This is a genomic window from Nocardia sp. NPDC003693 (assembly GCF_053981095.1).
This window is the reverse complement of sequence record NZ_JBSFNO010000003.1, coordinates 167,049-223,296: the sequence shown is the minus strand read 5'-3', so window position 1 is coordinate 223,296 and position 56,248 is coordinate 167,049. Positions and strand designations below refer to the sequence as shown.

Genomic DNA, 56,248 nt, shown 5'->3' with positions numbered 1-56,248 from the left:
TCGCGGACGGATCCGGCCTCGAATTCCGTTCACGGACGGCGGAAAGCGCCTCACGGACTGCGAAAATCTCGCGGGAAAACCACGGCGCTGCCGATTCAGAACAGTGTTTCGCCTGAATCCGCAGGCAACGTGGGCGGCTGCTCCGCCATGTGCTCCAGAACATCCGCGTCCAGAATCGCGCCGATCTCCCCCTCCAAAATCTCGGCGCGCGCCTGCAATTCGATGACATCGGGCTGGGTAATGGTCTCGGCCTCGAGTTTCACGTACACGCACGAGAGCGCGGATCGCAGATCTTCGAGTTCGCCGGGGCCCACGCGTTCACTCTAGAGCGCCCGCCCGCGACATTGGCCGGCGACACCGGCTCCGGCGGTCCGGTGCGGGCCATGAGCCCGCACCGATCACGTCCGGTCCCGTCAGGCGTTGTCGTACGCGTCCTGCAGCGTTTTGATATCGAGCTTCGACATGGTTCGCATCGTCGTGTTGACCGCCATGGCACGGGCCGGTTCACCCGACATCAGGGTGAACAGGGCGGTCGGAACCACCTGCCAGCTCAGGCCGTACTTGTCGGTGAGCCAGCCGCAGGGCCCGGGCTCGCCGCCGCCGGAGGTCAGCACGTCCCACAGCCGATCGACCTCCTCCTGGGTCTCCACGATGACCTGGACGGACGCCGAATCGTTCAGCGGGTGACCGGGTCCGCCGTTGAGCAGCGTGATCGAATGCCCGGCCAGTTCCAGGGTCACCACGAACGGGGTCCCGTCCGGGCCGGGGGTGGACGAGGTGATCTCCGACTCCGGGATGGCCGAGACGTAGAAGTCCGCGGCCTCGCCGACGTTGGCGTCGAACCAGAAGAAGGTGTTGACGGTGGTGCTCATGATGGGCTCCTAACGGTGGGTGCGGCCCGGGGTGGGGCCGCTGTCACCTATCGGTCGGAGCCGGATTCACGCTTTCGACCCATCTCGGAAACTTTTCTCGAAATCTTTTTCCGGCACCGTCACCGGGACCCCATAGGGTGGGAGTCGGCCGTGCAGGGAGCGGCCGGCGAAGGTGGGTACTGAAATGTCTTATGACGCCGGGGATCTGTGGGCGATCATTCGCGAGGCGGAGCTGGTCCGGGATTCGCACGAGGCGTATCGACTACGCCTGCGATTCGCCGACGAGCTGCGCAAATTGTGGGCCAACGATTTTTCCGGCAGTGCGGGCCGCGAACTGATGGACGTGCTGGAACAGGCGCTGCGCGCGGTGAACGCGGCCAGTCACCGCACCGGGCCGCCGCCGGATCGCCGCGTCGAGCCGGCGGCGGACGATCCCACTGCCGACCCGGGACTGCGTGTGCTGCAGTTGAACTCGGCGCCGGGCCGGGCCGTGGAGCCCGAACGCGTCTACGGCGCCTGGCGGCTGCGCCGCCGGGAACGGGTCCGCGAACGCGGGCTGGGCCGCGAGCGGTGAGGGCGCGCAGGTTCCACCCGGTTCACTGCCGGTAGGTCGCCAGGAACCGTCCGATGCGTTCGATGAACGCCTCGAGGTCGTCCGCGTGCGGCAGGGTGACGATCCGGAAGTGGTCGGGCTCGGGCCAGTTGAAGCCGGTGCCCTGCACGATGTGGATCTTCTCCTGCAGCAGCAGGTCCAGGACGAACCGCTCGTCGTCGTGAATGGGATACATCGAGCGGTCGATGCGCGGGAACGCGTACAGCGCGCCCTTGGGCTTGACGCACGAGACGCCGGGAATCGCGTTGAGCGCCTCCCACGCGCGGTCGCGCTGCTCGTGCAGCCGGCCGCCGGGCAGGGTGAGATCGTAGATGCTCTGATGCCCGCCGAGCGCGGCCTGAATCGCTTGCTGGGCAGGGACATTCGCGCACAGGCGCAGGCCCGCGAGCATGGTCAGGCCCTCGAGGTAGTTCTGGGCGTGCTCGGTCGGTCCGGAAACCACCAGCCAGCCCGAGCGGAACCCGGCGGCGCGATAGGACTTGGACAGGCCCGAGAAGGTGAGCACCAGCAGGTCGGGGGCCAGGGTCGCGGTGCAGGTGTGCCGCAGGCCGTCGTACAGGATCTTGTCGTAGATCTCGTCGGAGAACACCACGAGGTTGTGGCGGCGGGCCACCTCGAGGATCTCGCGCACGACCTCGGGCGAGTACACCGCGCCGGTCGGGTTGTTCGGGTTGATCAGGACCAGGGCGCGGGTGCGGTCGGTGATCTTGGATTCGATGTCGGCCACGTCCGGGTACCAGTCCGAGGACTCGTCGCAGATGTAGTGCACGGCACGGCCGCCGTTGAGCGCGGTGGCCGCGGTCCAGAGCGGGAAATCCGGTGCGGGAACGAGGACTTCGTCGCCGTTCTCCAGCAGCGCGGTCATGGCCATCATGATCAGTTCGGAGACGCCGTTGCCCAGGTACACGTCCTCGACGTCCACCCCCTCCAGCCCGAGGGTCTGGTAGTACTGCACCACCGCGCGGCGCGCGGACAGCAGCCCCTTGGAGGTGGAGTAGCCGCTGGACACCGGCAGGTTGCGGACCATGTCCTGCAGCAGGTCCGCGGGCGCTTCGAAGCCGAAGGGCAGCGGGTTGCCGGTGTTGAGCTTCACCACGTGATGGCCCTCGGCCTCGAGCCGTGCGGCGTGCTCCGCGACCGGTCCACGGATCTCGTATGACACACCCGCGAGCTTGCTCGACTGCTTGACCTGCATGGACGTCCCTTCTCGATGCGCTTGCCACACACCTTACTTGGATTTTCCAAGTTTGCACTTGGAATTTCCAAGCGAGTGGTTACAGTGGAAGCGTGCCACGTCGAAGCTACGACCACTACTGCGCGGTCAGCCGTGCCCTCGAACTCGTGGGCGACCGCTGGAGTCTGCTGGTGGTTCGCGAACTGTGTTCGGGCCCGCGCAGATACAGCGATCTGTTCGCGGATCTGCCGGGTATCAGCACCGATATGCTCGCGGCCCGGCTCAAGGAATTGGAGCGGGACGAGATCCTGGTGCGCCGGCGCGTCGGTCCCCGCGCGGGGACCGCGCTGTACGAGTTGACCGAATCCGGGGCGGCGTTGCGGCCGGCGCTCGACGCGCTGTCGCAGTGGGGTGCGCCGCTACTGGGTGAGCGCCGATCGACCGATGCCGTGCGGGCGCACTGGTTCGCGCTGCCGCTGGGACGGGCCGTGGCCGAACAGGTTCCGCGCGGCAGCGTCACGGTGCACATCGGGGAGACGACGCTGCACTACGTCATCACCGGCACGGGCATCACGCATTACGACGGACCGGCCGAATCGGCCGATCTGGAACTGCGGCTGGATTTCGCGGCCGCGGCCGATGTCGCGACCGGGGCCCGCACGCTCGCCGAGGCGGCGCACGGGCTGCCCTGATTCACCCGTGCAGGTAGCGCACCAGGTGTTCGCGCTCGTTCTCCAGCTCCGATATCTGGTTCTTGACCACGTCGCCGATGCTGACGACCCCGACCATCCGGTCGTCGGCCACGACCGGCAGGTGCCGGATCCGGTGTTCGGTCATGATCGCGTTGAGGGTCTCCACCCGATCATCGGGGGAACAGGTGCGCACGACCGCGGTCATGATCGCCGACACCGGCCGGTCGAGCAACTCCGCGCCGTCGCTGTGTAGTCGCCGCACGACATCGCGTTCGGACGCGATGCCGGACAGTGCCACGCCGTCCGCGGAGACCACCACCGCGCCGACGTTGTGTGTCGCCAGGACCCGGAGCAGTTCGCGCACGGTCGCATCGGGTGCGATCGTGATGACGCCGGGGCCTTTTCGACGCAGTATCTCCGAGATTCGCATTATGTCCACCGCCAGTTTCCTCGGACCATCGATGCCTTCTCAGGATCCCGGTTTTACCAGCGCTTGAACATCAACGATTACGAATCGATGCCTAACTCGTCGGGAGTGCATCGAGTGCGGCTTCGATGGCGCGGTGGAATGTCGGATATGCGTAAATCATGGAGCGCAGGGTGGCGGTCGGTACCTCGGCGTGCACGGCGAGGGTGAGGGCCGCGAGCACTTCGCCGCCGGTGGGGCCCATGGAGGTGGCGCCGACGAGGACGCCGCGATCGGCGTCCTCCACGAGTTTGATGAAACCCTCGTTGCCCACCTTGTGAATCCAGCCGCGGGTGCTCGCGGGTATGTCGTACTTCCCGACCCGGACGGTCAACCCCGCCGCTCGCGCCTGTTCTTCGGTCATGCCGACCGATCCCACCTCCGGGTCGGTGAACGTCACCCGGGGCACGGCTCGATACTGCGCGGTCTCGCCGGATTCGCCCAGGATGTCGGCCGCCGCGATCCGCGCCTGATACATCGACATATGTGTAAAGGCCCCGTGTCCGGCGACGTCGCCGATCACCCAGAGTCCGTCGGCCGCCCGCATCCGCTCGTCGACCTCGATCGACTTGGCGTGCTCGTCCAGCCCGAGCACCCCGATCCCCAGCGCCGCGAAGTCGCTACGCCGGCCGGTCGCGACCAGGAGCCGTTCGCCCCGCACCGGCTCGCCCTCGCTCATCTCGACGGTGAACTCGCGCCCGTCGTACGCGACGGCCGCGGCGCGTGCACCGCTGCGCACGGTGATGCCCTCGGCCGCGAAGACCTCGGCCAGCAGGTCGCCGGCTTCCGGTTCGTCCTGCGGCACAAGTCGTTTGGGCACGACAATGGTCACCCGGACTCCGAACCGCGCGAACAGCTGCGCGAACTCGGCGCCGACCGGACCGCCACCCAGCACGATCAGCGATGCCGGAAGTTCGGTGACCCGCACCGCCTCACGATTGGTCCAGTACGGGGTCTCGGCCAGACCCGGCAGTGGCGGCACCGCGGGCGCGGTACCCGGGTTCAACACGATCGCGCGGGCCCGGAACACCCTGTCCCCTTGCTCGGTATCGACGGTCACCTCACCCGGCGCGGAGATACGCCCCCACCCCCGCACGAATGTCCCACCCGCCTTCTCGAACCGCTCCACCGCCGCCGAGTCGTCCCAGTCGTCGGTAGCCTCGTCCCGGATCCGTGCCGCCACCGGCCCCCAGTCCGCCGTGACCACGGCTCGCCCCGCCAGCCGGTTGACCCGCTCGGCCTCGGCGAGCGCGTCCGCTGCCCGCACCATGATCTTCGTCGGCACACAGGCGAAATACGGACACTCCCCACCCACGAGCCGCCCCTCGACCCCCACGACGTTCAACCCACTCCGGGCCAGCCGCGCGGCGACGTCCTCCCCACCCGGCCCCATCCCCACGACCACCGCGTCCACCAGCTCCGCCGCCATCCCGCCACTCCCTCTCCACAATCCGTTTCGGTCCCCCACCAGGATCACCCCCTCGCCCTCCCCACGCACCGATCGCCCCCGGCACGCCGCCCCACCGATCTCGCTCCGCACGCCCCGCCACGTCGCAACCTGTGCCTGAGGCCGGTCCCCTCGACCCTCGGCCTCAGCAGCTCAACCACAGGTAAGCAGTGTTTCCATGGCACGCAGCAGTTCCGATGGGCCGAAGATCCGAAGGCCACCGGAGGAGACGTCGTCGCGCCGGCAGCCGCCGCGTGAGCATCCACAGCCCGGCCTCCTGCTCCCCGATCACACGACACTCGAGGAAGTCCTTAGCGTCGCCGGGCGAGGGCAGCAGCGCTGCCAAACGTTCCCAGAGCGCGCCTTCGTGTCTGTCGTCCCCGCCATGCGCGGGACGCTACCGGACGAACTGTGGCATCCGCGCGGGCCGCGTTGACGGTGGGTGGCGGCGGGAATTAGGTTCGGCTGGTGCCGGTCGACGAGGACAGATGCGGATTCCGCTGGAGTGATGCGCCCGCCGAGAAGTTGCGGTCCGAGGTGGGCGCGGTGCTGGGGGCGTTTCCGCGACGGGCGATCGAGGCGGACGGGCGGCGGCCCGCGGCGGTACTGATCGCGATCGTGGAGAACGATGGGGAACAGGGCATTTGGCTGACCGAGCGGTCGCCCGGGCTGCGCGCCCACGCCGGGCAGTTCGCCCTGCCCGGCGGCAAGCTGGATCCCGGCGAAGACGCGGTGGCTGCGGCCCTGCGCGAACTCCACGAGGAGCTCGGCGTCGACCTCCCCCGCACGGCGGTCCTGGGCCTCCTCGACGACTACCCGACCCGCTCCGGCTACATCATGACCCCCGTCGTGGCCTGGGCCGAGAACTCTCCCGCCCCGGTCCCCAACCCGTCCGAAGTGGCTGTCCTGCACTGGATTCCGATGTCCGCCCTCGACGTGGACCCGGTCCTGACCCCGGTCCCCGGCTCCGACCACCCCGCCCTGAAACTCCCCCTCCTCGGCGGTCACCTGCATTCCCCCACCGCCGCGATCCTCTACCAGTTCCGCGAGGTCGTCCTACGCCACCGCCCCACCCGCGTGGCCCACTTCGACCAGCCCCGCTTCGCCTGGGAATGACCGCGATGTCCACGCGCGTATCGCCGCGTCGGCGGATCGAAACAACCTTCGGCAGGGATCGGCGGAGTTGCCCAGCCCGGTGCACCGCCGTTGGGTGTCCACGGACCTCAAGAGGCGTCGTTGTATGCCGGGCACTCGCCAGCGATGATCGGATACGGATAGTCGGGTAATGGCCGAGTTCGACCCGCGATCCACCGTGTGGACCGAATCCTGCTCAGCGACGGACGCTTTCGTTCAGACCGTCGCCTTTTCGTCCTCGAGCATCCCGCGGACCTGTTCGCGGAGCTCGGGGGTGTCCTCGTGTTGGTGTACCGACACCGCGTGGGCGGTCGCGGCGGTCAGGACCTCTTCCTCCTCGCCGGAGATGGTGAGGGTGCAATTCGAATCGCTGGGGAAGCGGCGGCAGTCGGCTACTTTTCTGGGCATGGGACCCACCTCCTGAGAGAGATCAACTGCTGATTTCACGGTAGACCTGTTGGCGCTTCGCGGGAAGAAGTTCGCAGGTAACGGGGCTTACCGACGGAGAGGGCGAGTGGGCCCCGCCTTCGGCTGCGTGACCATGAGACGGATCGATACTCGGCCGGCGCAGTCGAATTCAGGACTTCCCGTCAACGGCCGCGCGCAGGGTGTCGCGGAGCCAGCGTTGCGCCGGATCGGCATCGAGGCGGGCGTGCCAGGCGAGGCGGATGTCTATGTCGGGGAGCGGGGTGGGGATCGGGAACCAGCGCAGGGACAGGGGCTGCTCGTACTGTTCGGCCAGGCGGCGTGGCACCATCCCGACGTAGGGGGTCGACGAAACCAGCAGAGCCGCAAGGGCCGAGGTGGGTACCACCGCCGCTACGCGGCGTTGCAGGCCGGCCGCGGCGAGGGCGGTGTCGAGGGGGCCGTGGGCGCGGCCGCGGCGCGAGGCCGAGACGTGCGGATGCGCGCAGATCTGGGTGAGGGTGGGGCGGCGGTGGCGGCCGAGGGCGTGGTCGGCGCGGACTATGCCGACGAGGTGCTCCCGGTACAGCACGGCGGTGTGGATGTCGGGGGCGGCGGGAGCGCCCGCGCCGATATCGAGGTCCACCGAGCCGTCGCGCAGGGCCTCCATGCTCTCGTCGCCTTCGGGCAGGAAGCGCAGGACGACGCCGGGCGCGACCTCGGCGATCGCCGCCACGGCCGCGGTCGCCAGTGTCGCGGCTACACCGTCGTTGATGCGAATGGCGAAGGTGCGCTGCAGCGTCGAGAAGTCGATCTCGTGATCGGCACTGATCAGGGCAGAGGCTTGTTCGAGCAGCGAGCGCACGCGGGGCGCGGTGCGCAGCGCGAACGGTGTCGGTGCCATGGCACGACCGGCGCGCACCAGAATCGGGTCGCCCATGGCCCGCCGGAGGCGCCCGAGGGCGCGGCTGGTCGCCGGGATCGACAGGTTCAGCTGTTCGGCCGCGCCGGTGACACTGCCCGCCTGCAGCAGGGCGTCGAACACGCGTAGAAGGTTCAGGTCCAGCTGCTGCGGCATAGTTGCATCGTACGCAACTCATGATTACCAAAGTTGCGTCGCGCGGACATCACCCACGTCAATAGCGTGACCACCATGCACATGAATCTCCTGCACCGCGAATCCGCAACCGCCCAGCGGCCGGTCGGGCGACACGGCCTGCTCATGGTGATGTGCGCCTGCGTGGTGCTCGTCGTCGGGATGGTCGCCGCTATCAACCTGGCCGTGCCGATGCTGGCCGCGAGCGCGCTGCGCCCGTCGGCCTCGGCACTGGTGTGGATCGTGGACACCTACGTGATCGTCTTCGCCTGCCTGGTAATTCCGGGCGGGGCCGCAGGCGATCGATTCGGCCGCAAGGGCGTACTGCTCGCCGGACTGGGGTTGTTCGCGGCCGGCGCGCTGCTGTCGGCGGCCGCGCCGAACGTCGCCGTCCTGCTGGCGGGCCGGGCCGTCACGGGCGCGGGCGCCGCCGTGGTGCTGCCCAACACCCTGGCGGTGCTGCTGCACGCGGTGCCCGCCGAGCGCAAGAACGTGACCATCGCGACCTGGGCATCCATGACCGGAATCGGCGGGGTGCTCGGCAATGTCGGCGGCGGCGCGGTGCTCACCGGCGGTTCGTGGCGCTGGCTCTTCGTCGCCGTCGTCCCGATCGCGCTGCTGCTGGCCGCACTGGTCGGCTCGATCGCGCCGGTGTCGGCCCGGCACGATCGCCGCCTCGACCCGATCGGCACGGTGCTGCTGGTCGCGGCGTCGGTGGCGCTGCTGGTGGGGATCGTCGAGGGCCCCGTCGAAGGCTGGGCCAGCCCACTGGTCATCGCCGGATTCTCCTGCTCCGCCTTGCTTTTCGCGCTGTGGACGATCGTCGAGCTGAAAGTCGAGCATCCGCTCCTGGATCCCCGGCTGTTCCGCGTGCCCGCGCTGCGCAGCGCCTGCCTGGGTATGACCGCCGTCTTCTTCGGCATGTTCGCCCTGTTCTATGTGAACGCGTCATTTCTGCAGTACGCCAAGGGTTTCGGGGTGCTGCGCACCGGTCTCGGCATCATTCCGCTGACCGTCCCGGTCATTCTCGGTTCCCGGCACGTCGGCAAGCTCACCGCCCGCATCGGGGTCGACGCGACCGTCGCCCTGGCCTTCGTATTCGTGGGCGGCGGCCTGCTCGGACTCTCGACCGCCGGCGCCACGACACCCTATCCCGCCTACGCCGCGTGGCTGCTGGTCACCGGAGTCGGTGTGACACTGGCACTTCCGACCCTGTCCGCCGCGATCTCCGGCGCGCTGCCGCAGGCCCTGGCCGGGGTCGGTGCGGGCTTGCAGGCCACCACCCGCGAGTTCGGCAGCGCCCTCGGCGTCGCGGTGATCGGCACCGTGCTGACCGCCCGCTTCGTGAGCGCGCTGCCCGCCGACGTCCCCGGCGATCCGCACACCGTCGCCCAGGCCCTGGCCGCCGCGCCGGACCGCACCGATGAGGTTGTCGCGGCGTTCGTTTCGGGCGCCGATGCCGGCCTGCGGGTGATCGGTGTCGCCGTCCTGCTGCTCGGCGTCCTCGTCGTGGCGCAGTCCCTGATCTCCCGTCGCACGTCGCGCGGATGATCGGCGCACAGGATCGTGCTCTGCTCGCGGCCGCCGGTCCTCGAATGCGCTGCACGGGCTCGTCGCTCGTATTCGGCTAACGAACTCCGCGAGTCTCAGCGCCCGTCCGAGGACCATCGACGCCACTCAGGGCAGGCGGTATTCCAGGGTGTAGGTCGCGGACGAACCGCCGGACTCGTAGCCGCCGTTGCCGGTGATCCCGGCCAGCCCTTCGGTGCCCGACCCGGGGAGAACCCGCCACTCGGCGCGGGACTCGCCGGTCGCGGCGAACGTGCCCGTCAGCTCCAGGACGAAACTGCCGGTGCGGCCGGCCAGGGTCCCTCGGGTCCGTTGCAAACTGTGGAAGGTGCCCGAGCCGTCGGGGGCGGCGAACATCAGGCCCTGCCAGTCGGCGTCGCCGTCGATGTCGCCGCGATAGAGGTCGTAGCCCTTCGCGGTGGCCAGGGCGGGAGCCCCGGGAACGGGCGCGTACTCGGTCTGTTCCCAGGACTTGGATTCGATGGTGCCGGTGGCGATGGTCGTTTCACTCATGTGTTCGACGGTAGGGCGGGGGCGCGAAGGTGGTCTTGAAGAAACGCGAACGCGCGACAATGGGCGTTATGGATCCGACCACGGACATGCCACCGCGCGGGTTGCTCGATCCCCGGGCCGGGGCCGGGGTGTATCGCGAGGGCTTGATCGCGCCCGCGGCCGACCTCGCCGACGTGGTCGAGCACCACTGGGCGGTGCGCTGGGATCTGCGGGGCGGTTCGCCCTACGAGGTCGAGACGCTGCCCAGTCCGGCGGTCGTGCTGGTGGTGGAGAACGGGCGCTGCCGCGTGCACGGGGTCCTGCGCGGGCGGTTCACCCACACCCTGGCCGGGGCCGGGGACATCGCCGGAACCACGTTCCGCCCGGCCGGGTTCCGCGCACTGCTCGGCAGGCCGGTGTCGGCGCTGACCGATCGCGTCGTACCGGGTTCGGATGTATTCGGCGCTGCCGCAATCGAATTCGCCGCCCGGATCACTGATGCCGCGGACACCGCGGAACGGAATCTGATCGCCGAGAAGTTCGTCCGCGATCGCATCGCGCACCGGCCCCCGGCCCTCGCCCTGGTGAACGAGATGGTCGACGAGATCATGAACGACCGCGAGTGCCTGCGCGTCGATGATCTGGTGCTCCGCTTCGGCATGGGAAAACGAGTGCTGCAGAAGCTGTTTCGCGAACACGTCGGCGTCGGCCCGAAGTGGGTGATCCAGCGGTATCGCCTGCACGAGGCGGCCCAGCGCCTGGACGGGGAGGACATCGAACTCGCCGCGCTCGCCGCCGAACTCGGATACGCCGACCAGGCGCATTTCACCCGTGACTTCAAGGCCGCGGTCGGGCGCTCCCCCACCGCCTACGGCGGTCGCTGACCCCGCATCGCCCCGACTCGATGATCACCCGCCGCTCGTTCCAGTAGGTTCGTGATCATGACCATGGAATCCGCGACCCCGGTGACGGGCCTGGCCGAGGTCCTGGCGCGACGACAGCTCACCACGGACGCCGCGCGGCCCGACGCCGTCGAGCGCCGGCACGCGGCGGGCCGGCGCACCGCGCGCGAGAACGTCCACGACCTGGTCGACAAGGGCACCTTCGTCGAGTACGGCCGCTTCGCGACCGCCGCCCAGGAACGCGGCCGCGACCTGGCGGACCTGGTCCTGCAGACACCCGCGGACGGATTGATCGGCGGGACCGCGACCATCGACGGCCGCGCGTGCGCGGTGCTGTCCTACGACTACATGGTCATGGCCGGAACCCAGGGCATGCGTGGACACCACAAGTCCGACCGGCTGATCGAGGTGGCCCAGCGCATGTCGCTGCCCGCGGTGTTCTTCACCGAGGGCGGCGGCGGCCGGCCCAACGACACCGACTACCCGGTGGTCTCCGCGCTGGACGTCGCGTCGTTCGCGCTGTGGGGCGCGCTGGAGACCCCGCGCCTGGCCGTGGTCTCCGGTCGCTGCTTCGCCGGGAACGCGGTGCTGGCGGGCTGCGCGGATCTGCGGATCGCGACCCCCGACGCGAACCTGGGCATGGCGGGTCCGGCGATGATTTCCGGTGGCGGACTGGGTGATTACGCGCCGGAGGAGATCGGGCCCGTGTCCGACCAGTTCGCCAACGGCGTCCTGGACATCGTGGTCGCCGACGAGCCCGAAGCCGTCGAGACGGTGCGACGGCTGCTGAGCTACCTCGACAAGCCCCGTGCCGCGGGGCAATCCGCGCAGGACCCGGCCGCGTTGCGCGACGCGCTCCCCGAGAACGACCGCGCCGCATTCGATGTGCGGCCGCTGGTGGAGGCGCTCGCCGACGCGGACAGCGTCACCTGGTTGCGCGCGGGCTGGGCGGGCGAGCTGGTCACCGCCCTCGCCCGCATCGACGGCATTCCCGTCGGCGTCATCGCCAATCAGTCCATGGTGCACGCGGGCGCGCTCACCGCCGACGCCTCGGTCAAGGCCGCCGACTTCCTCGAGTTGTGCGAGCGCTGGCGGCTGCCGGTCGTATCCCTGGTCGACACACCGGGTTTCATGGTCGGCCCCGACGCCGAGCGCACCGGCCTGGTCCGCCACGCCTCCCGCCTCGTCACCGCCGGCGCGCGCCTGACGGTCCCGCTGGTCGGCGTTGTCCTGCGGCGGGGCTACGGTCTCGGCGCGCAGGCGATGCTCGGCGGCAGCACTCACCGGCCCTTGCTGACCGTGGCCTGGCCGACGGCTCACCTCGCCCCGATGGGCATCGAAGGCGCGGTTCGCCTGGCCCTGGCCAAACAGCTCGCCCAGCTCCCCGAGCCCGACCGCGAACCGGTCGTGGCCCAAGCGACCGCCGCCTACCGCGATAATGTCAAAGCACTCAACGCGGCAAGGGTTTTCGAGATCGACGACGTGATCGACCCGGCCGAGACCCGGCAGATCGTCGCGGCGACCCTGCGCGCCGCCGCGGCGGTCGGTCGATAGTCCGGCCGCAGCCTGCCGGCCTTGCCCCAGGCCGGGCACGTGCGCGACGCCATGATCGCCACCGGACAGCAGGGCGAACTGGTGTTCGTGAAGGCTGCCGGCGATCAGTCGCAGTCGAGCGCGTGAGCCCGGCCGGGATGGAGCACTGCCCCTGCCCGACAAATTCGGGAAAGCCGCTGTGGCGCACTACAAGCAGCACCGCGCAACGTTCGGCTACCGCTGCCTGCGCTGCGAGTCGTAGGTGAAGACCCGGCCGCCCAGCGTTACCCGCGCCCCGTGCTGGATCGGGGTCGGGTGCCCCGGCACCGCCCGGAACCAGTCCTGACGGCCGGGCTGCTGGATGTGGGTCCCGTTCGCGGAGCCGCGGTCGATGACAACCACATCCCAGTCGACCAGGCGGATCTCGGCGTGGACGCGGGACATGCCCGTCGATGCGTCCGGGATGCGGACGGGCTGTGCGCCGCGGCGGACCTGGTCCGAGCGTTCGGGTTCACGGCCGATCACCAGATCGGAGTCCAGGATGTAGAACGTGCCGTTGTCCAGCAGGAGCAGGCCGAGCGGCGGCCGGATGCCCTCGCCCAGGGTGCGGGGCGGCTGGTCGAGGCGGGCCCCGCACTGCGAACACAGATGTGCCCGTGGGTCGTTGAGGTGCCGGCGGGCGCACAGGTAGCCGCGCACGACTGGCTGATTCCGCCGCGGGAGGACAGCCGAGGTGCTCGGGTCGGCGGGGTCGTCCCCGTGCTCGGCCTGCCCCGTGATCCCGAGCTCGCTGGGATCCGCGATTCCGTTTCGCTGCCCGTCCTGCACTTCGCCGCCGAGCTCGGCCGCGCGCGCCGCCGGCTCGCCCTCCGCGGCCGCGTCCCCGCTCGCGACGGCCGCGGGCTGCGTGCGAACGCGCACCCCCGCTGTCTCCGGAGCCCGGCCGACCGGAACCTGCGCGCGCTCACCGAGCCACAGCAACGCACCGTCCCCCGGCATGAGACCCGAGGACAGCGACCAGATCCCCGGTTCGGGCAGTTCCGTACGCGGCGCGTCACCGTCGACGAACAGCGCCGCGGCGTGCGCGGGTGCGGGCGTCACGACGCGGTCGATGGTGAACCCCGCGTCCCGCCCGTGCAGCACCTCGAGGTGATCGGCGTCCTCGAGAATCGCGGTCACCCCGCCGTGCAGGAACACCGACAGCCCCCGCGAACCCGGTGTCAGCACCCCGAACTCGACCTGTTCCTCGTCCGCGCGCCCCATCAGCCACTTCGAGACCAGGCGCGCGAAAGTCCTTCCGGTACGGCGGGTTTCCCGGGACGCGGCCTCCTGGACGAACTCGGCCAGGGTGTCGAGCACGCTCACCGCCTCGGCGGCGGCGGTCACGGGTTCGCCCGTGCGGTGCGCGACCACGATGATCACCCCGTCGACGCACGCCACCAGGTGCCCGCCGGGCACCACCTCCACCCGCCCCTTCATAGGATTCGGCCTCCGTGAAATCGCTGACGCGGCAGCACAACTCGCAGCGGTCCTTGCACGACGAGCCAGCAGGCCACCCAGTTGAGCGTGAAATGGATGAGAAAGACGTGCGGTTCCGGCCGCAGTCGCGCCGCGAGTACCAGCGTCGAACCGTCCACCAGCAGCCACATGAGCAGACCCTCGTTCACGATGGTCACCAGCCCGAACAGGGTGGGCCAGTCCTTTTCCCATCGGAATTGCTGAAGCAGGTGATACAGCGCTTCCCACAGTACGCCGACGCCGATCATCGCCGCCAGCAGCGTGAGCGTCATCCGATACGACTGCGGCAGAGGCGATCCGGTGGGCAGCAGCGGTGTGAGCGCGAGGGCGACTATCAGGCCGGTGATCCCGAAGACCAGAACCCGGGTCTGGACGCGCCCGTACAGGGTCGGGGTCATGGGCTCACGCGGCGATCTTGCGATCGGTGACCCACAGCCACCACTGCCGGAGCGAGCGCAGCGGCCCGAGCCGGCGGCAGAAGCCCTGCGCCGCCAGGTCGTCCGCGATCTGCAGGGCCGCGTACTGCAGGCCGAGGAAGGAATTGACCGGCGCGTAGTACCCGCCGAACGCGGCGCTGCCCGAGACGTACAGCCGTCCCGGCGCGCTGCGCGTCCCGTGGACCTCGAAGGTGCGGTCGACCTCGAGCCGACCGAGCGGATTACGCAGCGCGCCACCGTGATCGAGCAGATCGGCCAGCAGCCGGTGCTCCCGAATGTCGGCCTCGGCGCCGGTGCAATCGATGATGTAGTCCGCGTGCGCGTCGTAGGGCCGGTCCGGCTGCGGAAAAGGCAGGGCCGCGTGCGGGTCCGGGTCGACGGTGACCAGCAGCCCGGGCCGGGTGCGCGCCGGGCGCGGATCGCGGGCGATGCCGACGATGACCTGATACCAGCCCTGCGTCCGGCCGCGGCGCAGTTGCTCGCGGCGTTCGCGCCGGGCGGGCGCGGTGGTCCCGCCCATGGCGTTCAGCAGTTCGACCCGTTCGCGCCCGTCCAGTCCGCGCATGCGCTGGGCGAGCTGTCCGCCCCAGGCCGCCTTGGGCCAGTCGAAGCCCTGATACGCCCAGCCGTCCCCGCCCGGACGGCGCATGAGCGCGCCGCGTCCCTTCGGCCCCGTGACGTAGTCGCCGAACAGATGCAGGATCTGCGTGCTGAGTCGCAGCCGGTCCCGGTCGTCGACGAGCCGCTGCAGCACCCGTCCGGCAACCGCGCCGCTGCCGCGCACCATGACCGTGCCCGGCCGGTGCCGCAGCGCCTCGTACACGTGCTCGTGCGGTTCGTACGCGCTCACCGCCCGCGTCGAATCGCGATACCGCTCCCGATAGCCCTGCAGATCGGGTAGCAGTCGCAGACCGGGAAAGCCCACGGCCAGATGTGCGTGGGTGCTGCGAAAAGCTATGCGCCGGCTCGGTCCCGCGCCGTTCGACGGTGTGAGCATCGTGAAGTAGCCGCCCCCGGTGCGCTTGCGCACCATGCGCACCCGGCCCCGATGAACCGAGCGCCCGAAGCCGACGCGCCGGCATTCGCGTTCGAGTCCCGCGATCACCCGCCCGGAACGCGGTGCGTAGAAGTCGGCGAACACCGGCTCCGCCAACACCTTCCAGAGCGGTTCGAGCGACTTGTCCGCAATCGCCTCGCGCAGTGCGTAGGACGGGAAGCCCCACAGGTTGTCCAGTGTCCCGCCGGCGTCGCCGCGCAGTCGATCGCGATCCGAAATCTGCGATACCCCAGCCAGATACCGATACGACTCCCACGGCGACTCCTGCGGAGCGAGCACGGCGATCGAGTTGCCCGGCACCCCGAAGATGCGCAGCGTATCGAACAGCGCGAACGATCCGAGTCCGCCACCCACGGTCACCAGCGGGACATCGATGACCGGAATACCGGCTCGCGCCACCAACTCATCGGTCCACACGTCGGTTTCGATCAACCTGTCGGTGACATCTCCCCGCATTCGGCGGATGCTACCGGTCGAGCCTCGTGCATCGCCCGCCATCAACGTATTGCGCGACAGGCGATCCGGCGACGCGCACACGCGTTCCCGCGAAGCTGCCACGGGAGCACCGGTCCGGCACGTACCATCCGGTGCGTGGCTGATGCGAAACGCCCCGCCGTACTGCGGGTTCTCGTCTACAGCAGTGATGCCGACACCAGGAGCCAGGTCATGCTGGCCCTGGGTAGAAGGCCGCATCCAGACCTGCCGCCGCTCGAGTACCTCGAGGTGGCCACGGGTCCGATCGTGATCGAGCGCCTGGATGCGCACTCGCATGATCTGCTCATCCTCGACGGCGAAGCGGCCCCGACCGGTGGTCTCGGCCTCGCCAAACAACTCAAGGACGAAATCGCGGATTGCCCGCCGATTCTCGTGCTGACCGGGCGTCCCGATGATGCCTGGCTTGCCAATTGGTCGCGTGCGGACGCCGCGGTCTCACACCCCATCGACCCCATCCGTCTCACCGACGCGGTGCTCGGAGTGATCCGCAGCCGTTCTGCGGCTTAGTCTCCCATCTCCCCGCCACCAGGGGATATCTCTGTCACGTGACGGCCGCGATTCCGTCGAATCGGTCATGAAAGACCGTTCCGAATGCGATCAAAAGCGGTCGCGAAACGTCATGTATGTTCTCGTGTGAGTTGTAGGCTGTGCCGTAGCTCACATGAGCGCGGGCGTCGGTATCAAAGCAGCCGCGTCAGTCCCCGAAGTCCGTGCTGTCGACGAGCGGCGCCCCGGTGCGACTGGCACGGCCGACGATGCTGTCAGCCCGCCTCGGCAGCTGCCGTCCACACGCGTCCAGTCCGCAGGAGGGGTAGTTCTGTTGTGAATATCGAAGTGCCGACGCTCGTGCTCGGCGCGGTTGCCGCCGCGTTCGCAGTGTTCTCCGTTCTCCTGGCCTCGCTGGTCGGGCCCAAGCGTTACAACCGCGCCAAGCTCGAACCGTACGAATGCGGTATCGAAGCGACCCCGCACGCCATCGGTGGCGGTCCGGGAAACGCAGGGGGGCAACGCTTCCCGGTGAAGTACTACCTAACCGCGATGCTGTTCATCATCTTCGACATCGAAATCGTGTTCCTCTACCCGTGGGCGGTCCACTTCGACTCGCTCGGTCTGTTCGGGCTGGCCGCGATGGCGCTGTTCATCTTCAACGTCTCGGTGGCGTACGCCTACGAGTGGAGGCGAGGCGGGCTCAGCTGGGATTGAGCGGCGTCAGGGGGATTCCAACTACACCCCGCGCACGCGGGGTGATTCCGATCCAGGAGATGTAGTCCGACATGGGTCTCGAGGAAAAACTGCCCAGCGGTTTTCTGCTGAGCACGGTGGAAGATATGGCCGGCTATCTGCGCAAGAGTTCGCTCTGGCCGGCGACGTTCGGCCTGGCATGCTGCGCGATCGAGATGATGGCCACCGGCGGCGGGCGATTCGATATCGCCCGCTTCGGCATGGAGGCGTTCCGCGCGTCCCCGCGCCAGGCCGATCTCATGATCGTCGCGGGCCGGGTGAGCCAGAAGATGGCGCCGGTCCTGCGCCAGGTCTACGACCAGATGACCGAACCGAAATGGGTGCTGGCCATGGGTGTCTGCGCATCCTCGGGCGGCATGTTCAACAACTATGCCGTCGTGCAGGGCGTGGACCACGTCGTGCCGGTGGACATCTACCTGCCCGGCTGCCCGCCGCGCCCGGAGATGCTGTTGAACGCGATCCTGAAGCTGCACGAGAAGATTCAGGAATCCCCGCTCGGCGTCAATCGCGAGGAAGCGATCCGCGCCGCGGAAGCTGCCGCCCTCGGCAGCCCCACCACCATTCAGATGAAGGGGCTGCTGCGATGACCTTCGATTCGACGTCGAATACCGAAAGCCCTCCGGAGGAAAGCACCGTGAAGGCACAGGGTGAAGGCGAATCCGATTCCCCCGCAACCGAACCCGCGCAGGCTCCGGCCGACGAGGTGATCGGCGTCCGGCAGGGCATGTTCGGCGTCTCGGGCACCGGCGACACCTCCGGATACGGCCGGCTGGTGCGCACGGTCGCGCTGCCCGGCGGCAGCGCGCCGCCGTACGGCGGCTACTTCGACGACCTGGTCGCCGCGCTGCGCCGCGCGCTCGAGGGCACCTCGGCGCGCTTCGAGGACGCCATCGAGAAGATCGTGGTCTTCCGGGACGAGCTGACCCTGCACGTGCGGCGCGAACACCTGCCGGTGGTCGCCCTGACCCTGCGCAACGACGCGGCACTGCGGTTCGAACTGTGCCTGGGCGTGAACGGCGCGCACTTCCCGGAGGAGACCGGCCGCGAGCTGCACGCGGTCTACCACCTCAACTCGATCACCCACAATCGCCGGGTGCGCCTCGAGATCTCGATTCCGGACGCCGACCCGCACCTGCCCTCGCTGTACTCGGTGTACCCCACCACGGATTGGCACGAGCGCGAGACCTATGACTTCTTCGGCATCCTCTTCGACGGTCACCCCTCGCTGACCCGGATCTCGATGCCCGACGACTGGCGCGGACACCCCCAGCGCAAGGACTACCCGCTCGGCGGGATCCCGGTCGAGTACAAGGGTGCGCGTATCCCGCCGCCCGACGAGCGGAGGACGTACTCCTAATGAACGACACCGACATTCAGTCCCGCCCGGACACCGCGGATCGGCCCGAACGCTCGATCACGGTGGTGGGCAACGACTGGGATGAGATCCGCCGATCTCTCGATGGGGCGGCCGAAGAACGCATCGTCGTGAACATGGGACCGCAGCACCCCTCCACCCACGGGGTGCTTCGGCTCATTCTGGAGATCGAGGGCGAGACCGTCACCGAGGCCCGGTGCGGAATCGGCTACCTGCACACCGGAATCGAGAAGAACCTCGAGTACCGCAGCTGGGTCCAGGGCGTCACCTTCGTGACCCGCATGGACTACCTGTCGCCGTTCTTCAACGAGACGGCGTACTGCCTCGGCGTGGAGAAGCTGCTCGGGATCACCGATGACGTGCCCGAGCGCGCCAGCGTCATCCGCGTCATGCTCATGGAACTCAACCGCATCTCCTCGCACCTGGTCGCCCTCGCGACCGGCGGCATGGAACTGGGCGCGCTCACGCCCATGCTGTTCGGCTTCCGCGAGCGCGAGCTGATCCTGGACGTGTTCGAGAACATCACCGGCCTGCGCATGAACCACGCGTACGTCCGGCCGGGCGGTGTCTCCCAGGATCTGCCCGAGGACGGCGTGCAGAAGGTCCGCGAACTGCTGGACCTGCTGCCCAAGCGCCTGCGCGATCTCGAACTGCTGCTCAACGAGAACCCGATCTGGAAGGCCCGCACCCGCAACGTCGGGTACCTGGACCTGACCGGCTGTATGGCCTTGGGCATCACCGGCCCGGTGCTGCGCTCGACCGGTCTGCCGCACGATCTGCGCAAGGCCCAGCCGTACTGCGGCTACGAGAACTACGAATTCGACGTCATGGTCGACACCGGCTGTGACTGCTACGGCCGCTACCTGATTCGCGTGAACGAGATGAAGGAGTCGCTCAAGATCGTCGAGCAGTGCCTGGACAAGCTGCGGCCCGGCCCGATCATGGTGTCGGACAAGAAGATCGCGTGGCCCGCGGATCTGCAGCTGGGCCCCGACGGCCTCGGCAATTCGCCCAGGCACATCTCCAAGATCATGGGCGAGTCCATGGAGTCGCTGATCCACCACTTCAAGCTGGTGACCGAGGGCCTGCGCGTCCCGCCCGGCCAGGTGTACACCGCCGTGGAATCCCCGCGCGGCGAGCTGGGCGTGCACATGGTGAGCGACGGCGGCACGCGCCCGTACCGGGTGCACTTCCGCGATCCCTCGTTCACGAATCTGCAAGCGGTGGCGGCGATGTGCGAGGGCGGCATGGTCGCCGACGTCATCGCCGCGGTGGCCAGTATCGATCCGGTGATGGGTGGCGTTGACCGATGACAGAGATTCTGCTCAACCTGACGGTACGGCCGATCCCGTACCCGCAACCGGTGCACGATCGGCTCGAGCTCGACGCCAAGGAGATCATCGCCCGGTACCCGCAGTCGCGGTCGGCGTTGCTTCCGCTGCTGCACCTGGTGCAGTCGGTGGAGGGGTACGTCTCGGGCACCGGCATCGAATTCTGTGCCGAGCAGCTGGGATTGACCGACGCCGAGGTGACCGCGGTCGCCACGTTCTACTCCATGTACCGGCGCACCCGCACCGGTGACTACCACGTCGGGGTGTGCACCAACACGCTGTGCGCGGTCATGGGCGGCGACGAGATCCTCGCCGACCTGAAACAGCACCTGGGCATCAAGCACGGGGAGACCACCGCCGACGGCGCGGTGACCCTCGAGCATATCGAGTGCAACGCGGCCTGCGACTTCGCGCCGGTGATCATGGTCAACTGGGAGTTCTTCGACAACCAGACCCCGGAATCCGCTCGGGCACTGGTGGATTCGCTGCGCAAGGGTGATCAGGTCACCGCCTCGCGCAGCGGTATTCCGCTGTGCACGTTCCGTGAGACCGCGCGCATCCTCGCCGGATATCCCGACCCCCGGCCCGGTGCGACCGACGGCGCCGCCGGGCCCGCCACCCTCGCGGGTCTGCACGCCGCCGACAAGGAGCAGGGAGACCGCAAGTGACGACGCTGACTCCCGTTCTCTCCAAGCATTGGGCCGAGCCCGATTCCTGGGATATGAACGCCTACCGCGACCAGGGCGGCTATCGCGCCCTGCCCAAGGCGCTGCGCATGCAGCCCGACGAGGTCATCGCCACCGTCAAGGACTCCGGTCTGCGCGGCCGCGGCGGCGCGGGCTTCCCCACGGGCATGAAGTGGGGCTTCATCCCGCAGGGCCCCGGCCCGGACGGCGTCACCAAGCCGCACTACCTGGTGGTCAACGCCGACGAGTCGGAACCGGGTACCTGCAAGGACATACCGCTCATGCTGGCGACCCCGCACACCCTGATCGAGGGCGTCATCATCGCCGCGTACGCGATCCGGGCCTCGCACGCGTTCATCTACGTGCGCGGGGAGGTGGTCCCGGTACTGCGGCGTTTGCAGGCCGCGGTCGAACAGGCCTATGCCGCAGGCTATCTGGGCCGCAACATCCAGGGTTCGGGCTACGACCTCGAGGTCGTCGTGCACGCCGGCGCGGGCGCCTACATCTGCGGCGAGGAGACCGCACTGCTGGATTCGCTCGAGGGCCGTCGCGGTCAGCCCCGGCTGCGGCCCCCGTTCCCCGCGGTCGCGGGCCTGTACGCGTGCCCGACCGTGGTCAACAACGTGGAATCCATCGCCTCGGTTCCGGCCATCATCGCCAACGGTGTGGATTGGTTCCGGTCCTTCGGGAGCGAGAAGTCCCCCGGCTTCACGCTGTACTCGCTCTCGGGTCACGTGACGCAACCCGGGCAGTACGAAGCCCCGCTCGGAATCACGCTGCGGCAGTTGCTGGTTCACGCCGGCGGCATCCGCGCGGGCCACACCCTGAAGTTCTGGACCCCGGGCGGTTCCTCCACTCCCCTGTTCACCGCGGAACACCTCGACGTCCCCCTGGATTACGAGGGCGTCATGGCCGCCGGCTCCATGCTCGGCACCAAGGCCCTGCAGATCTTCGACGAGACCACCTGCGTGGTGCGGGCCGTGCTGCGCTGGACCGAGTTCTACGCCCACGAGTCCTGCGGCAAGTGCACCCCCTGCCGCGAGGGTACGTACTGGCTGGTCCAGCTCCTGCAGCGGCTCGAGAGCGGACAGGGGCACGAGACCGACCTGGACAAGCTGATGGACATCGCCGACAACATCAACGGCAAGTCCTTCTGCGCCCTCGGTGACGGCGCCGCCAGCCCGATCTTCTCCTCCCTGAAGTACTTCCGCGACGAGTACGCCGAACACATCCGCCTCGGCGCCTGCCCTCTCGACCCGGCCAAGACCACCGTCTGGGCTGAAGGAGTGGAATGACCGCGATAGCCAACTCCAGCGCCAGCGGCGTGACCCCGGCCGAGATGGTGAGCGTCACCATCGACGGCACCGTGGTTTCCGTGCCCGCGGGCACCCTGGTGATCCGTGCCGCCGAACTCATCGGCGTGCAGATTCCGCGTTTCTGCGACCACCCGCTGCTCGATCCGGTCGGCGCCTGCCGCCAATGCCTGGTCGACGTGGAAGGCCAGCGCAAGCCGGTGGCCTCCTGCACCCAGACCGTGGCCGAGGGCATGGTGATCCACACCCAGGTCTCCTCCCCCGTGGCCGCCAAGGCCCAGGAGGGGGTGATGGAGCTGCTGCTCATCAATCACCCCCTGGACTGCCCGGTGTGCGACAAGGGCGGGGAATGCCCGCTGCAGAACCAGGCCATGTCGACCGGCCGCGCCGAATCCCGCTTCGACGGGGTCAAACGCACCTATCCCAAGCCGATCCCGCTGTCCTCGGCCATCCTGCTGGACCGCGAGCGCTGCGTGCTGTGCGCGCGCTGCACCCGCTTCTCCCAGCAGGTCGCCGGCGATCCGTTCATCGAACTGATGGATCGCGGTGCGCTGCAACAGGTCGGCATCGCCGCCGGGGAGCCGATGGACTCCTACTTCTCCGGCAACACCGTGCAGATCTGCCCGGTCGGCGCGCTGACCGGCAGCACCTACCGGTTCCGGGCCCGGCCCTTCGATCTGGTGTCCAGCCCCGCGGTGTGCGAGCACTGCGCCTCGGGCTGCGCTCAGCGCACCGACCATCGGCGCGGGAAGGTCATGCGCCGGCTCGCCGGTGACGATCCGCAGGTCAACGAGGAATGGAACTGCGACAAGGGCCGATTCGCGTTCCAGTACGCGACCGAACCGGATCGGCTCACCACCCCGCTGGTGCGCACCTGGGACGGCACCCTGCAGCCCGCGTCGTGGTCCGAGGCCCTGGCCCACGCCGCGCGCGGACTGGCGGCGGCGCGCGGCAACGCCGGCGTCCTGGTCGGCGGGCGCGTGACCCTGGAGGACGCCTACGCCTACGCCAAGTTCGCGCGGGTCGCCCTGGACACCAACGACATCGACTTCCGCGCCCGCGAGCATTCCGCGGAGGAAGCCGACTTCCTCGCCGCTCGTATCGCGGGTCAGGGCATCACGGTCGACTACGCGGCGCTCGAGCGCGCCCCGATCGTCCTCATGGCCGGGTTCGAGGCCGAAGAGGAATCGCCGATGGTGTACCTGCGCCTGCGCAAGGCGGCGCGCAAGTACCGCACCGAGATCATCTCCATCGCGCCGTACCTCACCCGCGGGCTGCAGCGCATGTCCGGCACGCTGCTCCCGGCCGCACCGGGCGCGGAATCGCATCTGCTGGAGGCGATTCGGACGGGCAGTTCGGACACCTACAAGGTCGCCCCCGGCCTGCTGCATCACATCGGCACGCTGCTGCGCGAGACCGGCGCGCTGATCCTGGTCGGCGAACGGCTCGGCGGGATCCCGGGCGGACTGTCCGCCGCGGCCCGCCTCGCCGACGAGACCGGGGCCGCGCTGGCCTGGATTCCGCGCCGGGCCGGTGAGCGTGGCGCCCTCGAGGCGGGCGCGCTGCCCGTGCTGTTCCCGGGTGGCCGTCCGGTCGCCGATCCCGTTGCGCGCCAGCAGGTTCGCGACGCCTGGGGCGTGCAGGACCTGCCCGTGAACCCGGGCCGGGACACCGCGGCGATCCTCGCGGCGGCACCGACGCTGGGCGCGCTGCTCATCGGCGGCGTCGAGGTGGGCGACATGCCCGATCCGCACGCCGCGCTCACCGCCATCGACGCCGCGAGCTTCGTGGTCAGCCTGGAACTGCGCCGCAGCGACATCAGCGATCGCGCCGACGTCGTGTTCCCCGTGGCCTCGGCCATGGAGAAGGCGGGCACCTTCCTCACCTGGGAGGGCCGTCACCGCCAATTCGACGCCGCGCTGCGCGACGCCACCGTGCGCCGCGAGGCCATGCCGATGCCCGAGCATCGGGTGCTGGACGCGATCGCCCAGGAGATGAACGTGCGCCTGGGCCTGCCCGACGTGGCAAGCGCCCGTGCCGAATTGGCCGATCTGGGCGCCTGGGACGGCCCCGCTCCGGCCACCCCCGCCGATCCACCGCAGCCGCCGACGCTGGCGGCCTCGGGCACCGCGGTGCTGGCGTCCTGGCGCATGCTGGTCGACCGCGGCCGCCTGCAGGACGGCGAACCGAATCTGGCGGGCACCGCGCGGCCGCCGGTGGTGCGGCTCTCGCACGCCACCGCCGCCGAGATCGGCGCCACCACCGGCGATCCGGTCACCGTGAACAACGACCACGGCCACATCACCCTGCCCCTGGTCATCACCGAGATGCCGGACCGGGTCGTCTGGCTGCCCATGAATTCATCCGGCGCCGACGTGCTGGTGCAGCTCGGCACCACACCCGGACACCTGGTGCGCATCCGACGGGAGGACCACCGTGAGTGAGCTCGTGTCGACCGGGACGTTCGCGGGTCAGTACCTGCTCGCCCAGGCCGCCCGGACCGAACCCGATCCGCTGGGCGCGTTCGGCCGCGATCCGTGGTGGCTGATCCTGCTCAAGTCGGTCGGCATCTTCGTGTTCCTGCTGCTGATCCCCATGCTGGCGGTCTACGCCGAACGCAAGATCGTGGCGTTCATGCAGATGCGCGTCGGCCCCAACCGGGTCGGCCCGCGCGGCAGTCTGCAGTCCATCGCCGACGGCGTGAAGATGCTCCTCAAAGAGGACATCATCCCGGCCATCGTGGACAAGCCCATCTTCATTCTGGCGCCGATCATTTCGCTGATCCCGGCGGTCATGGCGTTCGCGGTGATCCCGTTCGGGCCCGAGGTCTCCATCTTCGGCGAGCGCACGCCGCTGCAGCTGACCGATATGCCGGTGGGCGTGCTGTACGTGCTGGCCATGGCCTCGGTGGGCGTGTACGGCATCGTACTGGCCGGCTGGGCGTCGGGCTCGACGTACCCGCTGCTGGGCGGACTGCGCTCCACCGCGCAGGTCATCTCCTACGAGATCGCCATGGCGCTGTGCTTCGCGGCGGTGTTCCTGCTCTCGGGCACGATGGCCACCTCGGGCATCGTGGAGGCGCAGTACGGCACCTGGTACGTCTTCCTGCTGCTGCCCTCGTTCCTGATCTACGCGGTGTCCATGGTCGGTGAGACCAACCGCGCGCCCTTCGATCTCCCCGAGGCCGAGGGCGAGCTGGTCGGCGGCTTCCACACCGAGTACTCCTCGCTCAAGTTCGCCATGTTCATGATGGCCGAATACATCAACATGGCAACGGTTTCCGCGCTGGCGACCACGCTGTTCTTCGGCGGCTGGCACGCGCCGTTCCCGATCAGCCTGTGGGCGGGCGCGAACTCGGGCTGGTGGCCCATGCTGTGGTTCACGGCCAAGGTGTGGATCTTCCTGTTCGTGTTCATCTGGCTGCGCGGCACGCTGCCGCGCCTGCGGTACGACCAGTTCATGAATCTGGGCTGGAAGCTGCTGATTCCGGTGTCGCTGGCCTGGGTCATGTTCGTGGCCACGCTGCGCGCGCTCGAGAACGAGGGCATCCGGGTCCAGACCCCGGGGATGATCATCGGCGGCCTGCTGATCGCGGGTCTGCTGATCGGCCTGGTGCTCAGGGCCGGGCACGCGGGCGACGACCGCACCAAGGCGGCCCCCGATCCCGAATCCACCAGCCAGTACTCGGATTTCCCGGTGCCGCCCATGCCCGCCGAACCCGGCAGGACGGGGCCGAAACCCGGTATGCTGGAACCGCTCGGCGGCTTCTACGTCACCGCGGCGACCATGTTCAAGAAGCCGAACACCGAGCTCTACCCGGAGGTCAAGACCCCGACCCAGCCGCGCTATCACGGCCGGCACCAGCTCAATCGGCATCCGGACGGCCTCGAGAAGTGCATCGGCTGCGAGCTGTGCGCGTGGGCCTGCCCGGCCGACGCGATCTTCGTCGAGGGCGCGGACAACACCGAGGACGAGCGCTTCTCCCCCGGTGAGCGCTACGGCCGCGTCTATCAGATCAACTACCTGCGCTGCATCGGCTGCGGCCTGTGCATCGAGGCGTGCCCGACGCGGGCGCTGACCATGACCAACGAATACGAACTGGCCGACGACAATCGCGTCGACCTGATCCTCGAGAAGCGGGACCTGCTCGCGCCGCTGCAGCCGGGGATGGTGGAAGCGCCGCACGAGATGTATCCCGGCGCGGACGAGGGCTCGTACTACCGCGGCGAGGTCCCCGGCGCGCCGAGCGAGCTGACCGGAGCGGAGGCGAAGAAGTGACGACCATCCTCGAGGCCGCGCCGGCGCAACAGGTGCTGACGCACACCGGAACCGGTGAGGCCGTGCAGTTCTGGATCCTGTCGGTGGTGGCGGTGGTGGGCGCACTCGGCATGGTGTGCGCCCGCAAGGCCGTGCACTCCGCGCTGTGCCTGGCGGCCACCATGATCACGCTCTCGGCCTTCTACATCGCCCAGGGCGCGCTGTTCCTGGGCGTCGTGCAGATCGTGGTCTACACCGGCGCGGTCATGATGCTGTTCCTGTTCGTGCTCATGCTGGTCGGCGTCGACTCCGCGGAGTCGCTGCGCGAGACCCTGCGCGGACAGCGCATCGCGGTGCTGGTCGTCGGCATCGGCTTCGGCATGCTCATGATCGCGGGCATCGCGCGCGGCATGAACGCCGCCGACGTCGCGGTCACCGGTCCCGGACTGGGCGGCAACGACACCGTCGCCGCGCTGGCCGAACTCCTCTTCCTGAAGTACGTATGGGCGTTCGAGCTCACCGGCGCGCTGCTCATCACCGCGACCATCGGCGCCATGGTGCTCGCGCACCGCGAGCGCTTCGGCCCGCGCCAGGATCAGCGGGAGATGTCCAAACAGCGGTTCCGGGACGGTAAGCGGGTCACCCCGCTGCCCACGCCCGGCGTGTACGCCCGCCACAACGCCGTCGACGCTCCCGCGCGCCTGCCGGACGGCTCCTTCGAGGAGCTCTCGGTCAGCAGCATCCTGCGGCACCGCCGCAATCGCGCGCACGAGGAGGCCGTGGTGCGCACGGTCGGCGCCGGCGACAACGGGAATGGCAAGGACGGCAATGACTCCGGATCTGACACGGAAGGCTTGCGGTGAACCCGGATAACTATCTCTACCTCTCCGCCCTGCTCTTCACCATCGGCGCGGCCGGTGTGCTGGTGCGGCGCAACGCCATCGTGGTGTTCATGTGCGTGGAGCTGATGCTCAACGCCGTGAACCTCGCGTTCGTCACCTTCGCGCGCCTGCACGACAATCTGGACGGTCAGGTCTTCGCCTTCTTCACCATGGTGGTGGCCGCCGCCGAGGTCGTGGTCGGCCTCGCGATCATCATGACCATCTTCCGCGCCCGTCGCTCGACCTCGGTCGACGACGCCAACCTGCTCCGGTACTGACATGGATACCGCACAGTTGATGCTGTGGATGCTGCCGGCGCTGCCCCTGAGCGGCGCCGTGATCCTGTTGCTGCTCGGGCGATTCAGCGACAAGTGGGGGCACCTGCTCGGGACGGCGCTCGCGCTGGGCTCGTTCGGGGTGGCCGCGTGGGCGTTCTGGGAGATGCTCGGACGGGCGAACGACGAACGGGCCGTTCGGCATACGCTGTTCAGCTGGGTGCCGGTCAACGGGTTGCACGTGGACTTCGCGCTCGGACTCGATCAGCTCTCGATGTGCTTCGCGCTGCTGATCACCGGCGTCGGGTCGCTCATCCACATCTATTCCATCGGCTACATGTCCCACGATCCGGGCCGGCGGCGCTTCTTCGCCTACCTGAACCTGTTCCTGGCGGCCATGCTGGTGCTGGTCCTGGCGGACAACTACCTGGTGCTGTACCTGGGCTGGGAGGGTGTGGGCCTGGCGTCCTACCTGCTGATCGGCTTCTGGTACGACAAGCCTTCCGCCGCAGCCGCTGCCAAGAAGGCGTTCATCGTCAACCGGGTCGGCGACATGGGCCTGGCCATCGCGCTCATGATCATGTTCGCGACCTTCGGAACCGTCGACTACCGCGGGGTGTTCGGGGCCGCCGATCAGGCGAGCTCGGCCGCGCTCACCGGCATCGGCCTGATGCTGCTGCTCGGCGCGTGCGGCAAGTCCGCGCAGGTGCCGCTGCAGGCGTGGCTCGGGGACGCGATGGAGGGCCCGACCCCGGTGTCCGCGCTCATCCACGCGGCCACCATGGTCACCGCGGGCGTCTACCTCATCGCGCGCTCCAACCCCATCTTCGATCTCGCCCCGGCCGCGCAGGCCGCGGTCATGGCGGTGGGCGCGGTGACGCTGCTCTACGGCGCGATCATCGGCTGCGCCAAGGACGACATCAAGAAGGCCCTGGCCGCCTCCACCATGAGCCAGATCGGCTACATGATGCTCGCGGTGGGCCTGGGCCCGGTCGGCTACGCCGCGGCCATCATGCACCTGCTCACCCACGGCTTCTTCAAGGCCGGACTGTTCCTGGGCGCGGGCTCGGTCATGCACGCCATGAACGACGAGACCGATATGCGGCGCTACGGCGGACTGCGCACGCTCCTGCCGATCACCTACGTCACCTTCGGCCTCGGCTACCTCGCCATCCTCGGCGTGCCGCCCTTCGCGGGCTTCTTCTCCAAGGACCGGATCATCGAGGCCGCCTTCGCGCACGGCGGTTTCGCGGGCATCATCACCGGTATCGCGGCGCTGGCCGGCGCGGGCATCACCGCCTTCTACATGACCCGCGTCATGCTGCTCACCTTCTTCGGTGAGAAGCGCTGGAAGGAGGGCACGCACCCGCACGAATCGCCCGCTTCCATGACCGGGCCCATGATTCTGCTGGCCTTCGGCTCGGTGTTCTCCGGCGCGCTGCTGGCTTACGGTTCGGCCCTGCAGAATTGGCTCGAACCGGTGGTCGGCGCGCATCACGGCGAACCCATCATCCCGGTGTGGGCGATCACGTTCTTCGCGCTCGCGGTCGTCGCGGCCGGCGTGTGGGTGGCCTACGACCAGTACGCCAACCATCCGGTTCCCGAGGTCGCGCCCGCGGGCTCGCGGCTCACCGTGGCCGCGCGCCGCGACCTGTACGGGGACGCCTTCAACGAGGCCGCGTTCATGCGGCCCGGTCAGCACGTCACGCGGTCGCTGGTGTTCGTCGACAATCGCGGCATCGACGGCCTGGTGAACACCACCGCCGCCGTCATCGGCGGACTGTCCGGCCGAATCCGCCGGGTGCAAACCGGTTTCGTGCGCTCGTACGCCCTGTCCATGTTCACCGGCGCGGCACTGGTGGCCGCCGCCCTGCTGGCGGTGAGGTTGTTTTGAGTGACTTTCCCTGGCTGACAACGCTGTGGGCGGTACCGGTCATCGGCGCCGTGCTGGTCCTGCTGTTCCCGGCCTCGTGGCGGACCGCCGCCCGGAGTTTCGCTCTCGTGGTCTCCCTGGCCACCCTCGGCGTCGGCATGTGGCTGGCGTGGATGTTCGAGCCCGGCGGCGACCACTACCAGTTCGTCGAATCACACGAGTGGATCCCGGCTTTCGGCGCCGGGTACACCCTGGGCCTGGACGGCATCGCCATGGTGCTGGTCCTGCTCACCGCCGGACTGGTGCCGCTACTGCTGCTCGCGGGCTGGCAGGACGACCGCGAGGTCGGCACCGGGCCGCGGGTGGCGCACTACTACGTGGCGCTCACCCTGGTCGTCGAGGCCATGGTGCTGATCTCGTTCACCTCGCTGGACATCCTGATGTTCTACGTGTTCTTCGAGGTCATGCTGATCCCGATGTACTTCCTCATCGGCGGCTTCGGACCCAGGACCGCCGACGCGGCCGGGCGGGCCCAGCGCTCGCGCGCGGCGGTGAAGTTCCTGCTGTACAACCTGTTCGGCGGACTCATCATGCTGGCCGCGGTCATCGGGCTGTACGTGCTCACCGCGCGCGAGCAACTCGGCGCGAACGGCGGCGGCACCTTCGATTTCCGAATCGTCATGGAGGCGGCCAACTCCGGGCAGCTCGGAGCGGGCCCGGTGGTGCTGAACGCGCTGTTCCTGGGCTTCATGTTCGCGTTCGCGGTCAAGGCGCCGCTGTGGCCGCTGCACACCTGGCTGCCCGACGCCGCGGTCGCCGCGACGCCCGCCAGCGCCGTGCTCATGATGGCCATCGTGGACAAGGTCGGCACCTTCGGCATGCTGCGGTACTGCCTGCTGCTGTTCCCGGACGCCACCGCCACCTACGCGCCGTTCATCTGCGTGCTCGCGGTCATCGGCATCATCTACGGCGCGCTGCTGGCGATCGGCCAGACCGATGTCATGCGCCTGATCGCGTACACCTCGATCTCGCACTTCGGTTTCATCATTCTCGGCATCTTCGCCCTCACCACGCAGGGCAGCACCGGCGCCACGCTGTACATGGTCAATCACGGCATCTCCACCGCGGCGCTGTTCCTGATCGCGGGATTCCTGGTCTCGCGCCGGGGAACCCGGCTCATCGCCGAGTACGGCGGGGTGCAGAAGGTCGCGCCGATCCTGGCGGGCACCTTCTTCATCGCCGGTCTGGCCACGCTGTCGCTGCCGGGGCTGGCGCCGTTCATCAGTGAATTCCTGGTGCTGATGGGCACTTTCACGCGCTATCCGGTGGCGGCGATCTTCGCGGCGGCGGCGCTGGTGCTGGCCGCGCTGTACATCCTGTGGATGTACCAGCGCATGATGACCGGGCCGGTGAAGCCGGGTAACGAGCGGCTCTACGATCTGCTGCCGCGCGAAATGGTGGTCGTGGTGCCGCTGCTCGCGGCCCTGCTGTTCCTCGGGGTGTATCCGAAACCGGTGCTGGACACCATCGATCCGGCCGTGACCCGCACCCTCACCACCATCGGACAGCACGATCCGGTTCCGGCTGTCACGCCGGAGGCGTCCCCGACAGGAGGGAACAAGTGAGCGGCACACCCCTGATGCTGGCCGCGGTGGCGGATTCGCCACTGGCGGCGGCACTTCCCGCGCCGAGTATCGAATACCGCCTGCTGGCACCGATGCTCATCGTGTTCGGCGTCGCTGTCGTCAGCGTGCTGGTGGAAGCGTTCGCGCCCAGGCGATCCCGCTATCTCGTCCAGCTGATCCTCGGGCTGGGCGGGCTGGGCGTGGCGCTGGGCGCGGTGATCGGCCTGCGCGGCACACGCGCGACCGCGGCGGTCGGCGCGGTCGCGATCGACGGGGTGACCCTGTTCCTGCAGGGCGCCATTCTGGTCGTCTCCATCCTCGGACTGCTCTTCATCGCTGAGCGCCGCGCCGATCGGGTGCCGATGCACCGGGAGGGTCCGGGCACCTGGAGCCTGACCGCCGCGCGCGGGGTCGACGCGTTCACCCCGCAGGCCGCGTCCATGCCCGGCAGTTCCGACGAGATCGCGGCCACGCGCGCGGGCATCTCGACCACCGAGGTCTTCCCGCTCACGCTGTTCGCGGTCGCCGGGATGCTGCTGTTCCCGGCCTCGAACGACCTGCTCACCATGTTCGTCGCCCTCGAGGTGCTGTCGCTGCCGCTGTACCTGCTGTGCGGGCTGGCGCGGCGGCGGCGTCTGCTGTCGCAGGAGGCGGCGCTCAAGTACTTCCTGCTCGGGGCGTTCTCCTCCGCGTTCTTCCTCTACGGCATGGCGCTGCTGTACGGATACGCCGGGACCGTGCGGTTCTCCGGCATCGCCGAGGCGGTCACCCGGGACACCGGCACCTCGCACACCCTGGCGGTGCTCGGTGTGGCCATGCTCGCGGTGGGTCTGCTGTTCAAGATCGGCGCGGTGCCGTTCCAGTCCTGGGTGCCCGACGTGTACCAGGGCGCGCCCACCCCGGTGACGGCGTTCATGGCGGCGGCCACCAAGATCGCCGCGGTGGGCGCGCTGCTGCGCGTGCTCTACATCGCGGTGCCGGATCTGCGCGACGATTGGCGGCCCGTGCTCGCGGCGATCGCCATCGCGACCATGATCGCCGGCGCGGTACTGGCCATCACCCAGACCGACATGAAGCGCATGCTCGCGTACTCCTCGATCGCGCACGCGGGGTTCATCCTCACCGCCCTGGTGGCGGCCAACGACTCCGGTGTGTCGGCGGTGCTGTTCTACCTCGCGGTCTACGGACTCGGCACGCTGGGCGCGTTCGCGGTGGTCTCGCTGGTGCGCGACGAAAACGGCGACGAGGCAACGGCTTTGTCCGCGTGGGCGGGACTCGGTCGCCGATCGCCTTGGCTGGCAACGATTTACGCGCTGTTCCTGCTCTCCTTCGCGGGCATCCCGCTGACCGGCGGTTTCATGGCCAAGTTCGCGGTGTTCGAGGCGGCGTCCTCGGGCGGGGCGGCCACGCTGGTCATCGTGGGCGTGATCTGCAGTGCCATAGCGGCTTTCTTCTACGTCCGCGTCATCGTGCTCATGTTCTTCACCGATTCCCCGGCGACGCCGCCGGCCCTGGTGTTCCCCACTCTCACCACCACCGTCGTCGCGCTCACCGCCGCGGCGACCCTGGTGCTCGGCATCTTCCCGCAACCGTTGCTCGATCTCGCCGAGCAGGCCGCGACCTTCGCGCGCTGAGCGCTCCGCCCCGTCGACAACGGGCCCGCCGTCTCGGACGGCGGGCCCGTTTCGTGCCCGGTACCCCGGGTCCCGGTGCGAGTTCCGCCTTTCGGTGGCGCGTGCCCGATTTTGACCCATAATTGTTTTGCGACTTATGCGAGATCCCCGGTGGGCACGGCGGCTTCGACATAGCGTGGACAGTGGGCCGGGACTCGGTGGGAGGCGGACGAATGCGAGCACATCCGGCGGCGATCGGATTTCTCCGGCAGGACGTGTCGGGGGTTCAACTACAGTGGCATCGGGCGCAGATTCAGCACGTGGCGCGGCGCCTGGGATACGACCTGTGCAAGACGATGGTCCTGAATCCGGACACCACGGGCGCGCACCTGAGTGACGCGATCTCCCTGCTGGAGGCCGAAGCGATCATCACCCCGAGCCTCGAGCACTTCGACGGCACGGTTCCCGACGATATAGTTCAGGTGGCGGACGTGATCACGGTCAGCCCGGAGAACACCTACGCCCGCTGGGTACTACCGCCCCTGGTGTAGCGACGATGACATTTCGAGCTCGAGGCCGTCTGCACTTTTGGACGATACCGATCCGGAGGTGAAGCATGACCACAAGCTCTTCGATAACTCCCACGGTACTGATGGAGGGGCTCGCGCTCGGCGAGTCACCTCGGTGGCACGACGGCAGGCTCTGGCTCTCGGACTGGCTCGCGGGTCAGGTGCTGACCGTCGACTACCAGGGCAGGCACTTCGTCCAGCTCGAAATCCCCGGCCTGCCTTTCTGTTTCGACTGGCTGCCGGACGGGCGCATGCTCGTGCTGGCCAACGGCGACGGGCGCAAGCTGCTGCGGCGCGAGTACGACACCCGGCTGCACACGGTGACCGATCTGAGCACGCTGTCCCCGCATCCCTGGAACGAGATCGTGGTCGCGGACAACGGGAACGCCTACGTGAACTCCATCGGCTACGACATGATGGGCGGCGCGGAACCCGCCCCCGGCCTGATCGCGGTCGTCTCCCCCGACGGCACGGCCCGCACGGTCGCCGATGACCTGCACTTTCCCAACGGCATGGTCATCACCCCCGACGGCGGCACCCTCATCGTCGCCGAGTCCCACGCCAAACGCCTGACCGCCTTCGACATCGAACCCGACGGCGGTCTCTCGCACCGCCGCGTCTGGGCCGAGGTGGACGGCCACCCCGACGGCATCTGCATCGACGCCGAGGGCGCCGTGTGGTGCGCGGCCATGACCCGCTGCGTCCGCGTCCGCGAGGGCGGCCAGATCCTGGCCGAGGTACCGCTGGACCGCGCCGCCTTCGCCTGCACGCTCGGTGGGGCCCAGTCCAACACGCTGTACGTCGTGGTCGCCGAATGGCAAGGCGCGGAAGGCATGTCCGCCGCCGCCACGCGCACCGGCCAGATCCTCACCGCCCCCGCGCCGGCGCCGCGCGCGGGGCACCCGTAGCCACCGGTCAGCGGGTGAGGTCGGCAAGCGTGCGCAGGATGATCGCGCGGGCCTCGCGGCCGTAGACGGCCGAACCTTTCAGGACCTCGAACATGCGGGCGTACATCTGACATTCGGCGGGCTGGGTGACCTGAATACTGGCCGTGGGGGTTTCCAGGGCGACCAGTTCGTCGTCGAAGATCCAGAAACCGGTCGAGGCCACCGCCTGGCGCTCGATCATCAGCGGGATGATGCCCAGCGAGATACTGGGCGCGGCCATGAGTTCGAGCAGCCGACCGAGCTGGCCCGCCTGCACCTCCGCGTCACCGAACCAGGTGCGCAGGGCCTGCTCCTCGAGAATGACGACGAACCGCTTGCCGCCGCGCTGCAGCACCCGCTGGCGCTCGAGGCGCACGGCCACCGCGGCCTCCACGTCGTTGGGGACCCCGAGGAATCGGATCCAGAACGAGAGCATGGCCGCGGAGTACTCGGGCGTCTGGAAGAGACCGGGGATCACGTTGTGCTCGTAGATCCGGAACACCCTGGTCTGCTCGTACCGCTGCTGGGTGTGCGCGCCCAGCACCCGTTTGAGACCGGCGCGGCCCGCCCGGCGGAACTCCACGTAGGCCGAATCGACCGCCCGCAGGGTCGCGAGCAGATCCTCGACCTGGCCGTCCGCGGCGCAGGCCCGGCACCAGTCGCGAATGTCCCCGTCGGTGGGCGTCTGAATACCGTTCTCCAGCTTGGACACCCGGGTGTAGTGCTGACCGGTGGCCGCGGCGACCTCCCGGGCGGTCAAGCCGGCTTCCCTGCGGATCTCGCGTAGGCGTGCCCCGAGCGCGCGCCGAGCCTCCTGTGCCGAACTAGACGGGTTGGTATTCACGGTGCGGAATTGCCAGGGCCCACGCCGCGTCGAACGCGTTGCGGCACAGCTCGATATCGTCGGGAGCGGTGGAAATGGTCTTGCCCGTGGCCGAGCCGTTCCCGGAGTAGTGCAGAAAGACGACCAGGCGGTCGTCGATGAGATAGAAGTCGTTGCCGGGCAAGCGGAGCGAGGAGGTGAGCCGGCGGGGCACCCAGCGGATGTCCTCACCGGCCTCGATCATGGGCCGGGCGATGCTGTAGGACCAGAGCTGATAGTCGCTCAGCGGTTCGGAGACGATGCGGGCCCGGCGAACCGAGCGGCCCGCGGCGGTGTGCGCGCGCAGGGTCGTGCACCAGTCGTGCAGCCAGAGTAGGTCGTCGGGCTCACCGGCGGCCCACCGCGCCAGGTGCGGTAGCTCTGTCGCGGTGCCGTAGACATCGCGGGTCTCGAGATGGATCGCCTCGCGCCGGAAATCGATCAGTAGGCGGTCGAACTCGTCGTCACTGATCGAGAACACTGTCTCCCTGTTCGAAGAACGGCACCAGGCGGTCCGGGATCTCTACACACGACTCGCCGTCCGGAATGTTCATCTGGGCCAGGGTGTCCGGATCGGTGATGGCCCAGCCCTGCACCACCCACGACCCCCGATCGGTGCGGTACAGCGTCGGCGAACCGGTCGGATTCGAGCCCGGATCCTTGGCGACGAACGTCAAACGCATGGCGGCCTACCTGTCTCGAGAGTTGCGAACAGTTGCGCCCTAAACCTCCATGGTCGCCTCCGCCGCGCATGCGGTCAAGGGTGGAAAGTTGCTGCCGGAGCCCGCATTCGACCACTCGCAACAATTCGCAACATCCTTCCGGTGGGTGGGCCGAATTCCCTAACGTGAAGATCGGCATCGGCGCCGGACCGGGAGTGAGCGGCCCGCTGGCGTCGGCGATCCTCAACCGAAACGACCACAGGGGCGTGGATGGCGCTGACGAATACCCAGGCGAAAGTTCTTGGTGCACTCCCCCGATCGAGCGTCACCGCCGCGATGACCGTGCGGCAGTTGACGCTCGCGACCGGGCTACCCGAAACCTCGATTCGCCGGGCACTACTAGGTTTGCAGCGAGCCGGGCTCGCGGTGTCGACACTGCAGGGGCCCGTGGGGTGGCGGTCGACCGACCGCGGCCGGCGAGCCATTCGAATCGCCGGGTATCGGGAGTACGGCGGGGTACGGCCGTGAGCGGTGCGGGCGGCGGGCCCGCCGCCGCCCGCACCGGCGGTCAGTTGTCCCGCAGCACCTCGTGCACGCGCTTGGCGAACGCCGCGGGATCCTCGGTGAATCCGCCGTGCCCGCCGGGGAAGAGCTCCGGGGTGCTGCCGAGTGCGGTGGCCAGCGCCCGCGAGGTGTGATCGCAGAACTGCCCGGTCGAGGTCTCGCCGATTCCGATGACGATGCGGGCCGGCGCGGCGCGCAGCGCGTCGAGGTTCGGCAGCCAGCCCGAGGTCTGGTGCAGCTCGTGGTTGTAGAAGTAGTTGTCCGAGGCGATCTCCACCGGATCGCGGTCCGGGCTCGACATCTGCTCCAGCATCCCGCTGAGCATCGGCTCCGGGATGGTCAGCCCCGTCATGCGGAAGAACGCGGCCCAGGCCCCGCGTACGTCGCCCGCCCGGTGCAGCGCGATCATCTCGTCGGTCTGCGCCCGGTAGCTCTCCCGGTCCGCCAGCAACTCCCGCAGCGGCGGCTCGTGGGCGATCACCGTGTGCACCAGCGCCGAATGCGTCTGTGCCAGTGCCAGAGTGGTGACCGCGCCGCCGCTCGACCCGAAGACCGCGGCCGGGCCCGCTCCCACCTGGGCGATCAGCCGCGCCAGATCGTCGGCCCGCAACTCGGGCGTCGAATCGCTCTCCGGATCGTCGAGCACGCTGCGCCCGTGTCCGCGCGGATCCAGCGTCAGCACCGTGAAGTCCGCGGCGAGGAGTTCGGCGACCGGCTCGAACGGCACCGCGTCCATGGGCGCGCCGACCAGGGCCACCAGCGGCCCGGCGCCGCGCACCTCGTAGTAGAGCCGCCCATCGGGCACGGCGAGCGTTCCAGCGGTCACGGACGGGGTCGAGGTCATGATCTGCTCCTTGCGCACGGTCGACGGGGTCACCGGTACAGACGGTGCGGCGGCGCGAGATTCATCGGCCGGCGCTCATGCCGGAGTTTTCCGCCAGGGCGGGATCGTGCGGTAGGTGGCCGCGCGCAGCAGCCATTCGACGGGTCCGTAGCCGTGCCGCCGCAACCAGCGCTCGCCGGCCCAGAGTTGCAGGACGTACGTCAGCAGGGCGATGAGGAGAACGGCGAGCGGGGGCACCCGGTCGGCGAGGGCCAGGCCGTAACCGGTGTAGACGACCATGAAGATGACCGACTGGGCTATGTAGTTGGTGGCAGCCATCTTTCCCGCGGGAGCCAGGACGGTGATGGCCGAGGCCCACCGCCAGCGGGCGAGCCACACGATGCCCGCGACATACCCCGCGGTCATGAACGGGTTCGCCACTTCCTGGAGGCCGTGCAGGACCGCGGGGGTGTCGCCGTCGATGGCCCAGTAGGCGGTGGTCGCGATCGAGATCGGGAGTCCGACACCGAATCCCACGCGTATGGCGACCGGCGTCCAGCGGTTCAGGAGTTCGCTGTTCTCGAAGAGTCCGCGTTTGCCCGCCGCCAGGCCGATCAGGAACATGCCCAGGCTCGGGACGCCCTGACCGAGCCAGGTGAAGATCATGAAGACCGGCCCGGTCCGCAGTTGCTCGTGCAGGGTGTCGCCGAAGTCGCCGGTGTAGCCCGCGTGCATTCGCGGCAGGTCGAGCAGCTCCCCCAGCCCCGCGACCCCGCCGCCGCCGGTGAAGAACGACATCACCGCGTAGATCGCGTACAGCGTGAGGCCGGCGATCAGCGCCGTGCGCGGCCGAATCTTGCGCAGCAGCACGAGGATTGCGCACAGACCCGCGTAGAGGGTGAGTATGTCGCCGATCCACAGGAACAGCACGTGCGCCAGGCCCAGCAGGAACAGCGCACCGCTGCGGCGCAGCAGTCGCGGGACCGGCCGTGCCCCGGCCCGTTCGGCGGCGGCGATCTGCAGGGTGAACGAGTACCCGAAAAGGAACGCGAACAGCAGATAGAACTTGCCCAGGAACAACCCGTACATGACCGCGTACACGGTCCGATCCCACCCGCCGTCGAACATGGGCACGGGGTCGGCCGCGGTGCCGGTGAAGGACATCAGCATCGTCCCCACCATCACGTTGGTGACGAGAATCCCGAACAGAGCGAACCCTCTGAGAATGTCGACTTCGGCGATCCGCCGCCCCGTCGTCATCTCCACCTGAACAGCCATACCGCCACGCTACGGCCGCGCCGACCGGCTCACATCCCCCGGCGGCCCCCATCCCCGATGCGACCTGAGCGGTATTGACAGCGCCGGAAGGAGGACCCGGGCTACCTCTCGGCGACTACGCCGGGGTAGCCCGGCCGGTGTGCCGCGCCTCGGGCACGCGGCCTCCGCCCGCGCGCGCATGCCTACTGCGCTCGGCGTCGAGGTCTTCGCGCGGACGCGTGCGGCTCGGATTCGATCCCATGCCGCTGGAATCCGCACTCGCACACCGTGCCCGGCACTCGACCGTTCTGGCCCCGCCCGTTCCCGGCACCTCAACTGTGCCCGGCACCCGAACCGAGATCGGCATCGCGACGATCAGCGCGCGCGGTCGTAGATGAGGGCGATCTCGCCGAGTTCGCCGACCTCCTGATCGGCGAGCCGCCAGGCCGAGCCCGGCAGGCCGTCGGTGAACAGTCGCTCGCCGGAGCCGGCGATCTCGGGGGTGATGAGCAGGTACAGCCGGTCGACGAGGTCGGCGGCGAGCAGCGCCTTGGTGACGGTCGGGCTGGTGTTGATCAGAATCTCGCCGCTGCCAACGGCTTTCAGACCGGTGATCACCTCGGCGGCGGGGGCGTTCACGATCCGGGTGCGCTCCCAGGGCGCGGTGGTGATCGTGGTGGAGAAGACGACCTTCTCGGTGTCGATCAGCCACTTCGCGTAGGCGCGGTCGCGGGGATCGGCGTCGTCGTCCGCCGCGACGGTCGGCCAGTACCCGAGGAAGCCTTCGGCGTTCTTGCGCCCGAGGACGGCGGTCGTGGCGTTCTCGTGAATACGGCCGAGATGCCGGCGGGCGACCTCGGTGGTGGCGTAGGGAACGATCGCCGCGGCATCGGCGGGACCGCCGGGGCCGTTGTAGCGGCCGTCGATGGTGAGGGCGATGTTGGCGGTCACGACGCGCCCGGTCGAGATGGTCATATCTGTTCTACTTTCCTTGCGGTGGTGGTCAATTCACGGCGTCGACGAGGGAGCGGAGCTGGTCGAGGACCCGGCCCCAGCCGGTGTCGATGCCGGCGATGAAGGGGGCCGCCGCGACGGCCGAGTCGGTGATGGTGAGGCCGAGGCGCAGCGCGGTGCCGCCCGCGTCCGCGGTCAGGGTCAGCTCGTACGCACCGGTGAAGGAGACCGCGCCGGCGGGGTCGAACACCGTCAGATCGAAGGCGAGGTGTCCGGGTTCGGTCGCGGCGCGGACCGTGCCCGCGGAGCGGTACCGTCCCTCGGCGTCGCGATAGTCCAGGACGGCGCGGCCGCCGGGCCGGGGCTCGATCACGCAATCGGTGATCGTCATGGACGGTGGCGCCCACCAGGTTTCGAGCAGTGCCGGATCGGTCCAGTGGCGCCACACCTCGTCCGGGGTCGCGGCGAGCGCCCGCTCGAAGACGAAGGTCCGTCCGTTCGCCCATCCGGACCGGTCGGCGACGGCCGCGGCGGCGTCCAGCGCGGCCCGGTAGTTCGCGACGGCGTCGCGCTCACCCGCGGTGGCTTCGACGGTGTCGACCAGCTCGCGCAGTCGGTCCGCGAAGGCCCGCAGCGGTTCCGCCTCGACGGCGGCGATCCGCCGCTGCCCGAGCGGTGAGGTCGTGACGAGCCCGGCGCGCGCGAGCGTCTGCAGGTGCTTGGTGGTCTGCGGTTGCCGCAGCCCCGTCAGTTCGGCGAGTTCGCCGACCGATCGCGGACGTTCGGCGAGCAGTTCGACGATCCGCCAGCGGGCGCTGTCCCCGAGCGCCGATGCGATCTCTTCCATGAGGGGAAATATTCTATGAAAAGAATATTCCTGTCAAGGAATATATATGGGGTCGTCTTGACCAGCGCGTTCGCCGCCGGACCGGCCTGCCCGCCGGTCCGCGATGTCTCCGAAAATGCCACCGCCGCGGTGCCGCCGGAGCACGTACGTGCTCCGGCGGCAGCGCGGCGATCGGCGTCAGCGCTTGTGGCGCAGGCGGTACTCGACGGCGTAGGCGATCTTGCCGGGCTTGGCCTCGGCGTAGGGCACCGAGAGCTTGGCGAACTCGCCCTTGGTGGCGGCCTTTCCGTCGTTCCAGGCGGCGAGCACGCCGAGTTCACCGGCGGTCTTGCCCGCGGCGACGACGGTGCCCGCGCCGAGAGCGACCTGCCGCTCGGTCACCGTCTTGACCGCTGCCAGGTAGGCGGCGGGGTCGTTGCGGTTCCAGTCGCCCACCACGTTGGCGTCGCGCATCCATGCGCCCCAATAGAATTCCTGGAACGGGATGGTGCCCGCCTCGTAGCCGATGTCGCGGCCGAAGTACATGAGGCTGCGGTACTTGTCGTCGGCGAAGTTGGCCAGCCCCAGCGCGCGCGGCAGCTGACCGACCTGGATGGGCTTGCCCGCCACATCCTGCAGCCACACCCAGCCGTTCGCCCGCATGCGCTCCCAGAAGTCCTGGTGCGACAGCGCACTCAGGTTGTCCAGAACCCGCAGGCGCACATGGGCGTTCGCGCCACCGTCCGGGGTCTCGAGGAACGAGGTCAGGGTGTGATGCCCGTCGGTCAGGTACGCCTGCCCGCCGGGGCCGATCACGACCGTCTTCATGGGCGCGATGCTGTCGGCGGTCTCCTGCCCGACCGCGATCTCGCACTGGAACGAGGAGGCGTCACGCAGCTTCGCGCCGGCGCCGGCGGACGCGGCCACGCCCTGGCCGTTGGCCTCGCACCAGTCGTCGAACTTCTTGTTGATCGCGTCCTTGCCGAGCGTGTACCGGCCCAGTTTGTAGTAGACCTCGTCGTACCCGAGCGAGGGCTGCGTGGGCAGCACGTCGCCGATCCGCACGTCCAGCAGATCCCCGGCTTTGGCGCACCCGTAGTTCGAGCCGCCGAGTCCGCCCGATCCGGTGGAGACGCTCTCACAGGCGGCGGCCGCGGCCTCGCCCGGCGCGACCCAGCTCACCGCGCTCGCCAACGCCACGACCGCGCCGGTGACCGCCGCCGCCCACCTGGTCCGCCCACGTGTGGAACTGCTCATCGAAACCTCACATCCTGCTGAACACACAAACCGCATCACCCTGACCACGGCGGGTGACGGGTCGGCGAGCCGCGCGCGGCCGGATGCTGTTCCGCGAGCCAACAATTGGTGAACAAGCGCTCACTCGGGATCTCGTGCCCTGCGCTGTCCTGGTCTAGCGGGGAGCGGCTGTGCTCTCCGGCGAGCGCCCGCGCGGATCAGGCCTCGACGGTGACCTCGAGTACCTCGAACGCGGAGTCCAGCACCACCGCCGGCCAGTAGCCGTCCAGAAAGTGCTCGCCGCAGCTGTCGTCCAGGTGCAGCACGATCGTGCCGTCGGTGCGCGCCGCGACGGTGACCACCCGCAGGTCCGCCGCCGCCTCCTCGAGTTCCTGCGGGGTCGGTTCACCGAACGCGTGGGCGACCGCGTCCGAGGCCACCCGCCTCAGCGTCGGCAGCGCCCTGACGGCGCCCGCGAGCACCGGCAGCAACGCGCGTGCCCGGTCGGGGTCGGGTGTCTCGAGCATCAGCTCCAGCTCGTCGCTCGCGCCCGGCACCCGGCACTCGTACCAGTCGTGTTGCAGCACTTGCCCGTCGGCGAGCCGGGTGTGCGCGCGCTCGAACACCCCCAGCTCCGGGTGCGTGATGGGCGTCGGCGAATCGGTCATGGTCCCACCGTATCGATCGTCCGTCGTGGCGTTGACCCTCCCGTCGCTGGAGGGCCGATACTCGCCCCATGGACACACTGGACTTCAAGAAGCAGTACCGCGAGCTGTACGCCGCACGGCCGGAGCCGGTGCTGCTGACCGTGCCGGAGCTGCCCTACCTGATGATCGACGGGAAAGGCGATCCGGACGGGCCCGAGTACGCCGCGGCGGTGAGCGCCCTGTACTCGGTCGCCTACGGGGTTCGTGCCCTGCTGAAGTCGGCGGCCACGGTGATCTATTCCGTACCCGCGCTGTCCGGCCAGTGGGACGGCGGCCCGAGCGCGGACAGGTCGGACTGGACGTGGACGATGATGCTGCAGCAACCCCCGCAGGCGACACCGGAGGTAGTGGCGGAGGCGTTCACGGTGACCGGGAAGAAGAAGCCGGAGCTCCCCGTGGATCAGGTGCGCTGGGAGAACTTCGACGAAGGCGAGTGCGGCCAGATCCTGCACGTAGGCCCCTACGCGACCGAGCCCCCGACCCGCGATCGGCTGATGGATTTCCTTGCCGCACAGGGCAGGACGATCGCCGGCAGGCACCACGAGATCTACCTCTCGGCTCCGGGCCGGGTCGCACCGGAGCGGTTGAAGACCCTCATCCGCTACCCGGTGCGGGTCGTCTGAGTCGGGTTGCCCCAATTTTCGTGCACGATCCGGCCCAACCGGCGCGATTCCGCCACGAGAACGCCGATAGTGCACGAAAAATCGAATCATCGATGGTCACCGCCACCGGACCACCACCGAATTCGATAGCTTCATGCGCGCCACTCGGACAGGATGTGCGGATGCATTCGAAGGACGAACTCGATCGCATCGCTCGAGATCAGGACCGCTCTGCGACCTTCGAGCTGATACGCGAGCTGACCGAAACCGCCGACGATTCGGTCGCCGACGCACTCTGGAGGGTGGGAGACCCACGAGCAGTCCCGGCGCTCACCGCGATCGGCCGGGATCGCACCCGCCCGGACACGGTGCGGCAGGCGGCATTTCTGGTGCTGTCGGAAGCGGCGTCGGTACCCGGCAGCGGTGAGCTGCGCGACTGGTGGGCGTCCGGGGATGACCTGGTGCGCGCGTTCATCATCCGAGAGGCCACCCGCGACGAAACCGATCTGATCGAACCGGTGGCCCGCGACCCGAACCACGTGCTCCACCGCGACGCGATCATCGGACTCCAGTTCGGCTTCGAGGAGCCGCACTGGCAGGAGTACAAGATCGCTGGGCTGGCGCATCCCGATCCGGCCGTCCGGCGGACCGCGGCCGACTCACTGCTCTGGGACGAGCCGGTTGCCGCCGAACCCGGCCTGCATCGGGCCGCCGCCGATGACGACGAGGCCGTCGCGTGCGCGGCGATCGACACGCTGCGCTATTACCCCAGCCGGGCGACGCTGCGGTCGCTCGATGAGATCGGGCAGGGCGAAGGCGAGCGCGCGGTGATGGCCCGGGACGCCAAGGATTACCTGCTGGCCGATTTCGAGTCCGAACGGTCGTCCCTGGCAGGGTGGATCGAGCCGGTCGCCGACCTGCTGGGGAACGAAGATGTCGAGCCGGATCCGTGGTCTCCCGGGCCGCCCCCGATCAAGCCGTCCGCGCCGCCCGCGCCCGAAGTCATCGACCTGTTCTCCGATCCCGATGGTTCGTGGGCGCCGAAATTCGCGATGCTGCGAGACCGTGATTGGAGTGGGGTGCGAGCCTCCGATCGCCCCGGCCTGGCGGCTTACCTGGCCGCGCACCCGGATTCGGTGGTGCGAGCCGAATGTTGTGCCGCCCTGGCGAACTGGCACGCGACCGACCGTTTGCTCGAGCTGGCCCGTGACCAGAACGCGGGCGTCCGCAAGTCCGCCGTCTACTACCTGCGCTACGTGCCCGCTGCCCGCGAGGTTGCCGCGTTCACCTGGGATCTGGTCGAATCCGGTGCGGTCGCCGGGACAGCCGGCTACGAGGCGCTGGCCACCTGTGCCGCCCACACGCCGCCCGGTGCACTCGACGAACGGCTGGTCGCGCTGGCGCGCACCGATCTTCGCGAAGCGATTCGCCTCGAAGCCATCAAGCAGCTCGGCGATCGTATAGAACCGCTGCTCCACCTACTCGCCGAGCCGCCCCTGCTGACCTGGGGAGTCCACGTTCTTCTGGTGGAGGCCTGCGGGAAGGCCGGATTGCAGATTCCCGGCCGGCGACAGTTACGGGACGTCGACAACCTGCATCTCGCGGCCGCCCTCGGACGGTGATTCGCGGCGAATGTATCACGCTGTGGAGAAACCGTTTTCGAGGTAATCGGTGCGGCCCGAGTGCCGAGCTGCCCGCGCGGCAGCCACCCGCCGGGCCAGCAGCGCGGGCAGTCGCTCCGTCGCCTCGCCCTCATCGCACCAGGCCCAGCTGCGCAGCTCGGACTCCTGCAGCGCGATCGCCGCGGTCTGCTCCCGGTCCAGCTTTCCCCCGTCGTACAGGAACATCACCCCGTCGGTGGGATACCGCCCCGGCGGCACCCAGTCCACCACCAGCAGCCTCCCCACCGGAACGACCAGCCCCAGTTCCTCCCCCACCTCCCGAACGACCGCCGCCAACGGCGATTCGTCGGCCTCGACCACTCCGCCGGGCAGCTCCCAATGGTCCTTGTACGTAGGCTCGACCAGCAGCACCCGGTCCCCCTCGTCCACGAACACCGCCCCCGCCCCCATCCGCTTGCGCGGCAACCCGGCGAAGTACTCGTATCTATCGGACTCCATGGGCCACAACACTATCCAGCTCAATCCACCGCCACGGCGGATATCGAACGCATACCTGGACCACACCCGCTCGTCCCACGAGGCATGCCCCGAGAAGGGACCGAAAGGCCAGGCGATCGGTCTCTTAGTGAACAGGCGCGAGGAATGCCGGGAGTATTCGTGAAGGAAGTGTCGGGATCCTTCGGGGATCTCGTGGGGAAACCGGGTGGCGGGGTAAGCGTGTGACAGCGTGGCCGAGTGGAGACGGCGAGAACCTTTGGGGAGCAATTTCATCCGGTGGGGCGGCGGTGGTCGGCGTGGGTGATACCGCTGTACCCGATCGGCGGGGTCGGGGCCGCGTGGATCACCTATGACCGGATGGTCGGGAGCGTTGTCGACTGTGTGCACGACCTCGACGGCGGGTCGGCCTTCTGGCTGCTGTTTCTCGGGGCCTCGGGGCTCGTCGCGATGGTGACCATCGCACTGGTGGCCGGGATGATCGCCGTCGGCTCGAACCGGCTGCTGCGCACGTCGCCGGCCTGGGAGAGATTCAGCGAGGCCGTTCCGATACTGGTGACCGTTGCGGGGGTTGCGTTGATCATGTTGACCGGCATATTGCTGCTGAACGAGGCGACGTTGCCCGCCGACTACTGTGCGCGATTCGATCAGATCCGATACTGACCGGCGCCCGATACAAAACGACGGACCGGCTTTCGGATGGTCCGAAAGCCGGTCCGTGGTCACCACCGGGCAGGGAGAGCGACTACTGCACGCGTTCCCAGCCCGGGCGGGTCTTGTGGGTGCCGATCGTAGCCTCGTCGCGGCTGCGGTAGACGATGTAGGGGCGGGTCAGGTAGCCGATGGGGGCCGAGAACACGTGCACCAGGCGGCTGAAGGGCCAGAAGGCGAACAGGGCGCAGGCCGACAGCACGTGGAGCTGGAAACCCAAGGGGGCGTTCACCATCAGCTCGGGTTCGGGCTGGAAGTAGAAGATCGACCGGAACCACGGGGAGACGTCCTCGCGGTAATTGTGCGGATTGCCGGTCAGGTTGCCGTAGAGGGTGGCGCCCAGCCCCAGGGCCAGGGTCAGACCCAGCAGCACATACATGATCTTGTCGTTCCGGGTGGTCGCGGAGAAGACCGGGCCGACCGTACGCCGGCGGTAGATCAGGATCAGCAGGCCGGCCACCGTCGCGACGCCCGCCACGACGCCCAGGCTGTAGGACGCCGTGTGATACATGTGCTCGCTGATGCCGATCTTCTCGGTCCAGGACTCCGGAATCACCAGGCCCACAACGTGTCCCAGGAACACGAACACGATCCCGTAGTGGAACAGCGGGCTGCCCAGGCGCAGCAGCCGGTTCTCGTAGATCTGCGAGGACCTGGTGGTCCACCCGAACTTGTCGTAGCGGTAGCGCCAGACGAGCCCCACCACGCAGATGCCGAGCGCGGCGTACGGCACGCCGACCCACAGCAGAACATCCTTGGCGCTCAGGTTCATCGACGGCCTCCGATCACTTGCGGCATGTAGGTGGGTGGCGCGAAGGGCTCCAGGCCGACGTCCTCACCGGGCGGCCCCTCGGCGATGAGCCGGGCGATGGCCTCCTGCTCGTCACCGCGCAACGGCTTCAGCGTCGCCGACAGCGAATCGAGCGCCCCGGCCCACGGCGACTCGGCCTCGTGCAGCGCCCGGCGCATGACCTCGATCCCGGCCCGATGCTCCTCGAGCAGCTCCTGCCCGGGAACCGGGTGCGTGGAAGCGAATTCGAGCACCACGGCCAAATGATCCGACAGCTCCCCGTCCTCGAGCAGCAGCCCCGAGGCCCGGTACAGCTGCTTGAACCGCAGCAGCGCCATCCCGCGCTTGCGGGTGTCCCCGTACAGGAACCACGTCAGGTACGGGCTGAACCGCTTGCGATGGTCGAAGGTGTCCACGAACTCGATCGCCAGCTCCACCGGATCGGTGTTCTCCAGATGATTCAGCAGCGGCCGCAACGGCGCGCCGACCCCCGCCGGCAGCGTGGCCGCCGCCCGCCGCAGCATCGGCAGCGCATCCAGCACACTCTCGTCGGGATAGGCGAGCAACAGCGATTGCACCTGAAACGCGCCCGCCCGCACGGACTCCGGCACCTTCACCGGCGGTGCCTCCCGCCCTCGTCGCTCGGCATGAGTCCTTCGGGGGTACCGCGCCCGTCCCAGTTCAACAGGTTCACCCGCCCGCTGCCCTCGACCCCGGCGTACGAGTCCGCGGTCTGCCGGTCCTGCAGCATCCGGAAGTTCTCCACCGCGATGGGCGTCGGCTGCCCCGAACTCTCACCGAACGGCCCCGAAGTGATCATGCCCGGCCCGCCGTCGTAGTCCAGGCTGCAGTCGGTCGCAAGTTCCTCGAGCCCGTGTGCCTGTTCGGCGTGCGCGGACGGAATGATGTACCGCTCTTCGTATTTGGCGATGGCGAGGAGCCGGTACATGTCGTACATCTCCTGCTCGCTCATCCCGACCCGCGCGGCGATCTCCGGCCGCGACTCGCGCCCGAGATTGATGTCGCGCATATAGCTGCGCATGGCGGCGAGCTTGCGCAGCACGTCGTTCACCGGTTCGGTATCCCCGGCGGTGAACAACTCCGCCAGGTACTCCACCGGAATCCGCAGCGCCTCGATGGCCGCGAACAGATTGCCGTGATCCTCCGCGTCGTGCCCGGTATCGCGCAGCGCGTCCACCACCGGCGACAGCGGCGGGATGTACCAGACCATCGGCACCGTGCGGTATTCCGGATGCAACGGCAACGCCACCCGGTACTTGCGGATCAGAGCGTACACCGGCGAATCCTGCGCCGCCCGCACCCAGTCGCGCGGCATACCCGCCCGCTCGCAGGCCGCGATCACCTGCGGATCGAAGGGATCCAGGAACGCATCGCGTTGCGCGGCATAGAGATCCTTCTCGTCGGGCGTGGCCGCCACCTGCGCGACGGTGTCGGCGTCGTACAGCATGACCCCGATGTACCGCAGCCGCCCGACACAGGTTTCCGCGCACACCGTCGGCAGCCCGACCTCGAGCCGCGGAAAGCAGAACGTACATTTCTCGGCCTTGCCCGTGCGGTGATTGAAGAACACCTTCTTGTACGGGCAACCGGATATGCACATCCGCCAGCCGCGGCACCGATCCTGATCGACCAGGACGATGCCGTCCTCTTCCCGCTTGTAGATCGCCCCCGACGGGCACGACGCCGCGCACGCCGGGTTCAGGCAGTGCTCGCAGATCCGCGGCAGATAGAACATGAAGGTCTGATCGAACTCGAACTTCACCTTGTCCCCGACCTTCTTCAGGATCGGATCGGACTGCGCGAGTTCGGGTGCGCCACCGAGATTGTCGTCCCAGTTGGCCGACCAGGTGATCTTCGTGTCCTTACCGCTGATCAGCGACCTGGGCCGCGCCACCGGGGTGTTCTGCTGCACCGGCGCGGTCGTGAGCGTCTCGTAGTCGTAGGTCCACGGCTCGTAGTAGTCGGCCAGCTCGGGCAGGATCGGATTGTCGAAGATGGTGAACAGCTTGTGCATCCGCCCACCGCCGCGCAGCTTCAACCGGCCCTTGTGATCCAGCGACCACCCGCCGCGCCACTTGTCCTGATCCTCGTACGTGCGCGGATACCCCTGTCCGGGACGGGTTTCCACATTGTTGAACCACACGTACTCCACGCCCGCGCGATTGGTCCACGTCTGCTTGCACGTGACCGAGCAGGTATGGCACCCGATGCATTTATCGAGGTTCATCACCATTGCCATCTGTGCCATGGGCTTCATCGGTAGCGAACCTCCTGGCTGCGACGGCGGATGACCGTCACTTCGTCGCGCTGGTTACCGGTCGGGCCGAGATAGTTGAAGGCGAACGAGAGCTGGGCGTAGCCGCCGATGAGATGGGTCGGTTTGATCAGCAGGCGGGTCAGCGAATTGTGAATGCCGCCGCGCTTTCCCGAGGCTTCCGCGAGCGGGACGTCGATGAGCCGATCCTGCGCGTGATGCATGTACACCGTGCCTTCGGGCATGCGGTGCGAGACCACCGCGCGGGCCACCACCACGCCGTTGCGGTTGACCGCCTCGATCCAGTCGTTGTCCGAGATCGAGAGTTTCGCGGCGTCCAGGTTCGACATCCAGATGGTCGGACCACCGCGCGAGAGGCTCAGCATGAACAGGTTGTCCTGGTACTCCGAGTGAATCGACCACTTGGAGTGCGGGGTCAGATACCGCAGGGTCAAACCCTGCGCGTCCTGCGACCCCAGCGGCGTTTCGGCGAACAGCGCGGTCATGTTCAGCGGCGGCCGGTACACCGGCAGGCCCTCCCCGACCTCCTGCATCCAATCGTGGTCCAGGTAGAAATGTTGCCGGCCGGTGAGCGTGTGCCAGGGCTTGTGCCGCTCCACGTTCAGCGTGAACGGCGAGTACCGCCGGCCCCCGCTCTCCGACCCCGACCACTCCGGGGAGGTGATGACCGGAACCGGCGCGCGCTGGGTGTCCGCGAAGGTGACCTGCTTGCCCTCGTGCTCGGCGGCCAGATCGGCGAGCGCGGTGCCGGTGCGCTGTTCCAGGGTCCGGAAGCCCTGGGTCGCCAGGTGCCCGTTGGTGGTGCCCGAGAGCGCCAGGATCGCCTCGCAGGCGTCGATATCGCGCGCGAGCGAGGGCCGCCCGTCGGCCGGTCCGCCGTGCACGATGCCGTTGTGCCTGCCGAGATAGTCGATCTCGCGCTCGACCCGGTAGGTGATGCCCTTGGTGGTCGCGCCGAGCGTGTCCAGCAGCGGGCCGATGGCGCGCATCTTGGCGTGGACCGCGGGGTAATCTCGTTCGACGACCGTCAGCCGCGGCATGGTCACGCCCGGAATCGGTTCGCACTCACCGGCTTTCCAGTCCCGGACCACGCCGTGCGGAGTGGCCATCTGATCGGGGGTGTCGTGCAGCAGCGGGGTGGCGACCAGATCTTTGCGCACGCCCAGGTGCCGGGCGGCCTGCCTGCTGAACTCCTTGCCGATGGTCATGAACGCGTCCCAGTCCGTGCGCGTCTGCCACGGCGGGGCGATGGCCGGACTGAAGGAGTGCACGAACGGGTGCATGTCCGTCGAGGACAGGTCGTGTTTCTCGTACCAGGTGGCCGCGGGCAGCACCACGTCGGAGAACATGGTGGTGCTGGTCATCCGGAAGTCCAGGGTGAGCAGCAGATCGAGCTTGCCGGTCGGGGCCTGATCGCGCCAGCGCACCTCGACGGGCCGCGAACCCGACGGAGCCTCCTCCGCGCGGAGTGAGGAGTCCGCGCCGAGCAGGTGCTTGAGGAAGTACTCGTTGCCCTTGGCCGAGGAACCCAGCAGGTTCGAACGCCAGATGGTCAGCACCCGCGGGAAGTTCCGCGGATCGTCCGGGTCCTCGCAGGCGAAGCCCAACTCCCCCGACTTCAGCTGCGCCACAATGTGATCGGCGGGCGCGACCCCGGCGGCCTCCGCCTCGTCCACCAGGTCGAGCGGATTGCGGTCGAAGGTCGGGAACGAGGGCATCCACCCCATCCGCGCGGTCTGCGCGAGCAGATCCGCGGTGGAGCGCCCGGTGAATTTGCCGTTGCCCGCGGTGGTGGTGAGCGCGTCGGCGCTGAACGGGTCGTAGCGGAACTGATCGGTGTGCAGGTACCAGTACGCGGTCTGGATCATCTGGCGCGGCGGGCGCGTCCAGTCCAGGGCGTTGGCGACCTGCGCCCAGCCGGTGACCGGACGGCACTTCTCCTGTCCGACATAGTGTGCCCAGCCGCCGCCGTTCACGCCCTGACAGCCGGTGAGGGTGGTCAGCGCCAGGAACGTGCGGTAGATGGTGTCGGAGTGGAACCAGTGGTTGGTGCCGGCGCCGAGGATGATCATCGACCGGCCGCGCGATTCGGCTGCGTTGGTGGCGAATTCGCGTCCGATGCGGGCGGCGACCTCGGGTGCAACGCCGGTGATCGCCTCCTGCCAGGCGGGGGTGCCGGGCTGGGTGGCATCGTCGTAGCCGGTGGGCCATTCCCCCGGCAGCCCCGGGCGGTGCACACCGTACTGCGCGAGCATGAGATCGAAGACGGTCGTGACCAGATGCCCGCCGACCGTGCGCACCGGGACCCCGCGCCGCAGCTCCGCCGCCGAGCCGTCGCCGGTGTCGAAGCGCGGCAGGGTCACCGGCACCGACCGCTCGCCGTCCATACTCAGCAGCGGCTCGACGTCGCCGAGTTGCAGATTCCACTTACCCGCGCCCTCGTCGCCGTAGCGGAATCCCAGGGAACCGTTGGGCAGCACCGGTTTTCCGGCGCCGTCCAGAAAGATTGTCTTGAACGCCGCGTTGGGTTCGCCCGCGAACTCGGGCAGGTCGGCGGCGGTGAGGAACTTGCCGGGGCGGAAGCCGTCCGCGGTCTCCTCGAGCCGGATCAGGAACGGCAGATCGGTGTAGCGGCGCACGTACTGCTGGAAGTACGGCACCTGCTGCTCGATGAAGAACTCGCGCAGCAGCACGTGTCCCATGGCGAAGGCCAGCGCGCCGTCGGTGCCCGGATGCGGGGCGACCCATTCGTCGGCGAACTTGACGCTGTCGGCGTAGTCCGGGGCGATGGAGACGACCTTCTGCCCGCGGTAGCGCGCCTCGGCCATCCAGTGCGCGTCCGGGGTGCGGGTCACCGGGACGTTGGAGCCCCACATGATGAGATAGCCCGCGTCCCACCAGTCCCCGGATTCGGGCACGTCGGTCTGGTCGCCGAACACCTGCGGCGAGGCCACCGGCAGGTCGGCGTAGAAGTCGTAGAACGAGAGCATGGCCCCGCCGATCAGGGACATGAACCGCGAGCCCGCCGCGAAGGAGGTCATGGACATGGCCGGAATCGGGGAGAACCCGGCGATGCGGTCCGGCCCGAACCGCTTGACCGTGTGCACGTGTGCCGCCGCGATCAATTCGACCGCCTCGTCCCAGCTCGCGCGGACCAGGCCGCCGCGCCCGCGCACGCTCTTGTAGCGGCGCGAGAGCTCGGGGTCCGACACGATCGATTCCCAGGCGAGCACCGGATCACCGAAGCGCTTCTTGGCCTCTCGGTACATCTCCAGCAACACACCCCGGACGTACGGGTAGCGCACCCGGGTCGGCGAGTAGGTGTACCAGGAGAAAGCCGCGCCGCGCGGGCAGCCGCGGGGTTCGTACTCGGGGCGGTCGGGTCCGGTCGAGGGGTAGTCGGTCGCCTGGGTCTCCCAGGTGATGATGCCGTCCTTGACGAAAACCTTCCACGAACAGGAGCCGGTGCAGTTGACCCCGTGCGTCGAGCGCACCACCTTGTCGTGCGACCAGCGGTCGCGGTAGAAGTCGTCGGCCTCGCGCCCGCCGTGGAGGTACTCGCTGCGCAGGTCCGGCGACATCTCGGTGCGCGTGAAGAATCTCCTGGACTTGATGAGAGCCTCGGTCAGTTCGCCGTCCAGCGCATAACCGCTGTTCCGCGCCATCGAACCCGCCTTCCCACGATGACCGCCGACGTCACCGCCGCACGATCGGCCACTCGAGCACACGACTAGGCAGACCGTACCGGCAAATATTCGGCAATCAGGGAATTTCGGGTCGACCGGGGGTCGGTGGCGTACCTCGTCGAATCAGTTCGAGACCGGCTCTGCCACGCCGCGTTCCACGCGGGCGGCGGCCACCAACTCGCTCGCGCCGACCAAGATCGTCAGCAGCCCCACCGTGACGGCGAACGCGGTGTCGGACCGGAAAGGCCCCACCGCCACGACCATGCCCGCCGCCGCGGTCGCCAGCCCCACGCCTTCCTGCACACCCGAGCCGACGTACTCGTTCGACCAGGCCGCGACGATCGCCAGCACGACGCCCCGGATCATCCACCCCATGCCGATCCACAGCGCCAGCAGCAGCACCCACTGCCCGCTGTCGAAGCACCAGATGGCCAGCAGCAGCGCGACCGCGCCGCTGAGCGCCTCGATCACCTTGAGCCCGGTCGGGATCTGCGCGCCGAAGGCGACAATGAACTGCGCCGCGGCCGACCCGAGCAGAATCAACGCGGCCAGCACCCCCATGGCCACCTCGGACTTGTTGGGCCACACCGTGAGTGCCACCCCCGTGGCGATGGTGCAGATCCCACTGATGATCAGCGCTTGCCAAGCCCAGTCGGCAAACACGGCGGTACGCCCCTCGATCCGATTGGTGGGCATAGATCAATGGTATGACCGATAAGTCCAGTTGGTCGGAGGTCCGGGAATCCCGCACGTCGGTCGGCGGGGCCGGGGCGTGTCATGTCAGCCGTTGTGCGATCAGGGGGTCGGGTCGGCGAGGAAGTGGACGACCTCCCACAGGTGTCCGTCCGGGTCCGCGAAGTACCCCGCGTAGATTCCCCACGGGCGTTCCAGGGGTGCGCGGACGATCGTGCCGCCTGCCTCCTGTGCTCGCCGCAATGCCTCGTCGACCGCGTCGCGGCTGTCCACGAAGTAGCCCAGGCTCATCGGCGAACCCGCTATCCGGTCGAGGGCGACGCCGGCGTCCTTCGCGAGGTCGGACCGCGAATAGAGCGACAGGATCAGGCCGCTCGGCAGCGTGAACATCGCGACCGCGCCACCCGGATTGTCTTGGTCGCCTTCGTATTCGGTGCCGATGATGCCGGGGGACGTCAGTCCCAGGCCCGCGCGATAGAAGTTCAGCGATCGCGCCAGATCCGCTACGCCGAGGGTGATGGCGCCGATGTCGGCTGTCATGTGCGGTTCCTCCATCCGACTGTCGGGATTGCTGTCAACCAGGAAACGCCGGGCACGACCGGAAGTCTTGAACATATCGGACGTGCGGTCGTGCCCACCCTCGGGTGATCGACCGCGCGGTCGATCACCGGTCGAACTACTGATCTGCCCCGAGACTCGCCTTGGCCGTCTCGTAGTCCCCGCTCGGCGCGGCCTCGTCCTTGGTGTAGATGAGGTGCAGCACGCCCGTGGTGAAGGTCGCCGAGGAGATCAGTTTCAACGGCAGCGTGGTGTCGCGATCCTCGAACAGCCGCAGACCCTTGCCCACCACGATCGGATGCACCAGCAGGTGCAACTCGTCCAGCAGCCCGAACTCCAGCAGCTGACGAACGACCGAGACCGAGCCGCTCATGGCGATGTCGCCGCCGGGCTCGTTCTTGAGCGCGGTCACCGCCTCCCGGAGGTCACCCTTCAGCACCTCGGAGTTCCGCCAGGTGAGCTCCAGATCCTGGTGCGTGACAACGATTTTGCGGGCATCACCGAACGACTTGGCCATGGCCGCGTCCTCGCCCCCCGCGTGCTCGCGCTCCGGCCACGCCGCCGCGAACCCCTCATAGGTCTCCCGCCCGAGCAGCAGGGTGTCGGCGGTCCCCATCTGCGCGCCGACCGCCGCCCCCATCTCGTCGTTGAAGTACGGAAAGTGCCAGTCCTGCGGGTCCGCGACGACGCCGTCGACAGCTGCGAACAGTCCAGCGGTGATCTTCCTCATTGCCAGCTCCTGGGTCGGTTGTTCCTGTGTTGCCTGATCTGACGAACCGGCGCGCGAAAACTCATCGGTCCCGCTTCGGAACAAATTCTGATCTTGTGAGTGCCGAGATGACCCGTACCCTCACGGGGTGGTGTGGTTCAGCGGGGAGTTCCTTCCGACGGCCATCCCGACCTGGTCGCCCTCCTCGTTCGAAGTCCCGAGCCCGAAGCCGAGGCGAAGCTGCTCGCGGACTTCACCGGCGGCGTCGCGGACGGAACGACCGTGGCCCTTCCCGGCGCTGAAGTTCGTTCAGGACGGTTCCGGAGTGATCGCCGGTCGCAGGCGATCCAGCACATCCAGGAGTAGTTCGAGGGCGGTTGGGTTGCCGTCCACGGTGATTCGGCCACCGGCTACCGCCGCCGCGAGATCGAGGTCGCCGCGTGCGAGGTCGATGATCGCGGCGAGGTCTGTGGTGAGGGTGGCGTCCGCGGTGCCGACGGGGACGCCCGGGGTGACGATCGCGTCGCCGTCGCGCAGGTCCAGGCGCGCGGTGGAATCCTCGATGTGGAACTGATACGTGGCGTACTTGCCCGCGATGACGGCCGGGTCGATCAGTTCGGCCAGGAACACCAGGGTCCACTCCGCGCGGTAGATCTCGGCCGGTTCGCGGGTGTGTTCGAGCTGATGGCGCATTCCCCAGATCGCCAGTGGCACAAGGGCTCGGGCGAGCTCGTGGCCGATATCGGTGAGTTCGTAGACCTGCGAGGCGGCCGGTGGGGGCAGCCGGCGGTGGGTGACCACGCCGTCCTGCTCGAGCTGTTTGACGCGGTTCGCCAGCAGGGTCGTCCCGATGCCGGGGAGGGCTTCGCCGAGGTCGGTGTAGCGCTTGGGACCGGACATGAGCTCGCGCACAACGAGCAGCGTCCAGCGCTCGCCGACGAGATCGAGGCTGCGGGACAGGCCGCAGTACTGGCCGTAGGTACGCCGGGTCATGAGGTGACTCTAACTTCTCGTCAGTATTACTCACAAAACAAGTAGTTCATACTATCGATTCTTATGTTACGGTCGCCGCATTCGTTCGAACCGAGGAGTGATCGTGACCATCGACCTTGCGGAATCGACTGTGCTCGAATCGATTACGGACAGCTCTCTGGCGGAGGTGCGACACCGCTTCATGATGATCGACGGACTGCGGATCCACTACGCCGAGGCCGGATCCGGTGACCCGCTGATCCTGCTGCACGGCTGGCCGCAGCACTGGTGGGAGTGGCGGCACCTCATCGGCCCACTCGCACAGCGGTATCGGGTGATCTGCCCCGACGTCCGCGGCCTCGGCTGGTCCGAGGGATCGGGCTCCGGATACGGGTTCGAACGGCTCGCCCGCGACGTCGTGGATCTGATGGACGCGCTGGACATCCCGCGCGCCCGGCTCGTGGGCCGGGACTGGGGACTGGTCACGGGATATCGCGCCTGCCTGAACTGGCCCGAACGATTCGAGCAGTTCGTCGCCATGGCCGGTATCCACCCCTGGTGCCTGGACGGCGTTTCCGCGCCGGTGTTCTACCGGCCGTGGCACATCTACCTGCTCGCCGCGCTCGGCACCTCGAACCCGCTCTATCTCCGACTCACCGAACGATGCCTGCGCGCCTGGCGGCACGAGGGCCGCTTCACCGCCGTCGAGACCGAGACGTACCTCCGGAAAATGCGCACCCCGACTGCCCACGCCGCCACGGTCACGTTCAACCGCAGCGTCATTCGCCGCGAGGTCCCCGAGTTCGCCCGCCACTACCGGCTCCTGCGCCTGCGCGTCCCCACCCTGCACCTCAACGGCGCGCGCGACCCGCTCAGCGAAGGCGTCCCGCACTCCTACCGCGACTACGCCGACGACATGACCCTCGAACTCGTGCCCGACTGCGGCCATTTCATCCCCGAGGAACAACCGGCCTGGCTCCTGAACCGCTTGCACGACTTCTTCGACACGGCGGACCGCACTCCCCCGAATCCACGCGATTGACCCGGGAACGGGAGAGAACCGCGCACCGGTATCGATACTGCCGCGACACCGTATCGGTCGGCTCGGCCGGCCCGTTCGGTCACCGCATCTCGATCCTGTCGACCGCGTCGCCGTAGGCGTGCGCCGAAGTGTCGCAGGCCGCCACGAAGTCACCCGGGAACCCGAGTTCGAAAGGCGCCGCCGCTTCCAGCGTTCGGACCGCTTCGGTCGGCAGGGTCAGGGAGGTCGCGGACAGGTTCTCGGCCAACTGCTTCGCGGTGCTCACGCCGACGATGGGGAGTACCGCGCGGGAGTGGTGCCGGGTCCAGGCGAG

The 56,248-nt window shown here is 68.6% G+C and carries 56 protein-coding genes (1 of these 56 running past the window's edge); 26 read left to right on the top strand and 30 right to left on the bottom strand.

The window, feature by feature from the left end:
- Positions 1-95: 95 nt before the first annotated feature.
- Together ACWDOP_RS06520 and ACWDOP_RS06515 are read right to left on the bottom strand one after the other, a co-directional pair.
- Positions 96-314 carry a hypothetical protein gene (locus ACWDOP_RS06520; protein WP_456344234.1) on the bottom strand — a complete coding sequence of 73 codons (219 nt, stop codon included), beginning with the start codon at positions 312-314 and terminating at the stop codon, positions 96-98.
- A 99-nt stretch (positions 315-413) separates the two neighbouring features.
- Positions 414-872, bottom strand: a complete 459-nt coding sequence (locus tag ACWDOP_RS06515) for a VOC family protein (protein ID WP_456344233.1) — start codon at positions 870-872, stop codon at positions 414-416.
- A 184-nt stretch (positions 873-1,056) separates the two neighbouring features.
- On the opposite strand from ACWDOP_RS06515, the gene ACWDOP_RS06510 reads away from it, so the two are divergent.
- Positions 1,057-1,446: a hypothetical protein gene (locus ACWDOP_RS06510; protein ID WP_456344232.1), complete on the top strand. Its 390-nt coding sequence runs from the start codon at positions 1,057-1,059 to the stop codon at positions 1,444-1,446.
- Between the two features lie 22 nt (positions 1,447-1,468).
- Here ACWDOP_RS06510 and ACWDOP_RS06505 read toward each other — a convergent pair whose 3' ends face one another.
- Positions 1,469-2,680, bottom strand: coding sequence for a pyridoxal phosphate-dependent aminotransferase (locus ACWDOP_RS06505; RefSeq protein WP_456344231.1), 1,212 nt, complete (start codon positions 2,678-2,680; stop codon positions 1,469-1,471).
- Between the two features lie 92 nt (positions 2,681-2,772).
- On the opposite strand from ACWDOP_RS06505, the gene ACWDOP_RS06500 reads away from it, so the two are divergent.
- Positions 2,773-3,351 carry a winged helix-turn-helix transcriptional regulator gene (locus ACWDOP_RS06500; RefSeq protein WP_454208229.1) on the top strand — a complete coding sequence of 193 codons (579 nt, stop codon included), beginning with the start codon at positions 2,773-2,775 and terminating at the stop codon, positions 3,349-3,351.
- Position 3,352: 1 nt separating this feature from the next.
- Here the strand turns inward: ACWDOP_RS06500 and ACWDOP_RS06495 are convergent, their stop codons facing one another.
- On the bottom strand, positions 3,353-3,781 hold the full coding sequence (locus tag ACWDOP_RS06495) for a CBS domain-containing protein (protein ID WP_456344290.1): 429 nt from the start codon (positions 3,779-3,781) through the stop codon (positions 3,353-3,355).
- Positions 3,782-3,872: 91 nt separating this feature from the next.
- Positions 3,873-5,246, bottom strand: a complete 1,374-nt coding sequence (locus tag ACWDOP_RS06490; protein WP_456344230.1) for a dihydrolipoyl dehydrogenase family protein — start codon at positions 5,244-5,246, stop codon at positions 3,873-3,875.
- Between the two features lie 543 nt (positions 5,247-5,789).
- On the opposite strand from ACWDOP_RS06490, the gene ACWDOP_RS06485 reads away from it, so the two are divergent.
- Positions 5,790-6,380, top strand: coding sequence for an NUDIX hydrolase (locus tag ACWDOP_RS06485; RefSeq protein ID WP_456344289.1), 591 nt, complete (start codon positions 5,790-5,792; stop codon positions 6,378-6,380).
- A 234-nt stretch (positions 6,381-6,614) separates the two neighbouring features.
- On the opposite strand, the gene ACWDOP_RS06480 is transcribed toward ACWDOP_RS06485, so the two are convergent.
- Together ACWDOP_RS06480 and ACWDOP_RS06475 are read right to left on the bottom strand one after the other, a co-directional pair.
- Entirely contained in the window at positions 6,615-6,806 is a 192-nt protein-coding gene (locus ACWDOP_RS06480) for a DUF1059 domain-containing protein (protein ID WP_454208233.1), read from the bottom strand.
- 169 nt (positions 6,807-6,975) lie between these two features.
- On the bottom strand, positions 6,976-7,881 hold the full coding sequence (locus ACWDOP_RS06475; protein ID WP_456344229.1) for a LysR family transcriptional regulator: 906 nt from the start codon (positions 7,879-7,881) through the stop codon (positions 6,976-6,978).
- A gap of 75 nt (positions 7,882-7,956) precedes the next feature.
- Between ACWDOP_RS06475 and ACWDOP_RS06470 the strand changes: the two genes are divergently transcribed.
- Complete coding sequence (locus tag ACWDOP_RS06470; protein ID WP_456344228.1) at positions 7,957-9,450, top strand: MFS transporter; 1,494 nt, start codon at positions 7,957-7,959, stop codon at positions 9,448-9,450.
- A 126-nt stretch (positions 9,451-9,576) separates the two neighbouring features.
- Here ACWDOP_RS06470 and ACWDOP_RS06465 read toward each other — a convergent pair whose 3' ends face one another.
- A complete protein-coding gene (locus ACWDOP_RS06465; RefSeq protein WP_456344227.1) occupies positions 9,577-9,981 on the bottom strand; it encodes a DUF3224 domain-containing protein in 405 nt (134 codons plus the stop codon).
- A 68-nt stretch (positions 9,982-10,049) separates the two neighbouring features.
- Here ACWDOP_RS06465 and ACWDOP_RS06460 point away from each other — a divergent pair, with 68 nt between their 5' ends.
- Positions 10,050-10,844, top strand: a complete 795-nt coding sequence (locus ACWDOP_RS06460) for a DUF6597 domain-containing transcriptional factor (protein WP_456344226.1) — start codon at positions 10,050-10,052, stop codon at positions 10,842-10,844.
- A gap of 63 nt (positions 10,845-10,907) precedes the next feature.
- Positions 10,908-12,416 carry an acyl-CoA carboxylase subunit beta gene (locus ACWDOP_RS06455; RefSeq protein WP_456344288.1) on the top strand — a complete coding sequence of 503 codons (1,509 nt, stop codon included), beginning with the start codon at positions 10,908-10,910 and terminating at the stop codon, positions 12,414-12,416.
- 213 nt (positions 12,417-12,629) lie between these two features.
- Here ACWDOP_RS06455 and ACWDOP_RS06450 read toward each other — a convergent pair whose 3' ends face one another.
- From ACWDOP_RS06450 to ACWDOP_RS06440, 3 genes are read right to left on the bottom strand one after another with little or no spacing between them, the layout of a single operon-like run.
- On the bottom strand, positions 12,630-13,874 hold the full coding sequence (locus ACWDOP_RS06450; RefSeq protein WP_456344225.1) for an FHA domain-containing protein: 1,245 nt from the start codon (positions 13,872-13,874) through the stop codon (positions 12,630-12,632).
- Positions 13,871-14,311 (bottom strand): hypothetical protein, encoded by a 441-nt coding sequence (locus tag ACWDOP_RS06445; protein ID WP_456344224.1) that lies wholly within the window; start codon positions 14,309-14,311, stop codon positions 13,871-13,873. Before ACWDOP_RS06445 ends, ACWDOP_RS06450 begins: the two co-directional genes overlap by 4 nt.
- Before the next feature lie 4 nt (positions 14,312-14,315).
- Entirely contained in the window at positions 14,316-15,863 is a 1,548-nt protein-coding gene (locus ACWDOP_RS06440; RefSeq protein ID WP_456344223.1) for a hypothetical protein, read from the bottom strand.
- 135 nt (positions 15,864-15,998) lie between these two features.
- On the opposite strand from ACWDOP_RS06440, the gene ACWDOP_RS06435 reads away from it, so the two are divergent.
- The 16 genes from ACWDOP_RS06435 to ACWDOP_RS06360 all read left to right on the top strand — a co-directional run bounded on the left by ACWDOP_RS06435 (position 15,999) and on the right by ACWDOP_RS06360 (position 33,850).
- Positions 15,999-16,409 (top strand): Rv3143 family two-component system response regulator, encoded by a 411-nt coding sequence (locus ACWDOP_RS06435; RefSeq protein WP_454208242.1) that lies wholly within the window; start codon positions 15,999-16,001, stop codon positions 16,407-16,409.
- 315 nt (positions 16,410-16,724) lie between these two features.
- Positions 16,725-17,105 (top strand): NADH-quinone oxidoreductase subunit A, encoded by a 381-nt coding sequence (locus ACWDOP_RS06430; RefSeq protein ID WP_454208243.1) that lies wholly within the window; start codon positions 16,725-16,727, stop codon positions 17,103-17,105.
- 71 nt (positions 17,106-17,176) lie between these two features.
- Positions 17,177-17,731, top strand: coding sequence for a NuoB/complex I 20 kDa subunit family protein (locus tag ACWDOP_RS06425; RefSeq protein ID WP_354986747.1), 555 nt, complete (start codon positions 17,177-17,179; stop codon positions 17,729-17,731).
- Complete coding sequence (locus ACWDOP_RS06420) at positions 17,728-18,501, top strand: NADH-quinone oxidoreductase subunit C (protein ID WP_454208244.1); 774 nt, start codon at positions 17,728-17,730, stop codon at positions 18,499-18,501. The genes ACWDOP_RS06425 and ACWDOP_RS06420 overlap by 4 nt, the downstream gene beginning before the upstream one ends.
- Positions 18,501-19,832 (top strand): NADH dehydrogenase (quinone) subunit D, encoded by a 1,332-nt coding sequence (nuoD, locus tag ACWDOP_RS06415; protein ID WP_456344222.1) that lies wholly within the window; start codon positions 18,501-18,503, stop codon positions 19,830-19,832. Before ACWDOP_RS06420 ends, nuoD begins: the two co-directional genes overlap by 1 nt.
- A complete protein-coding gene (gene nuoE / locus ACWDOP_RS06410; RefSeq protein ID WP_456344221.1) occupies positions 19,829-20,518 on the top strand; it encodes an NADH-quinone oxidoreductase subunit NuoE in 690 nt (229 codons plus the stop codon). The genes nuoD and nuoE overlap by 4 nt, the downstream gene beginning before the upstream one ends.
- A 53-nt stretch (positions 20,519-20,571) precedes the next feature.
- Positions 20,572-21,831: an NADH-quinone oxidoreductase subunit NuoF gene (gene nuoF, locus ACWDOP_RS06405; protein WP_456344287.1), complete on the top strand. Its 1,260-nt coding sequence runs from the start codon at positions 20,572-20,574 to the stop codon at positions 21,829-21,831.
- Entirely contained in the window at positions 21,828-24,293 is a 2,466-nt protein-coding gene (locus tag ACWDOP_RS06400; protein ID WP_456344220.1) for an NADH-quinone oxidoreductase subunit G, read from the top strand. The genes nuoF and ACWDOP_RS06400 overlap by 4 nt, the downstream gene beginning before the upstream one ends.
- Before the next feature lie 34 nt (positions 24,294-24,327).
- Entirely contained in the window at positions 24,328-26,127 is a 1,800-nt protein-coding gene (nuoH, locus tag ACWDOP_RS06395; RefSeq protein WP_456344286.1) for an NADH-quinone oxidoreductase subunit NuoH, read from the top strand.
- Positions 26,124-26,969: an NADH-quinone oxidoreductase subunit J gene (locus tag ACWDOP_RS06390; RefSeq protein WP_454208249.1), complete on the top strand. Its 846-nt coding sequence runs from the start codon at positions 26,124-26,126 to the stop codon at positions 26,967-26,969. Before nuoH ends, ACWDOP_RS06390 begins: the two co-directional genes overlap by 4 nt.
- The gene (nuoK, locus tag ACWDOP_RS06385; protein ID WP_454208250.1) at positions 26,966-27,265 is read left to right on the top strand and encodes an NADH-quinone oxidoreductase subunit NuoK; all 300 of its coding nucleotides are present in this window, start codon (positions 26,966-26,968) and stop codon (positions 27,263-27,265) included. The genes ACWDOP_RS06390 and nuoK overlap by 4 nt, the downstream gene beginning before the upstream one ends.
- A gap of 19 nt (positions 27,266-27,284) precedes the next feature.
- Positions 27,285-29,156: an NADH-quinone oxidoreductase subunit L gene (nuoL, locus tag ACWDOP_RS06380; RefSeq protein ID WP_456344285.1), complete on the top strand. Its 1,872-nt coding sequence runs from the start codon at positions 27,285-27,287 to the stop codon at positions 29,154-29,156.
- Entirely contained in the window at positions 29,153-30,760 is a 1,608-nt protein-coding gene (locus ACWDOP_RS06375; protein ID WP_456344219.1) for an NADH-quinone oxidoreductase subunit M, read from the top strand. The genes nuoL and ACWDOP_RS06375 overlap by 4 nt, the downstream gene beginning before the upstream one ends.
- 14 nt (positions 30,761-30,774) lie before the next feature.
- Entirely contained in the window at positions 30,775-32,394 is a 1,620-nt protein-coding gene (nuoN, locus tag ACWDOP_RS06370) for an NADH-quinone oxidoreductase subunit NuoN (RefSeq protein WP_456344284.1), read from the top strand.
- Between the two features lie 299 nt (positions 32,395-32,693).
- Positions 32,694-32,924 (top strand): hypothetical protein, encoded by a 231-nt coding sequence (locus ACWDOP_RS06365; protein ID WP_456344218.1) that lies wholly within the window; start codon positions 32,694-32,696, stop codon positions 32,922-32,924.
- Positions 32,925-32,989: 65 nt separating this feature from the next.
- Positions 32,990-33,850, top strand: coding sequence for an SMP-30/gluconolactonase/LRE family protein (locus ACWDOP_RS06360; protein WP_456344217.1), 861 nt, complete (start codon positions 32,990-32,992; stop codon positions 33,848-33,850).
- A 7-nt stretch (positions 33,851-33,857) separates the two neighbouring features.
- Here ACWDOP_RS06360 and ACWDOP_RS06355 read toward each other — a convergent pair whose 3' ends face one another.
- The 9 genes from ACWDOP_RS06355 to ACWDOP_RS06315 form a co-directional block, all read right to left on the bottom strand.
- Positions 33,858-34,712, bottom strand: coding sequence for a helix-turn-helix domain-containing protein (locus ACWDOP_RS06355; protein ID WP_456344216.1), 855 nt, complete (start codon positions 34,710-34,712; stop codon positions 33,858-33,860).
- Complete coding sequence (locus ACWDOP_RS06350; protein WP_456344215.1) at positions 34,693-35,211, bottom strand: DUF6879 family protein; 519 nt, start codon at positions 35,209-35,211, stop codon at positions 34,693-34,695. Before ACWDOP_RS06350 ends, ACWDOP_RS06355 begins: the two co-directional genes overlap by 20 nt.
- Positions 35,195-35,413, bottom strand: coding sequence for a hypothetical protein (locus ACWDOP_RS06345; protein ID WP_454208256.1), 219 nt, complete (start codon positions 35,411-35,413; stop codon positions 35,195-35,197). Before ACWDOP_RS06345 ends, ACWDOP_RS06350 begins: the two co-directional genes overlap by 17 nt.
- Before the next feature lie 547 nt (positions 35,414-35,960).
- A complete protein-coding gene (locus tag ACWDOP_RS06340) occupies positions 35,961-36,800 on the bottom strand; it encodes an alpha/beta fold hydrolase (protein ID WP_456344283.1) in 840 nt (279 codons plus the stop codon).
- 75 nt (positions 36,801-36,875) lie between these two features.
- A complete protein-coding gene (locus ACWDOP_RS06335) occupies positions 36,876-38,057 on the bottom strand; it encodes a DUF418 domain-containing protein (RefSeq protein WP_456344214.1) in 1,182 nt (393 codons plus the stop codon).
- 354 nt (positions 38,058-38,411) lie between these two features.
- Entirely contained in the window at positions 38,412-39,011 is a 600-nt protein-coding gene (locus tag ACWDOP_RS06330; RefSeq protein WP_456344213.1) for a dihydrofolate reductase family protein, read from the bottom strand.
- A 28-nt stretch (positions 39,012-39,039) separates the two neighbouring features.
- Positions 39,040-39,837 carry a metalloregulator ArsR/SmtB family transcription factor gene (locus ACWDOP_RS06325; protein ID WP_456344212.1) on the bottom strand — a complete coding sequence of 266 codons (798 nt, stop codon included), beginning with the start codon at positions 39,835-39,837 and terminating at the stop codon, positions 39,040-39,042.
- Positions 39,838-40,014: 177 nt separating this feature from the next.
- Positions 40,015-41,073 (bottom strand): ParB/Srx family N-terminal domain-containing protein, encoded by a 1,059-nt coding sequence (locus ACWDOP_RS06320; RefSeq protein WP_456344211.1) that lies wholly within the window; start codon positions 41,071-41,073, stop codon positions 40,015-40,017.
- A gap of 197 nt (positions 41,074-41,270) precedes the next feature.
- On the bottom strand, positions 41,271-41,720 hold the full coding sequence (locus ACWDOP_RS06315; protein ID WP_456344210.1) for a hypothetical protein: 450 nt from the start codon (positions 41,718-41,720) through the stop codon (positions 41,271-41,273).
- Between the two features lie 68 nt (positions 41,721-41,788).
- On the opposite strand from ACWDOP_RS06315, the gene ACWDOP_RS06310 reads away from it, so the two are divergent.
- Together ACWDOP_RS06310 and ACWDOP_RS06305 are read left to right on the top strand one after the other, a co-directional pair.
- Positions 41,789-42,382 (top strand): GyrI-like domain-containing protein, encoded by a 594-nt coding sequence (locus tag ACWDOP_RS06310; protein ID WP_456344209.1) that lies wholly within the window; start codon positions 41,789-41,791, stop codon positions 42,380-42,382.
- Positions 42,383-42,543: 161 nt separating this feature from the next.
- Positions 42,544-43,983 carry a HEAT repeat domain-containing protein gene (locus ACWDOP_RS06305; RefSeq protein WP_456344208.1) on the top strand — a complete coding sequence of 480 codons (1,440 nt, stop codon included), beginning with the start codon at positions 42,544-42,546 and terminating at the stop codon, positions 43,981-43,983.
- A gap of 15 nt (positions 43,984-43,998) precedes the next feature.
- Here ACWDOP_RS06305 and ACWDOP_RS06300 read toward each other — a convergent pair whose 3' ends face one another.
- Positions 43,999-44,481, bottom strand: coding sequence for an NUDIX domain-containing protein (locus tag ACWDOP_RS06300; RefSeq protein WP_456344207.1), 483 nt, complete (start codon positions 44,479-44,481; stop codon positions 43,999-44,001).
- Between the two features lie 276 nt (positions 44,482-44,757).
- Here ACWDOP_RS06300 and ACWDOP_RS06295 point away from each other — a divergent pair, with 276 nt between their 5' ends.
- Positions 44,758-45,141 carry a hypothetical protein gene (locus ACWDOP_RS06295; protein WP_456344206.1) on the top strand — a complete coding sequence of 128 codons (384 nt, stop codon included), beginning with the start codon at positions 44,758-44,760 and terminating at the stop codon, positions 45,139-45,141.
- 82 nt (positions 45,142-45,223) lie between these two features.
- Here ACWDOP_RS06295 and narI read toward each other — a convergent pair whose 3' ends face one another.
- The 8 genes from narI to ACWDOP_RS06255 form a co-directional block, all read right to left on the bottom strand.
- The gene (gene narI / locus ACWDOP_RS06290) at positions 45,224-45,955 is read right to left on the bottom strand and encodes a respiratory nitrate reductase subunit gamma (protein WP_456344282.1); all 732 of its coding nucleotides are present in this window, start codon (positions 45,953-45,955) and stop codon (positions 45,224-45,226) included.
- Between the two features lie 2 nt (positions 45,956-45,957).
- Positions 45,958-46,596 (bottom strand): nitrate reductase molybdenum cofactor assembly chaperone, encoded by a 639-nt coding sequence (narJ, locus tag ACWDOP_RS06285; RefSeq protein ID WP_456344205.1) that lies wholly within the window; start codon positions 46,594-46,596, stop codon positions 45,958-45,960.
- The gene (gene narH / locus ACWDOP_RS06280) at positions 46,593-48,257 is read right to left on the bottom strand and encodes a nitrate reductase subunit beta (RefSeq protein WP_456344204.1); all 1,665 of its coding nucleotides are present in this window, start codon (positions 48,255-48,257) and stop codon (positions 46,593-46,595) included. The genes narJ and narH overlap by 4 nt, the downstream gene beginning before the upstream one ends.
- Complete coding sequence (locus ACWDOP_RS06275) at positions 48,254-51,940, bottom strand: nitrate reductase subunit alpha (RefSeq protein ID WP_456344203.1); 3,687 nt, start codon at positions 51,938-51,940, stop codon at positions 48,254-48,256. Before ACWDOP_RS06275 ends, narH begins: the two co-directional genes overlap by 4 nt.
- A 144-nt stretch (positions 51,941-52,084) precedes the next feature.
- Positions 52,085-52,657 (bottom strand): DUF308 domain-containing protein, encoded by a 573-nt coding sequence (locus ACWDOP_RS06270; protein WP_454204393.1) that lies wholly within the window; start codon positions 52,655-52,657, stop codon positions 52,085-52,087.
- A 99-nt stretch (positions 52,658-52,756) separates the two neighbouring features.
- Positions 52,757-53,194 (bottom strand): VOC family protein, encoded by a 438-nt coding sequence (locus ACWDOP_RS06265; protein WP_456344202.1) that lies wholly within the window; start codon positions 53,192-53,194, stop codon positions 52,757-52,759.
- A gap of 136 nt (positions 53,195-53,330) precedes the next feature.
- Complete coding sequence (locus ACWDOP_RS06260; protein WP_456344201.1) at positions 53,331-53,942, bottom strand: dihydrofolate reductase family protein; 612 nt, start codon at positions 53,940-53,942, stop codon at positions 53,331-53,333.
- Positions 53,943-54,230: 288 nt separating this feature from the next.
- Positions 54,231-54,914, bottom strand: coding sequence for a winged helix-turn-helix transcriptional regulator (locus ACWDOP_RS06255; protein WP_456344200.1), 684 nt, complete (start codon positions 54,912-54,914; stop codon positions 54,231-54,233).
- Between the two features lie 103 nt (positions 54,915-55,017).
- On the opposite strand from ACWDOP_RS06255, the gene ACWDOP_RS06250 reads away from it, so the two are divergent.
- Positions 55,018-55,935, top strand: a complete 918-nt coding sequence (locus ACWDOP_RS06250) for an alpha/beta fold hydrolase (RefSeq protein ID WP_456344199.1) — start codon at positions 55,018-55,020, stop codon at positions 55,933-55,935.
- Between the two features lie 79 nt (positions 55,936-56,014).
- Here the strand turns inward: ACWDOP_RS06250 and ACWDOP_RS06245 are convergent, their stop codons facing one another.
- Positions 56,015-56,248: the final stretch of an aldo/keto reductase gene (locus ACWDOP_RS06245; protein WP_456344198.1), read on the bottom strand. 738 nt of this gene lie beyond the right edge of the window; 234 of the gene's 972 nt are visible here — the last part of the coding sequence; the start codon falls outside the window, past its right edge — the gene reads right to left on this strand; the stop codon is at positions 56,015-56,017.

Coding starts and splice junctions, on each gene's coding strand:
- ACWDOP_RS06515 (WP_456344233.1), bottom strand. CDS start 872: ATGAGCACCACCGTCAACACCTTCTTCTGGTTCGACGCCAACGTCGGC.
- ACWDOP_RS06510 (WP_456344232.1), top strand. CDS start 1,057: ATGTCTTATGACGCCGGGGATCTGTGGGCGATCATTCGCGAGGCGGAG.
- ACWDOP_RS06505 (WP_456344231.1), bottom strand. CDS start 2,680: ATGCAGGTCAAGCAGTCGAGCAAGCTCGCGGGTGTGTCATACGAGATC.
- ACWDOP_RS06495 (WP_456344290.1), bottom strand. CDS start 3,781: ATGCGAATCTCGGAGATACTGCGTCGAAAAGGCCCCGGCGTCATCACG.
- ACWDOP_RS06490 (WP_456344230.1), bottom strand. CDS start 5,246: ATGGCGGCGGAGCTGGTGGACGCGGTGGTCGTGGGGATGGGGCCGGGT.
- ACWDOP_RS06480 (WP_454208233.1), bottom strand. CDS start 6,806: ATGCCCAGAAAAGTAGCCGACTGCCGCCGCTTCCCCAGCGATTCGAAT.
- ACWDOP_RS06475 (WP_456344229.1), bottom strand. CDS start 7,881: ATGCCGCAGCAGCTGGACCTGAACCTTCTACGCGTGTTCGACGCCCTG.
- ACWDOP_RS06470 (WP_456344228.1), top strand. CDS start 7,957: ATGCACATGAATCTCCTGCACCGCGAATCCGCAACCGCCCAGCGGCCG.
- ACWDOP_RS06465 (WP_456344227.1), bottom strand. CDS start 9,981: ATGAGTGAAACGACCATCGCCACCGGCACCATCGAATCCAAGTCCTGG.
- ACWDOP_RS06460 (WP_456344226.1), top strand. CDS start 10,050: ATGGATCCGACCACGGACATGCCACCGCGCGGGTTGCTCGATCCCCGG.
- ACWDOP_RS06455 (WP_456344288.1), top strand. CDS start 10,908: ATGGAATCCGCGACCCCGGTGACGGGCCTGGCCGAGGTCCTGGCGCGA.
- ACWDOP_RS06450 (WP_456344225.1), bottom strand. CDS start 13,874: ATGAAGGGGCGGGTGGAGGTGGTGCCCGGCGGGCACCTGGTGGCGTGC.
- ACWDOP_RS06445 (WP_456344224.1), bottom strand. CDS start 14,311: ATGACCCCGACCCTGTACGGGCGCGTCCAGACCCGGGTTCTGGTCTTC.
- ACWDOP_RS06440 (WP_456344223.1), bottom strand. CDS start 15,863: ATGCGGGGAGATGTCACCGACAGGTTGATCGAAACCGACGTGTGGACC.
- ACWDOP_RS06425 (WP_354986747.1), top strand. CDS start 17,177: ATGGGTCTCGAGGAAAAACTGCCCAGCGGTTTTCTGCTGAGCACGGTG.
- ACWDOP_RS06420 (WP_454208244.1), top strand. CDS start 17,728: ATGACCTTCGATTCGACGTCGAATACCGAAAGCCCTCCGGAGGAAAGC.
- nuoD (WP_456344222.1), top strand. CDS start 18,501: ATGAACGACACCGACATTCAGTCCCGCCCGGACACCGCGGATCGGCCC.
- nuoE (WP_456344221.1), top strand. CDS start 19,829: ATGACAGAGATTCTGCTCAACCTGACGGTACGGCCGATCCCGTACCCG.
- nuoF (WP_456344287.1), top strand. CDS start 20,572: ATGAACGCCTACCGCGACCAGGGCGGCTATCGCGCCCTGCCCAAGGCG.
- ACWDOP_RS06400 (WP_456344220.1), top strand. CDS start 21,828: ATGACCGCGATAGCCAACTCCAGCGCCAGCGGCGTGACCCCGGCCGAG.
- nuoL (WP_456344285.1), top strand. CDS start 27,285: ATGCTGTGGATGCTGCCGGCGCTGCCCCTGAGCGGCGCCGTGATCCTG.
- nuoN (WP_456344284.1), top strand. CDS start 30,775: ATGCTGGCCGCGGTGGCGGATTCGCCACTGGCGGCGGCACTTCCCGCG.
- ACWDOP_RS06360 (WP_456344217.1), top strand. CDS start 32,990: ATGACCACAAGCTCTTCGATAACTCCCACGGTACTGATGGAGGGGCTC.
- ACWDOP_RS06345 (WP_454208256.1), bottom strand. CDS start 35,413: ATGCGTTTGACGTTCGTCGCCAAGGATCCGGGCTCGAATCCGACCGGT.
- ACWDOP_RS06340 (WP_456344283.1), bottom strand. CDS start 36,800: ATGACCTCGACCCCGTCCGTGACCGCTGGAACGCTCGCCGTGCCCGAT.
- ACWDOP_RS06335 (WP_456344214.1), bottom strand. CDS start 38,057: ATGGCTGTTCAGGTGGAGATGACGACGGGGCGGCGGATCGCCGAAGTC.
- ACWDOP_RS06330 (WP_456344213.1), bottom strand. CDS start 39,011: ATGACCATCTCGACCGGGCGCGTCGTGACCGCCAACATCGCCCTCACC.
- ACWDOP_RS06325 (WP_456344212.1), bottom strand. CDS start 39,837: ATGGAAGAGATCGCATCGGCGCTCGGGGACAGCGCCCGCTGGCGGATC.
- ACWDOP_RS06320 (WP_456344211.1), bottom strand. CDS start 41,073: ATGAGCAGTTCCACACGTGGGCGGACCAGGTGGGCGGCGGCGGTCACC.
- ACWDOP_RS06315 (WP_456344210.1), bottom strand. CDS start 41,720: ATGACCGATTCGCCGACGCCCATCACGCACCCGGAGCTGGGGGTGTTC.
- ACWDOP_RS06310 (WP_456344209.1), top strand. CDS start 41,789: ATGGACACACTGGACTTCAAGAAGCAGTACCGCGAGCTGTACGCCGCA.
- ACWDOP_RS06305 (WP_456344208.1), top strand. CDS start 42,544: ATGCATTCGAAGGACGAACTCGATCGCATCGCTCGAGATCAGGACCGC.
- ACWDOP_RS06300 (WP_456344207.1), bottom strand. CDS start 44,481: ATGGAGTCCGATAGATACGAGTACTTCGCCGGGTTGCCGCGCAAGCGG.
- narH (WP_456344204.1), bottom strand. CDS start 48,257: ATGAAGCCCATGGCACAGATGGCAATGGTGATGAACCTCGATAAATGC.
- ACWDOP_RS06275 (WP_456344203.1), bottom strand. CDS start 51,940: ATGGCGCGGAACAGCGGTTATGCGCTGGACGGCGAACTGACCGAGGCT.
- ACWDOP_RS06270 (WP_454204393.1), bottom strand. CDS start 52,657: ATGCCCACCAATCGGATCGAGGGGCGTACCGCCGTGTTTGCCGACTGG.
- ACWDOP_RS06265 (WP_456344202.1), bottom strand. CDS start 53,194: ATGACAGCCGACATCGGCGCCATCACCCTCGGCGTAGCGGATCTGGCG.
- ACWDOP_RS06260 (WP_456344201.1), bottom strand. CDS start 53,942: ATGAGGAAGATCACCGCTGGACTGTTCGCAGCTGTCGACGGCGTCGTC.
- ACWDOP_RS06255 (WP_456344200.1), bottom strand. CDS start 54,914: ATGACCCGGCGTACCTACGGCCAGTACTGCGGCCTGTCCCGCAGCCTC.